Genomic DNA, 45,670 nt, shown 5'->3' with positions numbered 1-45,670 from the left:
CGCCCCTCACGAACAGGACATGGCGAACTTAAGAGAGGTTGAGAGCGCGGGGACGCGTATCCCCATCACGAAATGTTTCGAGGTCGGATTTCCCCACTTGTCATTCCGGGGCGCGCGGCTTCGCGCGAACCCGGAATCCATGTTCACTCACCGGATTCCCGCATCATCATGGATTCCGGGCCTGCGCCAACCGGCGCATCCCGGAATGACTGGGAGGATTCTCGCACGAAGACGCGCATCCAGGCATGACGGGCGGAGAAATTGCGGCCGGCCAGGCGTTCACGCCGGACCCGAAAAGTTCCGCTGCCGGGACGATATTTTACAACCGGTGGCAATCCGGCGCCGGAATACCCATATGTTGGTAATGACCAGCAAATCACAGACCAAGCCGCGAACTCCCGAACAACTGGCCCGCCTTGAAAAACAGCGGCTGGCCAAGATCGAGGGCGAAATCGCCCTCGCAGAAGTCGGCAAGGAGTATGTCGACGTCCGCAAGAATATGGATCGCCTGAAGGCGCTGCGCCTGGCGAAGGAAGCCGAAGAGGCCGCCAACCCACCGCCGGTCGAGCCGAAAAAGAAAAAGGCCGCGCCGAAAAAGCTCGCCGTCGTCACAGCACGTGAATCGGAAGCCGTCGGCGAGTGACGCCATTTGTATTTTCCTGCAACTGACATCTTTTTTCCGACTGACCAAGAGGCCCGGCAATTTGCCGGGCCTTTTATTTTTCGGCGGATTGTTGCCGTCGCGCTTTGAATCTGTAACGTCGGCCTGATGACAATCAGCAGGACCAGCACCGGCACATTCGATGGCTAGAGCGCGATGGATCGGCATCGCCTGTCTCGGCATCACAGCGTTCGGCTGGGGCCTGAACTGGCCTTTCATGAAACTCCTGTTGCGTGAACTGCCGCCGCTATCCGCGCGCGGCCTCGCGGGAGTTACGGCGTCGCTCATTCTGGCGGTCGTGGCATGGAGCCGCCGCGAACGATTAAGCGTGCCGCGCGAGGCCATCCTGCCTCTGCTGTTCGCGACATTTACCAATGTCATCGCGTGGATGGGATTTGGCACTGTTGCCATGAAATGGGTCACCGTCGGCGAGGGCGCGCTGCTCGCTTACACAATGCCGATCTGGGCGACGCTGTTCGCATGGCCGCTGCTCGGCATGCGTCCCACGGTCCGCAATATCATCGCACTGTGTCTCGGCATTATCGGAATCGTGATCCTGTTCGGCGGCGACGGATTTTCATTTACGCCGGAAAAGCTGGCGGGTGCGTCGCTGGCGCTGTCTGCGGCAATTCTCTTTGCACTCGGCAACATTCTCAATCGCGCGCCGATACCGGTGCCGCCGGTTGCGCTGGTGGCGTGGCAGGTCGGGCTTGGTTGTCTGGCGATGATTGTCTTCGGCCTGTTGTTCGAGAAGCCGGATTTTTGCGCCGTCTCGCTCCAGGGCTGGGCGCTGATGGCTTACATGACAATCGTTCCGATGGGCGTGTGTTATCTCACCTGGTTCGAAACCTTGCGCATCCTGCCGCCAGCGACAGCATCGACCGGCATGCTGCTGGTTCCGATCGTGGGCGTGATGTCCGCCGCGTTGATGGTCGGGGAACCGCTCGGCCTGCGCGAGGTTCTTGCGATGGTCTTCACGCTGGGCGGCGTCACATTGGCGCTGCAACGGACCTAACCGAAATTCGGATGACGCTGCGGCAACGCCGATGCTGTGCGCAGCGCAATGGCATGCTATCTGTTGCGACAGAAAATAATATTGCAAAGGATCAGCTTGTTACTTGAACTTGGAATTGTCGCCGTCCTCATCGTCATCAACGGTCTTTTGGCGATGTCGGAGCTTGCCATCGTCTCATCCCGTCCCGCGCGATTGTCCGGTCTGGTTGAGAAAGGCGTCAGCGGTTCGCGCCGTGCGCTCGCCCTGGCGTCGGACCCCGGAAAATTTCTCTCCACGGTTCAGATCGGGATCACGCTGGTCGGCGTGCTGTCCGGCGCATTTTCCGGCGCGACACTCGGCGCGCGTCTCTCGGCATGGCTGGCGTGCGTGGGACTGTCGCCGGGCGCCGCGGATGCCGTTGGCGTCGGCGCGGTGGTGACGCTGATCACCTACGCCTCGCTCATTGTCGGTGAACTGGTGCCGAAGCAGATCGCGCTGCGCGATCCTGAAGCGGTCGCGGTGAAGGTCGCGCCGGCGATGGTCGTGCTTGCGAGGATATCGCTGCCGCTGGTGTGGATCCTCGATCGTTCGGGCAAGGCATTGCTGTGGGTGCTCGGCCAGCGCGGCGAGGCCGAGGAGAAGGTGAGCGAAGAGGAAATCCACACGCTGGTTGTGGAAGCGGAGAATGCCGGCGTGCTCGAGCCGGGCGAGAAGGAAATGATCGCAGGCGTGATGCGGCTCGGCGATCTTCCGGTCGGTGCGGTGATGACGCCGCGTCATGAGGTCACGATGATCAATCTGTCGGAGCCGGATGAGGCGATTCGATTTGCTTTTAGGAACAGCACGCATTCGCGCCTGCCGGTGTTCGACGGCGAGGAGACGCTCGGTATCCTGCAATCCAAGGACATGCTGGATGCGTATCTTGCGGGCGAGACACCGGACATCCGCAAGCTGATCCGCGAGGCGCCGATCATTCCCGAAACGGTCGATGCGCGTGATGTCGTCGCCATCCTGCGCGATTCACCGGTGCACATGGGACTGGTCCACGACGAGTACGGCACGTTTCAGGGCGTCGTCACCAGCGCGGATATTCTTGAGTCGATCGTCGGGAGTTTTCACACCGAGGAAGGACCAGCCGAACCCGCCTTCGTCCGGCGCGACGATGGATCGTTTCTCATTTCCGGCTGGATGCCTGCGCTCGAATTCGCGCGCCTGCTCGACATTCCGTTGCCGGCGTCGCGGTCCTACCAGACCTGCGCCGGTTATCTGCTGGAGAAATTCGGCGCGATTCCGTCGGTGGGGCAAAGCATCAGCGCCGACGGCTGGAGATTCGAGATCGTCGATCTCGACGGGCGGCGTATCGACAAGGTGCTGGCCAGCAGGGAGTAGCTTCGTCATTGCGAGCACTCGGATCGGCGCTCTGCGCCGTCCGAGCACAGGCTCCACGAAGCAATCCATCTTCAAAAAAATGGATTGCTTCGTCGCAAGCGCTCCTCGCAATGACGTGTTCTCCAAAGGCTGATTACAGCCCGGCCTTCTCGTTCTGGTCATAGACCAGCCGCGCGACGTGCTCGAGGCGGGTGCGATCGGTGCCGCCGCTGACGACGTAACCCACGCCGCGATCGGCCCAGAACAGCGCGCCGGTGCCGTCGTTGACGGCGTAGCGCATCTGCGTCGTCTCGGTTTCCGCGCGCGCGGCGAAGATCGTGAAGCGCTCGCCCGACGCCGTCTCATACATCAGGAACGATGCGGGACCGGTGGGGCCGGGCAGCAGCCGTCCGCCGACGAGCTTCAGGCCGGTGGCGTCGAGTTCGGGCGCGCGGACTTCCCAGCCGCAGCGCTTGCTCAGCCACTGTTGCAGATGCGCCTTGTCGCTGCCCGCCACTTCGACGGGATGGCGCACCTCGACCACATAGAGTTTGTGCGCGCCGAGCGCATCGCCGGTGAAGCTCGCGAACGCCGACGGCGTTGCGTTCGCGCCGCGGGCGGCCCAGCCGATGCCGCCGCCGACCGCGAATGCCAGCAGCGATGCGGCGATGGCGCCCATCATCCAGCGGCGCGGGGTGCGCGACAACTGATCGACCGAGAGGCTGTGTGGCACCGGCTCGTCCGCGACGGAGTCGTACTTCGCATGCAGCGCGTCGCTCATTGCGCGCCATGACGTGACCCGCTCGGCGTCGTCGGGATGCGCCGCGAGCCAGGCCTCGACCGCCGCGCGGCGCTCCACGGGGAGTTCGTTGTCCACGTAGGCGTGGAGTTCGTCCTCGGTCACCGGAATGTTGTGGTCGGTCATCAGCGTTGTCTCTCGAATTCGAAGTCTTGCAGCAGCAATGGCATCAGGTTTGTGCAGAAAGTGGGGTGGAGGTTACGCATGATACAGAGTTGACCTCCACCCCGCGCGCCAATCGCGTGGCTTTCAGCGCGCCACCCTCTCCACGAGGAAGAGGGAGAAGAAGCGAGTCTCCCCGATCGCGTATCGATTCCATCCCGTATCGTCCCCTTCGGTTTCATTTCACCCGCCGCAGCACCGGCCGCTCTCCTTCCAGTGCGGCTTTCACATGCGCCCGCGCACGGGCGAGCCGCGACATCACCGTGCCGATCGGCACGCCCTGAATGTCGGCGACGTCGCGGTAGCTCAGGCCTTCCAGCACCACCAGCAGCAGCACCGCGCGCTGGTCTTCCGCCAGTGTCGCGAGCGCGCGGGAAATGTCGCGGCCTTCGGCCTCAGTGCCCGAGGCGTCGGCGGCGGTGTCGTGCAGTTCCATCATCGCCGGCTGCCGCGCCAGCGAACGGCGGCGGTTGCGGTTCAGATTGGTCAGGATCGTGTAGAGCCAGGCGCGCAGGTCGCCGCCGAGGAAGAGCTTTTCCGAACGCAGCGCCCGCACCAGGGTGTCCTGCACCAGGTCGTCGGCGATGTCGGTGTCCCGCGCCAGCGCCCGCGCATAGCGCCGCAGGGCCGGAATCATGGTCTCGACGCTGTGGCGGAAATCGTTGCTCATTCAGTTCGTCCGGTCCGGCGGCTCACAAGCCGTTCTACTCTGAAAACACCGAAAACGCGGGAGTATTCCGCTGTTTCTGCCCGTTATGGTCAGGACTTGCGCCGCCTGTCCGGGTTGAACGGCCAGGGGGCCTGTGTCATCAGGGGCCGCCTTGCCTTCGGCAATTGAAGAAATCTTTCGAGCAAGAAACGTCAATGCCATCTCCCACCGTTTACTTCATCCGACACGGCCAGACCGAATGGAATGCCGCGGGCCGCTTTCAGGGCACGCAGGACATTCCGCTCAACGATCTCGGCAAGGAGCAGGCGATCCGCTCCGGCGAATTACTGACCGATATTCTTGCGCGCGACTCCCATGATCCCGCGAAGATCCCGTTCGTGTCGTCGCCGCTCGGGCGTGCACGCTCCACGATGGAGCTGCTGCGGGGCGTGCTCGGCGTGCCGCCGCATGACTACGAACTCGACGACCGCCTGCGCGAGATCGGTTACGGCCACTGGGAAGGCTTGACCCTGCCGCAGATGGAGCAGTCGCATCCGGAGATTTTCGCCGAGCGTCAGGTCGACAAGTGGGGTGTGCCGCCGCCGGGCGGCGAGAGCTACGCCTCGGTGACCATCCGCATGCGCGACTGGTACGACTCGCTGATCCAGGACACGGTGGCGGTGTCCCATGGCGGCGCGATGCGCGCGCTGCTGGTGGCGCTGGATGTCGAAACCCCGGTCGGCGCTGCGGACCTGACGGTGGAGCAAGGCGTGGTCTACGTCTTTGCCGACGGGCAGGTCACGAAACATAGTTAATGCTTCGTTAACGCGGCACTTTAAGCGTCTCAGATTTGACCCTAAGAGGCCTGCGCGTTACGACTTTACGTCAATTCTGGCGAATAGGGGCCCTTTGGCCCGTCGGGTAATTTCCTATGTCCTTCAACACCTTCGGCCACATGTTTCGCGTGACGACCTTTGGCGAAAGCCATGGGCCCGCGCTGGGCTGCGTGGTCGATGGCTGCCCGCCCCAGATCCCCCTGACGGTCGAGGAGATTCAACTGGATCTTGATCGCCGCCGTCCCGGCCAGTCGCGGTTCACGACCCAGCGGCAGGAAGCCGATCAGGTCAAAATCCTCTCCGGCGTGATGGACACGGACAAGGGCCAGGTCACCACCGGCACGCCGATCGCGCTGATGATCGAGAACACCGACCAGCGCTCGAAGGACTATTCCGAGATCAAGGACAAGTTTCGTCCAGGTCACGCCGACTTCACCTATGAAGCGAAATACGGCCTGCGCGATTATCGCGGCGGCGGGCGCTCGTCGGCGCGCGAGACCGCAGCGCGTGTCGCCGCCGGCGCAGTCGCGCGGAAGATCATTCCCGATGTGAAGGTGCGCGGCGCGCTGGTGCAGATGGGTCCGCACAAGATCGATCGCGCGGCCTGGGACTGGGATGAGGTCGGCCGCAACCCGTTCTTCTGTCCCGACAGGGCCAAGGCCGATTTCTTCGCGGAGTATCTCGACGACATCCGCAAGAAGGGATCATCCATCGGCGCGGTGATTGAGGTCGTCGCCGAAGGTGTTCCTGCCGGATTGGGCGCGCCGATCTACGGCAAGCTCGACAGCGATCTTGCGCTGGCGCTGATGAGCATCAATGCGGTGAAGGGCGTGGAGATCGGCGCGGGCTTCGGCGCCGCCGAACTGCACGGCGAAGAGAACGCGGACGAGATGCGCATGGGCAACAACGGTCCGGTGTTTCTGTCGAACCATGCCGGCGGCATTCTCGGCGGCATCTCGACCGGGCAGCCGGTGGTGGCGCGTTTCGCGGTGAAGCCGACGTCGTCGATCCTCACCCCACGCCGCACCATCGACAAGGCCGGTGCCGACACCGACATCATGACCAAGGGCCGTCACGATCCCTGCGTCGGCATTCGCGCGGTGCCGGTCGGCGAAGCGATGATGGCCTGCGTGATCGCCGATCATCTGCTGCGCCATCGCGGTCAGGTCGGCTAGCGGTCCGGTTTCCCACCCAACCTGGCAACGCCGCTACGCCGCTCTGACGGTTGCAAGAAACTTATCGACTTCGACGCGGAGCATTTCGGACTGCTGCGACAACTCGGAGGCCGCGGACAGGACCTGCGCCGCTGCAGCGCCGGTTCCTCCGGCGGTCGTTGTCACACCGGCGATGCTGGCCGAAACGGCGTGGGTGCCTTGTGCGGCCTGCTCGACATTGCGTGCAATTTCCTCAGTTGCCAGACCCTGTTGCCGCATGGCATCGGCAACGGCCGACGAAATCTGGTTCATGGAGGCGATCACGGTTGTGATCTCGCTGATGGCTTCGACAGATTCTCTTGTCGATAGCTGGATGGCTCCGACCTGCGTGGAAATCTCGGTCGTCGCGCGGGCGGTTTGCTCGGCCAGAGATTTGACCTCCTGAGCCACGACGGCAAAGCCGCGCCCGGCATCGCCGGCACGGGCTGCCTCGATCGTTGCATTCAAGGCCAGCAGATTTGTCTGCGCGGCAATCTTCGTGATGATTCCGATGATTGCGCCGATCTTGCTGGCTGCTTCCGACAGGGTGTCGATTTTTGCGGCTGTGTGCCCGGCGTTCCGCGAAGCTTCGGCCGCGATCCGCGCCGATTCGCCGATCTGACGGTTGATCTCCCCGATCGAGCCGGTCAATTGCTCGGTGGCGGCTGCCACAGAATGGACATTGGCGGTGGCTTCTTCCGTCGCACTCGCGACGGTGGCCGACTGCATTGCGGTTTCGCGCGCCGACATTGTCATTGTTTGCGCCGATGCCTGCAATTCGGTCGCTGCCGATGCGACGATGCCGACGACCCCTCCGATCGTATGTTCGAAATTTGTCGCAAGCGCTTCAAGAGTCCGATGCCGGTCGCGCCGCCCCGCTTCGATATAGACGGCAATGGCAATATCCATATCCAGCATCGCGGCCTTGATGACGGCCAGTTGAAGCGCGGTTTTGCCGGATATGCTGTTCCTGATGATCCCCGACGACGGCAGCCTCAGCGCGATGGCTTCGACCAATCCGCCGACAAGTGCGTTGTAGCCGCCAATGTACCAGCGCGGCTCCAGCCCCAAGGTATTGTGAACCTCGCCGATGCGCGTGACGGAGGTTTCATAGGACTCATCAAATTTGCCGCTTGCAATGATGCTCCAGTGCTGAAGCTGCTTCTGCTTCGCATGCATCATATGATCCCGGCTTTTGAAATACGCTTTCGTTTCCGCAAATGCCGAAATGTGATCGTAAAAACGATCCAGTATCGTGGGCATCTCGGACATCAGGAAATCCCTATGCCCCCTGAGAATCGCGCTTGTGTTGCTGTCGATGCCGTGAAATTTGAGTCGCTGTACGATGGTGGATTCGTTGCTCATTGCGTCCCTTGCTGGAAGCGATCGGTGTGACGTTGGGGATTTACGAGTCTGGTGGCGCATTAGCGCGCCAGGTGAACGGCGGGACGCCGCAAGAAGCGATTCACAGAACCAGTCTCGATTGAAGTTGATGTTTGATACAACTTGCTCCTGGGAACGTTTTGATCTGGGTCAAAACGGTCGCTTCAATCCGTAAGTCAGGACGAGCGGGGTGATCCGCAGGCGCGGCACCGCCTATCGCCGGCGATGCGGCCTCCAAAATTCCAACTTGACCCTTAACATATTACCTTTCAATCTCTGCCTGTTTTAACGGGAACGGGGCGCGGTGTTCTGCGTGTCGATTTTTGTTGGGGCCTGAATGATTACCTTGGCAGGCGATGAGGGCGCGGTTGTATCCGACGCGGCGCGTGAACCCTTTTCGGTGACGGTAATTGACCGCTCCGAACTCTCTTCCAGCCCGGTCTGGAGTTCGACATTCGCCGATGAGCGGAAGGATTACCGCTACTACGAGATCATCGAGGACACGCTTCGCGAAGGCTTCGACTACAGGTATTTTGCCATCCGCGATGCATCCGGGCGCATCCGGGCGATACAGCCGTTCTTTCTGCTCGATCAGGACGTTCTTGAAGGCGTCGGATCGGAGTGGCGGCTGATCTCAACCATCCGGCGCCGCTACCCGCGCTTCCTCAAGATGCGAACACTCATGGTCGGCTGTTCCGCAGGCGAGGGGCATCTCGCTGACGGTGAGGGCCTGTCCGCCGCAACCGTTGCGGACGTGCTTTCGCGGCATATCCGCAAGCTGGCGAAAAGTCTCGGCGCGCAGCTCATTGTGCTCAAGGAATTTCCCGCCAGCTATCGCGAGACGTTCGAATGCTTCGTGCGGCGCGGCTTTGGCCGCGCTCCGAGCATGCCGATGACAAAACTGAATATCGAATACGAGAACTTCGATCGCTTCATCGAGAAAGCGCTCAGCGGCAAGGCGCGCAAGAATGTGCGCCGGAATCTTCAGGCATCAGCCGGCGAAGATATCCGCATGACCGTAACCGACGGTACTGAAAATCTGGCCAAAGAAATTTATCCGCTCTATCTTCAGGTCTACGAGCGATCCAAATTCCGCTTCGAGAAGCTGACGGAGGACTACTTCCGCGATCTCGGCACACGGATGAAGGACAAGGTCCGTGTCTTTACATGGCACCGCGGCAATACGCTGGTGGCCTTCAACATCTGCATGGTCCAGGGCGAACATTTCTTCTCGGAGTATGTCGGCTTCGACTATTCCGTTGCGCTCAACCTGCATCTGTATTTCTGCGTGGTTCGTGACACGATCAACTGGGCCATTGCGGGCGGCTACAAATGGTTTCGCAGCAGCGGCCTGAACTACGACCCGAAACTCCACCTGCGGCACCAGCTCGATCCGATCGATCTGTATGTGCGTCATGTCTCGCCGCTCGCGAACGTGGTCCTGAAGCGCGTGCTGCCGTGGCTGTCGCCGGTGCGCTACGACGCCACGCTGAAGAAATTCCCGAATTATCGGGAGATGTGGTGAGCGTGGCTGACGAGCTTGACCGGGCCCGCCCGCCGTCGCAAAACGAACCTTATGCAAGCCAACAGCGTTCAGAGCGTCATCGACTGGTTGATCAACGGAGCGCGGTCGGCGTCACGCGTGGACCGGTTTATCGTGGAAACCTGCGAGCGCATGGTCGCTTGCGGCATGCCGCTCTGGCGCGTCGGCGTCTTCGTCCGCACACTTCATCCCAACATGCTCGGCCGCAACTTCGTCTGGCGCAAGGGCGAAGGTGTTGCCATGGGCGCCATGGCTCACGGCGAGCAGGAGTCGGACTATTTTCTCTCAAGTCCTCTGGCCATCGTGTTCGAGCAGGGGCAGGAAGTGCGCAAGCGGCTGCTGGACGACGGTGCTGGCAATGTGCCGTTTTTCGCCGAGATCCGCGGCGAGGGCGCGACCGACTACATCGCACTTCCGCTTCTGATGTCCGATGGGACAATCCATGCGGTGAGCTGGATCACGCAGCATCCGGATGGCTTCACGGAGGCTCAACTCGCCGACCTGCGCCTGATGATGCCATCCCTGACCCGCATGATCGAAGTCTGGCTGCTGCGGCGGACCGCAGCAGGATTGCTCAACAATTATGTCGGCGCACGGGCCGGCGCGCGGATTCTTGCGGGACAAATCCGCCGCGGCCATACCGAGACCATGCATGCCGCGATCTGGCTGTCGGATCTGCGCGGCTTCACGCCGCTGTCTGACCGGCTGTCGTCCGAAGCCGTGGTCGATGTTCTCAACACCTATTTCGACTGTCAGGTGCCCGCGATCCTGAATCACGGCGGCGAAGTCCTGAAGTTCATGGGCGACGGCCTGCTCGCGGTGTTTCCCATCACCGGCAAGGAGGGGGACACGGAAACGGTTTGCAAGCGCGTGCTCGAAGCGGCGCGGGAGTGCCGCGCCAACGTGGCGGCGATGACCTACGCCTACGAGTCCGAGATACTGCGCGACTTCCGGTTCGGCCTCGCGCTGCATATCGGCACGGTTCTGTACGGCAATATCGGCGGCGGCGACCGGCTCGATTTCACCTGCATCGGTCCGGCGGTGAATCTCGCCGCGCGCATCGAGAAGATGACCGGCCGCCTCAACCGCACCGTGCTGGCGTCCACTGAATTCGCCAGCCATGTCGATGCGGGATGGACTGATCTTGGCCTGTTTTCGGTCGCGGGCTTTGCCGCGCCTGAACGTGTCTACGGCCTGCCGGATGATGCCTCATTGATGAACGATTCATCGGCATCCCCGGCCAGCGCCTCATCTCCGTAAAATTTTATCGCCGTTCATGGAAATAACATCCTTCGCGAAGCGTTATCGGTTAGGGGCGCGCTCGGGTAGGAGTGAGCCATGTTCAGAAAACTGATGATCGGTGTTGCTGCGGTTGCTGCAATTGTTGCGTTTGCCCCGCTCGATGCCGTCGCACGCGGTGGTCACGGCGGCGGCGGTGGAGGTTTCCACGGCGGCGGAGGATTTGGCGGTGGCGGATTCCGCGGCGGTGGTTTCTCAGGTGGCGGCTTTAGAGGTGCCGGCAGTTTCGCCGCCGTGCACGGCGGCGGATTCAGCGGACCGCGATTTGCCGCTGCGCCGGGAATGGCCCGGTTTGCCGCGATGCCGGGCGGAGGCGCCCGCTTCGCCAATGCCAGTTTCCATCATGGCAGGTTTTGGCATCATCACCACCGCTTCGCACCGTTCGTGGTCGGGTTTGGTTTCCCGTACTATTACGACAACTATTATTACGATGATTATTACGGGTACGACGAGGGCTGTTACCAGCTAACGCAGGTGCCGACGCCTTATGGCTGGCGCTGGCGCCGGGTCTATGTCTGCGGCTGACGCCGCAAATGAAAACGGCGGCTGAGCCCAGCCGCCGTTTCGGAATATGATAGGACGCGGCGTTTAAGCCGCGCGCACAGTCGTCAGGAATTTCTCGACCTCGATCTTGAGGCGGCTGCTGTCGCTGGACAGCACCTGCGCGGACGACAGCACCTGGCCGGAGGCCGCTCCGGTTTCACCGGCGCCGCGGCTGACCTCGGTGATGCTCTGCGCCACCTCGCCGCTGCGCTGGGCGGCATACTGCACGTTGCGCGCGATCTCCTGGGTGGCCGCACCCTGTTCCTCGACGGCTGCTGCGATGCTCGAGGAGATTTCCGAGATCAGATTGATCGTCGCACCGATCTCCTTGATCGTGGAGACCGACTCCCGGGTCGCCGACTGCATACCGGCGATCTGGGCGCTGATCTCGTCGGTGGCCTTCGCGGTCTGCGCGGCGAGGGCCTTCACTTCGGAGGCGACCACCGCGAAACCGCGGCCGGCGTCTCCGGCGCGGGCGGCCTCGATGGTGGCATTGAGCGCGAGCAGATTGGTCTGTTCGGCGACCGCCGTAATCAGCTTCACCACGTCGCCGATGCGCGCCGCCGCCTGAGACAGTTCGGTGATGCTGGCATCGGTTTTCTGCGCCTGACGCACAGCCTCACCGGCAATGCGGCTGGATTCCTGCACCTGCCGTCCGATCTCGGCGACCGATGAGGTGATCTCTTCGGTGGCGACCGCGACCGACTGCACGTTGCTGGAGACTTCCTGCGAGGCGGCGGCGGCTTCGCCCGAGGTCCTGCCGGTGATTTCGGCGGTGGAGGTCAGGGTGTTGGCAGCGGCTTCGAGTTCGGTCGATGACGACGACAGCGAGCCGACCAGTTCGCCGATCAGCTTTTCGAAGTCGCGGGTGATCGCATCGACCCGCTGGCCGCGCTGGATCTTGGCGTCGGCGTCGAGGGCCGCGGCTTCGTCCGCCGCCTTCTTGGCGATCAGCGCGTCCTTGAACACCTGCAATGTGTCGGCCATGGTTCCGATTTCGGTCTTCTCGCCCTGATGCGGGACCTCGGCGCTCAGGTCGCCGCTGCCCAGCGCTCGCATCGGAGTCACAATCGAGGCGATGCCCGTTGTCACGCCGCGGACGAGATAGAAGCTGAAGACAAGGCCGGCCACCAGCGCGAGGCCGAGAATGACGAGCCCAAGCTGGACAGCCGTGGAATAGTTGTCGTTGGCGCGCTGGCCCTCGGTGGCCGCGCCCTTGCTGTTCATTTCGACCAGCTTGGTCAGCGTGTCGTCCACCTTGATTCCGATCGGGGAGGCCTTCTCGAAATTCAGATCCTGCGCCATCGAGCTTTCGCCCTTGCGGGAGGTTTCGAGAACCTCGTTGGCGGCGGCGAGATACTCCTTCCAGACCTTGACCAGTTCGCCGTAGACCGCGCGTTCTTCTGGCGAGGAGATCAGAGCCTGATACTTCTGGTTGGCCTGATCGTAGGCTTGCAGGCGGTCCGCGAGATTCTTGTCGATCTTGGCCTTGGCGTTGTCGTCGAAGGTCAGGAAATGGTCACGGAGGATGGCGCGGTAGCGTGCGGCCTGGGTTTGCATGTCTCCGAGCCAGCGAACGCTGGGCAGCCAGATCGTCTGGATCTGCTGCGCCGAGGCGTTGATCGAGCGCATCTGAAGCATGCCGAAAAGATTTGTCGCGGCCAAAGTCAGCAGAAAGAACGTCACGATTCCGATCAGTTTGGCGCGGATGGAGAGCTTGGACAGCATCGGGGTGATCCCTGGTTATCGATTTTTCTAACCGGATGCCGAAGAAGCCAGATCAGGATGCGGATCGGGCGAAAGGAGGGTGGCAATTTCCAGTCGAATGCCGACGCCTTCTGACGCCGTATTCGCGGGCGGAATCATCAGGGATTCCCGTGAACTGTTGGTAAATGAAGTATCCTCCGCGTCGCTCTGACGCGGCGGCGGAGGAAACAAAAAGGGCGGCTGAAATTCAGCCGCCCGTTTGCCGTTCGATGTTGCGGCGAGCTTACGCCGCGCGGACGTTGGTGAGGAATTTCTCGACTTCGATCTTGAGGCGGTTGCTGTCGGTGGACAGCATCTGCGCGGCAGACAGCACCTGGCCGGATGCGGCTCCGGTTTCACCCGCGCCGCGGCTGACATCGGTGATGCTGTTGGCGACGTCGCCGCTGAGCGAGGCAGCCTGCTGCACGTTGCGGGCGATTTCCTGTGTCGCCGCACCCTGTTCTTCCACCGCGGCGGCGATGGTCGAGGAGATTTCCGAGATCAGGGTGATGGTCTTGCCGATCTCCTTGATGGTCGCGACCGATTCCTGCGTCGCGGTCTGCATGCCGGCGACCTGGGCGCTGATCTCGTCGGTGGCCTTGGCGGTCTGCGCGGCGAGGGCCTTCACCTCGGAAGCAACCACGGCGAAGCCACGGCCGGCATCGCCGGCGCGGGCAGCCTCGATGGTGGCGTTGAGCGCCAGCAGGTTGGTCTGTTCGGCAACCGCCGTGATCAGCTTCACCACGTCGCCGATGCGGGCGGCGGCCTGCGACAGCTCGGTGATGCTGGTGTCGGTCTTCTGCGCCTGACGCACGGCTTCGCCAGCGACGCGGCTGGATTCCTGCACCTGACGGCTGATTTCGCCGACCGACGAGGTGATCTCTTCGGTGGCGACCGCGACCGACTGCACGTTGCTGGAGACTTCCTGCGACGCGGCGGCGGCTTCGCCCGAGGTCCTGCCGGTGATTTCGGCGGTGGAGGTCAGGGTGTTGGCAGCGGCTTCGAGTTCGGTCGATGACGACGACAGCGAGCCGACCAGTTCGCCGATCAGCTTTTCGAAGTCGCGGGTGATCGCATCGACCCGCTGGCCGCGCGCGATCTTGGCGTCGGCATCGGCGGCGGCGGCTTCGTCCGCCGCCTTCTTGGCGATCAGGGCTTCCTTGAAGACCTGCAAGGTGTCGGCCATGGTGCCGATTTCGGTCTTTTCGCCCTGATGCGGCACGACGGCGGTGAGATCGCCTTCGCCGAGCGCCTTCATCGGCGTCACGATCGACGTGATGCCGCGGGATACGTCGCGCACCAGATAGAAGCCGACAACACAGCCGATCAGGACGGCCGCGCCGAGCATGATCGCCACCAGCATGAATGCGGTGTTGTAGTTGTTCGTTGCGTCCTGGCCGGCGATATCGGCACCCTTGTTGTTGAGGTCGATGTCCTTCTTCAGGATATTGTCGGACTTGATGCCGATGAGGTTGACGGTCGTCGTGTTCAGCTCATGTGCCTCGCGCGGGTAGGAGCCCGCAGCCTTGCGCGACAGCGCCATGACTTCCTGGGCGCCCTTCTTGTAGCTCTCCCACGTCTCGACCCACTCGTTGTACAGCGCGCGTTCTTCCGGCGACGTAATCATCTTTTCATAAGCCTGCCGCGCCTTCATGTTGGCTTCGACGACCGTTTCCAGCGTCTTTTCCTGCGCCAGCTTTTCTTCGAGAAGCTCCGACAGCATGTGCTCGCGGATCACGTTGCGATAGGTGATCACACCGGCGCGCAGATCGCCGAGCACCCGAACGCTGGGCATCCAGTTGGTCTGGATGTCGACGGCATTGGCGTTGATGGCCTGCATCTGGCGGATGGCGAAGAGACCCATGCCGGTCATCGCGACCAGCAGGATGACGAGAACGGCGGTGATCTTGGAACGAATGGAAATCCTGGAGAGCATGACCTTGAGTCTTTCTGACCGGTGGCTGATGGGCGGGGTTGGCAAGGGCAGGAATAGAGCGAAACTGGGAATGCCAATCCGCCCTTCGGCGTTTCGGATTCGTGGTTTCCAATTTCACTATGTGAGGTGAAATGTTCGTAAAGGTATTCCGCGGCCGATGCAGAAATGTGCTCTTTTACGTACGGCGTTTATGCCGATGCGCGATGCACCCGATGCATGTGTCGAAGGCATGAAAAAAACCGGCGGAGCTTTCGCGCCGCCGGCTCTCAAAATGTTCGCTTGGCGAATCGCGTCAGGCGGCGCGGATCGTCGCGAGGAAGTTGTGCACCTCGGTCTGGAGATGCGTGCTCTCCTTCGAGAGCGACTGGGCGGCCGTGAAAACCTGAGCCGATGCGGCGCCGGTTTCGCTGTTGCCGCGGTCGACGTCCGAGATGTTGGCGGCGACTCGCGCGCTCAGTTCGGCCGCCTGCTGAACGTTGCGGGCAATCTCCTGGGTCGCAGCGCCCTGTTCTTCGACAGCGGCGGCAATCGTCGATGAGATCTCGGAGATCAGATTGATGGTGCTGCTGATCTCCTTGATGGTCGTGACGGAAGCGCTGGTCGCCGTCTGCATGCCGGAAATCTGGGTCGTGATCTCGTCGGTCGCCTTGGCGGTCTGCGAGGCGAGCGCCTTGACCTCGGAGGCGACCACGGCGAAGCCACGGCCGGCTTCGCCCGCACGCGCCGCCTCAATGGTGGCATTGAGCGCGAGCAGGTTGGTCTGCTCGGCGATCGCGGTAATCAGCTTCACCACATCGCCGATACGGGCGGCGGCCTGCGACAGTTCGCTGATGCAGGAATCGGTCTTCTCGGCCTGCTGGACGGCGAGTTGAGCGACCCGGCTCGATTCCAGAACCTGACGTCCGATTTCATTGACCGACGAGGTGATTTCCTCGGTGGCGCTGGCGGTCGACTGGATGCTTTCGGAGACCTCGCGTGAGGTATTCGCGGCGGAGTTCGACAGTTGCCGGGTGACGTCGGCGGCGTTGGTCAGGGTGCTGGCGGTGGCTTCCATTTCGGTGGAGGCCGATGACAGCGAGCCGATCAGTTCGCCGATCATGCCCTCGAAACTGCTGGTGGCCCGGTCCAAGGTTTCGGCGCGGCGCATCTTTGCGCTGGCTTCGGCTGCGGCAACTTCGTCGGCGGTCTTCTTGGCGATCATGGCGTCCTTGAACACCTGCACGGCGTCGGCGATCTGGCCGATTTCGGTGTTTTCGCCCTGATGAGGAACGTTGGCGGCGAGATCGCCGGTGGCCAGCGCCCGCATCGGGGCCAAGACCGAACCGATGCCCCGGGCGACATCGCGCACGATCAGGACCGCGGCGCAAAGCCCGGCCAGCACCATGGCAGCCAGCGCGGCCAGAACGATGCGGAATGCGAGTTCATAGGTGCTTTCGGCATGGTGTCCGGCGGCGGCGGCGCCCTTGTCGTTCAACTCGACAAGCTTGGCCAGTACCGCATCCATGCTTCGTCCTGCCGGCGTCGCACGCTGGGCGTTGACGGCGCGCGCCTGCGCGACCTCGCGCTTGCGGGCATGGACGATCACTTCGTCGGCGGCCTCGCGGAAGGTTTTCCAGGTTGCCGCCAATTCTTTATATAGCGCGGCTTCCTCAGGGGAGGTGATCAGCGGCTCATAGGCCTTGTTCGCGGTGTCGTAATCCTTGGCCCGGGCATCGAGATTGCGCTGGATGTCGGCCATGAACTTGTCGTCCGGCTCCGTCAGATAGTCCCGCAGCACCGCCCGGTAGCGCGCCGACTGGGTGCGCAATTCACCGAGCAGGCGGACGCTGGGCAGCCAGCTTGTCTTGATGTCCTGCGCTGCGGCGTTGATGGCGCGCATTTCCACCACGGCGAAGGCGCCCATGGCGGAGAGGGCAATCAGCAGGAGGGCGACGAGAGCGACGAGTTTGGTGCGAATGGAGAGCCTGGAGAGCATGAAACAGTCCTTTGAGGTCTTTCTGACCCCTTCCAAGAAAGGCGGGGCGACACCAAACGCGGGGGTTTGGCCGCCGAAAATGACTTCGACGCCTGAATGGCGTGGGTGGTGCTGGCAATTTCCAGTCGGAGACCCGTTCAATGACGGAGCGTCCGCTTCGCGAACGTAAATAAATTCGGTGAAATGTTGGTAAATGCCTGCCGACCGGGCAAACAGCCTGAAAAAGGGCCAGAATTTACGGCCCTCATAGGGCATGGGGATGGCCCAGTTTCCTGCTTTCAGGGTCGCGCAGGCCGTGTCACCATCCTGACGTGAACGACGGGAGGTCCCGCCAATGCGCTGGTGTGTCTCGATCGGAGCGGTGCTTGTCGCGGGCGTGATCGCCGGCGGCGATGTTCCCGGACTGGCTGCACCGGCCACGGCGCCTGCGCCTGCCGCTACCGAGGCCAAGGTCGACGTCGAACTGGTCCTTGCGGTCGACGTCTCCTATTCCATGGACATGGATGAACTGGCGCTCCAGCGCGAAGGCTACGCGCTCGCGGTCACCTCCAAGGAGTTCTTGCAGGCGCTCAAGACCGGCCCGACCGGCAAGGTCGCGGTGACCTATTTCGAATGGGCCGCCTCGACCGACCAGAAGATCATCGTGCCATGGCGGGTGATCGATGGTCCGGAATCGGCGGGTGCGCTGGCCGAGGAAATCCTGAAAGCGCCGCTGCGCCGCGCCTCCCGCACCTCGATCTCCGGCGCGATCAACTTCGCGATGCCGCTGTTCGAGGCCAACGAATATCAGGGCCTGCGCCGCGTCATCGATATTTCCGGCGACGGGCCGAACAACAATGGGGAGCTTGTCACGGTGGCGCGCGATGCGGCGCTGGCGAAGGGCATTACCATCAACGGCCTTCCGATCATGTCGAAGGAAACCAACTACGCGACCATGGATATCGAGAATCTCGACTGGTATTACGAGGACTGCGTGATCGGCGGCGCCGGATCGTTCGTGGTGCCCATCAAGACCAAAGAGAAATTCAAGGAAGCGATCCGCACCAAGCTGATCCTCGAAGTCGCGCATCGTGTGCCGGAAATGCGGGTCGTGCCGGCGGCCACGCGCGAGCCGCGGGTGTCATGCACCATCGGCGAGAAGATCTGGCAGGAGCGGTGGGGACGGTGAGTCTTTTTCTGTGTTTCGCACAGGCAATCGGCCCCTCACCCCAACCCTCTCCCCGCGCGCGGGGAGAGGGAGCTAGCGAATTCTTTACCTCTCCCCGTTTTTAAGGGGAGAGGTCGCGAGCAAAGCGAGCGGGTAAGGGGCTTCTGCTCTTTACCTTCTGAACTTTGCGACCAGCTCCACATGCGGCGTATGGCGGAACTGGTCGACCGGCGTGACGCTGTCGATCTTGAAACCGCCATCGATCAGAATGCGCGCGTCGCGTGCGAAGGTTGCCGGATTGCATGAGACCGCGACGGCGAGCGCGATCTTGCTGGCAGCCAGTTGCTGCGACTGCGCCTGCGCGCCCTGGCGCGGCGGATCGAACACCACGCAATCGTAATCGCGCAGTTCCTGCGGCATCAGCGGACGCCGGAACAGGTCGCGCGCTTCGGCCTTGATCGGCTTCAGGCCCTGCGTGAGCTTCACTGCATTTTGCAGCGCCGTTACCGCAGCCGCGTCGCTGTCGAAGGCCGCGACCTTGAATTTTTCCGCGAGGCGAAATGCGAATGGACCGAAACCGCAAAACAGATCGGCGATATGCTTTGCGCCTTTGCAGCGCTCGAATGCCAGTGCCGCAAGGGTTTCCTCGCCGACCGCCGTCGGCTGCATGAATGAGCCCGCCGGCAGGGTCACCTGCGCCTTGCCGACGCGCACCACCGGCGGCTTGCGCATGATGACCAGTTCGCCGTGGCGCGTCAGCCGCGCAAGATTGTGTTTTTCAGCCAGCTTCGACAGGGACATCAGCAGCGCCGTGCCGAGCGGACCGGAGCCGCGCACATCGACGTCGAGGCCGTTATCGGCTGCGGTGATCTGGATATCGAGCGGCTTGCTCACCGGCCTCAGCAGTTCGGCGATGTCGTTGGCGGCCTCGATGGCGCCGTGCATGGCCGGATCGAGGATCGGACAGTGATCGATGGCGATGATCTCATGACGGCCGGCGGCGGCGAAGCCGACCCGCAGAATGCCCTGCTGGCTCTGCCGCGCATGCAGCGTCATGCGGCGGCGGCCGGTGCCATGGGCATCGATCAGCTCAAGGACCTCGCAGCCGATACCGGCATGGTTGAGCGTGTCGACCACAAGCTGCCGCTTCCAGTTCCGGTAAGCATCGTCCTGCCAGTGCTGGATTGCGCAGCCGCCGCAGGTGCCGAAATGCGGGCAGAACGGATCGATGCGCTGCGGGCTTGTCGTGACGACATGCGCAAGCGCGCGGCGGTCCGGGTGGCCGGGCGAGGGCAACACGTCGACCGTCTCGCCGCCCAGTGCATAAGGCACGTAAAGCGTCTCGCCGCCGGACACAGCAACGCCATCGCCGAAATGACCGACATGATCGATGATGAGGCGCTCGGTCATATCTCTAGCCGCGCCGCGCGCCGATGAAGAATTCGGTGTTGCCGTCGCCGCCGGCGATGGACGAAGGGAAAACCTTGATATCGGTGCAACCCAAGGACTCCGCGAAGGTGGCGATGTCGTCGCACACCGCCTTGTGCACGGCCTCGTCGCGAATGATGCCTTTCTTGGAATACTTCCGCTCGGCCTCGAACTGCGGCTTGATCAGCGCCAGGAGGTGCGTCGGTGCGGCGGCAATCGGCAACACCGCGGGCAGCACGAGCTTCAACGAAATGAAGCTGACATCGATCACCACGATATCGGGACGGATTTCGAGCCGCTTGCCCGCGAGCGAACGGATGTCGGTTTCTTCCATCGAGACGATTTTCGGATTGTCCTGCAGGCTCGGATGCAACTGTCCGCGTCCGACATCGATGGCGTAGACGAGGCTGGCGCCGTTCGCCAGAAGCACTTCCGTAAAGCCGCCGGTCGACGCGCCGACATCGACACAGACGTGATCCTCGATGTCGATGGGATACTGCTCCAGCGCGCCGCTGAGTTTGACGCCGCCGCGCGACACCCAGGGATGGGCAGGCTCGGCGGAGATCTCGGCATCCGCCGGAATCGTTTCCGACGGTTTCAGCACAGGTTTGCCATTCGCGGTCACGCCACCGGCTTCGATGGCGGCCTGCGCGCGGGCGCGGCTCTCGAACAGGCCGCGCTCAACCAGCAGAAGGTCTGCGCGCTTGCGTGAGGTCATGTGCCACATCCTTTCACCTCTCCCCGTGGGGGAGAGGTCGGCGCGCGAAGCGCGGCGGGTGAGGGGGCTCGATAACCTTGTTCAGACATCCAGAGCCCCTCACCCCAACCCTCTCCCCACTGGGGAGAGGGAGCGCATCGCATGCGGTGTGACAGCACGTACCTGCGGTGACGGCTTACCGAAGTTCAGGCCAGCTTGACCGTCTCGGTCTTCACGTCCCTGCCGAGTGCCTCGAACACTTTCGCGACGATGCCCTTGGCATCGAGGCCAGCCTGTTCGTACATCTTTGCCGGTGAATCGTGATCGATGAAGATGTCCGGCAGCACCAGCGTTCGCACGCGAAGGCCGCGATCGAGCGCGCCGTGATCGGCCAAGGCCTGCAAAACGTGAGTGCCGAAGCCGCCGATGGAGCCTTCCTCGATGGTGATCAGCACTTCGTGCTCGCGCGCGAGCTTCAGGATCATGTCGAGATCGAGCGGCTTCATGAAGCGCGCATCGGCGACGGTGGCGGACAGGCCCAGCGTTTCGAGTTCGTCGGCGGCCTTGAGGCATTCGCCGAGACGGGCGCCGAACGAGAGCAGTGCGACCTTCGATTTTCCACTCGCCTCGCGCATGATGCGGCCCTTGCCGATCGGCAGCGGCACGCCGAATTCGGGCATCTCGACGCCGCGGCCTTCGCCGCGCGGATAACGCAGCGCGCTCGGGGCATCGTCGATCGCGACCTGCGTCGCGACCATGTGAACGAGATCGGCTTCATCCGCAGCCGCCATGATGACGAATCCGGGGAGGCAGCCGAGATAGACGTTGTCGAACGAACCCGCGTGGGTCGGGCCGTCCTGGCCGACAAGACCGGCGCGGTCGATGGCGAAGCGTACCGGAAGACGCTGGATCGCCACGTCGTGCACGACCTGATCGTAGCCGCGCTGCAGGAAGGTCGAGTAGATCGCGCAGAACGGCTTGAAACCTTCTGTCGCGAGGCCTGCGGCGAAGGTCACGGCATGCTGTTCGGCAATGCCGACATCGAAGGTGCGGTCGGGGAACGCCTTGCCGAAGATATCGACGCCGGTGCCGCCCGGCATCGCCGCGGTGATGGCGACGATCTTGTCGTCCTTGCGCGCTTCCTTGACCAGGCTTTGGCCGAACACCGAGGTATAGGACGGCGCGTTGGATTTTGCCTTGGCCTGCGCGCCGGTTGCGACGTCGAACTTGGCGACGGCGTGATACTTGTCGTCGGACGCTTCGGCGGGCGCGTAGCCCTTGCCCTTCTGCGTGACGACGTGAACCAGGATAGGTCCGGTTGGCGCATCGCGCACATTGGTCAGCACCGGCAGCAGGTGGTCGAGGTTGTGGCCGTCGATCGGCCCGACATAGAAGAAGCCGAGTTCTTCGAACAGCGTGCCGCCGGTGACCATGCCGCGCGCATATTCCTCGGCGCGCAGCGCGCGGTCCTCGAAGAATTTCGGAAGTTTGTGCGCGAGATTTTTCAGCGCTTCGCGCGCCGACGCATAGGTCTTTCCCGACAGCAGCCGCGCGAGATAGGCCGACATCGCGCCGACCGGCGGAGCGATCGACATGTCGTTGTCGTTGAGAATAACGATCAGGCGCGAATGCATCGCGCCGGCATTGTTCATCGCTTCATAGGCCATGCCGGCGGACATCGAGCCGTCGCCGATCACCGCGATGACATTGTTTTTGCCGCCGGTAAGATCGCGCGCCACGGCCATGCCGAGACCGGCGGAAATCGAGGTCGAGGAGTGCGCGGCGCCGAACGGATCGTATTCGCTCTCGGCGCGCTTGGTGAACCCTGACAGGCCGTTGCCCATGCGCAGCGTGCGGATGCGGTCGCGGCGGCCGGTGAGAATCTTGTGCGGATAGGCCTGATGGCCGACGTCCCAGATGATGCGGTCGTCCGGTGTATTGAAGACGTAGTGAAGCGCGGTGGTCAGTTCGACCACGCCGAGGCCGGCGCCGAAATGGCCGCCTGTCACCGATACGGTGTCGATGGTCTCCAGCCGCAGCTCATCGGCGAACTGGCGCAACTGCTCGGGCTTGAGCTTGCGCAGCAGGTCCGGCGTCGGCGCGGCGTCGAGGAGGGGAGTCTTGCTCGAATTTGACACTTGAATATCCGCAATTATTTGGGGGCGCTCGGCCCGGCATGGAAAGATGCCCGGAAAGGTCCGAAACGGTCCCGTGGCTTATACCAATTCCAAAGTCATGCCAATCCGCCGGGCGGTGGCCATAGGTCTCACGTTTTGGGCATGACGGTGCCGGAACCGGGCGCAAAACCGCTGATTTGGCGCTGACGTGGTTACATCTGCGATGTCGTCCCCGCGAAGGCGGGACCTATAGCACCGAGCTGGCGACCCAAAAACAGATGCTCGATATCGTCAGTAAAATCCGACCACAGGGAGCATGGATCCGCGCTTTCGCGGGGACGACGGCTGGGTATGTACGGGGGTCTTCTGACCGACTTACTGAACGTCGAGCGGCTCGGTGCCGACAGCGTGACCTGACGCGTCGGTGGTGATCTTGTCGACACGGGCTTCGGCCTGGCGCAGCAGTTCTTCGCAGCGGCGCTTCAGACTCTCGCCGCGCTCATAGATCGCAACCGATTCCTCGAGCGGCACCTTGCCGTCCTCGAGGCGCTTGACGATGGATTCCAATTCCTCGATCGCGCGTTCGAAGCTGAGCTGCTTGACGTCCGCATGGGGAGTGTCGGCCATGGTCGTTTTCCGAGTTCTCAATCGATGATAGCGCCGCTGAATCTAGGAACGATTTGCGGGCGCAATATGGCGGCAATGTAGCGCGATTTGCAGCAGCGAGGGAAGCTGTTCGCGCTAGTTGTTCATCAGCGCGGCGACGTGTACGGCAACCGAATCGCGCAAGCCTTGCAGGTCGTAGCCGCCTTCCAGCACGGAGACGATTCGCCCCTCGGCCGACTTGTCGGCGATCTCCATCAGCTTGCGTGTGACCCAGGCGAAATCCTCCTCGCGCAGTTCGAGACTGCCGAGCGGATCGCGCCAGTGCGCGTCGAAGCCCGCCGAAATCACGATCAGTTCGGGTGCGAACGCTTCCAGCCGCGGCAGGATCGCAATGTCAAAAGCTTCGCGGAATTCGCGGCTGCCATTGCCGGGACGCAGCGGCGCGTTGACCACGGTGTCCTGATCGCCGCGTTCTTGCGTGGCGCCGGTGCCTGGAAACAGCGGCATCTGATGGGTCGATGCATACATCACGCTCGGATCGGACCAGAAGATTTCCTGGCTGCCGTTGCCGTGATGCACGTCGAAGTCGACCACGCAGGCGCGCGCGATGCCGTACTTGCGCTGCGCGTAGCGCGCCGCGATCGCAGCGCTGTCGAAGAAGCAGAAGCCCATCGGCCGCGAGGTCTCGGCATGATGCCCCGGCGGACGGGTGCCGACGAAAGCGTTGGTCCGCTTGTTCTTCATCACCGCATCGACGGCAGCGACAGCGCCACCGGTGGCGCGCAATGCCGCTTCCCATGTGCCGGGCGACATCGTGGTGTCGCCGTCGAGATAAATCATCCCTTCCTTTGGGGAAATGTGCCGCAATTCGTCAATGTACTCGTTGCTGTGGCACAGCGCGACGACGTCGAGATCGGCTTCCGGCGCTTCGACCCGCACCAGCGATGTGAAGGGCTCCGCCGACAGTCCCTGTTCGATCGCACGCAGACGATCCGGCCGTTCTGGATGGCCGGGGGCCGTGACGTGATTGAGGCCCGCAGCATGGTGATAATAGAGTGTCGGCATGGACGGATCGATCTTTCCGTTGTCGGCGATGGCCTATCTAATCAGGCTTTCTTCTTGCGCGCAAAGAAGGCGCTGAACGCGTTCCGCGCCTCGTCCGATTTCAGCCGTTCGCCGAAATGATGCGATTCTTCATCCATTCTGCGCAATACATCCTCCCGCGCGGGCTTCAGCAGCTTGCGGGTGAGCGCCACCGCGTCCTTCGGCAGCGAACCGATTTCCCGCGCAACCTTGCGTGCCTCGACTTCGGTATGTCCGGGAGCGACAATCACATTGACGAACCCGGCCTCGCGGGCTTCGTCCGCGGTCACGGAGCGGCCCATCACCAGCATCGAAAACGCACGATGATGTCCCATGGTGCGCGGTGCCAGCAGGCTGGAGGCGGCTTCCGGAACAAGACCAAGGTGAATGAACGGCGTCGAGAACGTCGCGGTGGTCGAGGCGAGAACGTAGTCGCAATGAAACAGCATGGTGGTGCCGACACCGACCGCGATGCCGTCGACCGCGCCGATCAGCGGCTTCTCATTGTAGGCGAGCGCCTTGAGAAACTGGGTCGCTGCCATCGGGCGAGAACTGTCGTCGTTCGCGGTGTTGGCCTTGGCGAAATCCTCGAGGTCGTTGCCCGCAGTGAAGACGCCGGAGCCGCCGGAGATCACGATGCTGCGGATGTCCGGATCGTTCTGCGCGGATTTGATCGCGTCGGCCATCGCGATGTACATGCCCTGCGTCAGCGCGTTCTTCTTGTCCGGGCGTCGCATCGTGATGATGCGCGTGTTGTCTTCGTCGGTGACAATTACGTGGTCGATCATTGGCGTTTCCTGAAATGGCGAAGGCACTGCAACATGGAGGGCGGCTGGCGCTGCCGGTTGGTTCATCCTACATCATTGGCCAGAAACGGAATAATGGCCATTCGATTTCCACCCCTCCGTTATAAAGGGATACTGCCATGCAACTCACCGGCATCCATCACCTGACGGCGATTTCCGCGAATGCCAAGGGAAACCTGGCGTTTTACACCGGTGTGCTGGGTATGCGGCTGGTCAAAAAGACCGTCAATCAGGACGATGTCAGCGCCTACCATTTGTTTTATGCCGACGGGAAGGCCAACCCGGGAACAGACCTGACCTTCTTCGACTGGCCGGCGGCGCGGGAACACCGCGGCACCCGCAGCGTGTCGCGCACCGGCTTGCGGGTCAACGGCGAAAAGGCACTGGGGTTCTGGCAGGACCGGCTGATCAAGCTCGGCGTCCATGTCGGCAAGGTGACCGAAGTCGATGGCCGCCTGACGCTGCCGCTTGAGGACCCTGAAGGCCAGCGGCTGGTGCTGGTCGACGACGGCGGCCACGGCGAAGCCCATCCATGGGAGAAAAGTCCGGTGCCGGCAGAACACCAGATCCGCGGCCTCGGCCCGATCGTGCTGAACGTGCCGGATCTGGCACGCACCGAACGCGTGCTTGTGGATGTGATGAACATGACGCGCGTCCGCGACTACGCCTCACCCGACGGCGAGCATCGCATCAATGTTTACAGGATGGGCGAGGGCGGCCCGGCGGCGGAACTTCATGTGCTTGAGCAGAAGGATTTGCCCGCCGCGCGTCAGGGCGCCGGCGGCGTCCATCATGTCGCATTCCGCACGCCCAATGACGAGCAGTATCACGCCTGGACGGCGCGGCTCGCGGAGTTCGGCGTTCACTCCAGCGGCGAGATCGATCGCTTCTATTTCCGCAGTCTCTATTTCCGCGAACCGAACGGCATCCTGTTCGAGATCGCGACCGACGGGCCGGGCTTCGCCACTGATGAGCCGATGGAAACGCTCGGGGAGAAACTGGCGCTGCCGCCGTTCCTCGAAGCCCGCCGCAGGGAGATCGAGGCGGGATTGAAGCCGTTGGCGTGATGCGGGTCGCTTGATGCGAGACGGTTGCTCAACGCGCAACGTCGTCCCCGCGAAAGCGGGGACCCGTACTCCTTGTCCGCGTTTTGGCGAGGGCTTCAGCGTTCTTATGAGCCGGTTAGGCTGACGGTTATGGGTCCCCGCTTTCGCGGGGACGACATCGTAGGCAGTGTGCGTCCGGCTGGAAATTCCCGGCGTCTACGCGACCAGCACGACGTCCGCGCCGGTGGTTGCCGTCGCCGCATCCATGATCGTGCGCTCCAGTGCGCCGGATTGCACGGTGACGTTCTCCGCGAAGAAACGCGCCAGCGCGACATAACGCTGCGCGTCATTCTGGAGGGCTTCGTCGGTGCGCGCGGCCAGCGCCTCGTTCGCCAGCAGGCAGCCGCCGAGCGTGGTCGAGAACATGCGCAGATACGGCGTCGCGCCCGCGAGCGCTTCGGCCGGCGAGGTTGCGATCTTTTCCAGAAGCCACTTGCTGGTGCGCTCCACCGACGCAACCGCATCGCGCAGCTTTTCGCCGGTGGTGCCGAAGGCCGGATCGTTGGAGGCTTCCACCTTCTTGACGATCGCTGACAATTCGCCGAGCAGATCCCACACCGCTTCGCCGCCGGACATCTGCAGCTTGCGCATCAGCAGGTCGTTGGCCTGCACGCCGTTGGTGCCTTCATAGATGGTGAGAATGCGCGCATCGCGGACATACTGCGCGGCGCCGGTTTCTTCCATGAAGCCCATGCCGCCGTGCACCTGCACGCCGATGGCCGCGACCTCGTTGCCGATGTCGGTGGAGAAAGCCTTCGCCATCGGCGTCAGCAACGCACCGCGTGCCGCGGCCTTCGCCTTCACCTTCGGATCGGTGGCGCGATGCGACACGTCGATGGCGACCGCCGTCGCGTAGCATATGGTGCGTGCCGCCGCCGTCATGCCGCGCATCAGCATCAGGTTACGCTTCACGTCGGGATACATGATGATCGGATCGGAGCCGGTGTTCTGGCTGCCCAGCGCCTTGCCCTGCTTGCGCTCCAGCGCATAGGCGAGCGCGCGCTGATAGGCGCGGTCCGCGATGCCGACGCCCTGCAGGCCGACGCCAAGGCGCGCCTGATTCATCATGGTGAACATTGCGGCCATGCCGCCGTTTTCCTTGCCGACAAGGTAGGCGATCGCTCCGCCCTTGTCGCCCATGGTCATGGTGCAGGTCGGCGAAGCGTGGATGCCGAGCTTGTGCTCGACGCCGCTGGCGTAAATGTCGTTGCGTGCGCCAAGCGAGCCGTCGGCGTTGACGAGATATTTCGGCGCGAGAAACAGCGTGATGCCTTTCGAGCCTGGAGGCGAGCCGGGCAGGCGGGCCAGAATGAAATGAACGATGTTGTCGCTCATGTCGTGATCGCCGTAGGTGATGAAGATTTTCGAGCCGAACAGGCGATAGGTGCCGTCGGCCTGCTTTTCCGCGCGCGTGCGCAGCGCGCCGACGTCGGTGCCGGCCTGCGGCTCGGTGAGCTGCATGGTGCCGGGCCATTCGCCGGAGATCAGCTTGCCGAGATAGATATCTTTCAGTTCCTTGCTTCCGTGCGCATCGAGCGCGTCGATCGCGCTCAAGGTCAGCAGCGGGCAGAGGCCGAACGCGAGGTTCGAGGCGCTCCAGATTTCGTTGACGGCGGAATGCACCGCCAGCGGCAGACCCTGTCCGCCGAATTCCTCCGAGCCGGACACCGCATTCCAGCCGCCTTCGCACCAGCGCTTGTAGGCATCGGGCCAGCCCGTCGCTGTGACGACACCTTTGTCAGTGAGCTTGATGCCTTCGCGGTCGCCGGTCTGGTTCAGCGGCTCGAGCACGTCGGTGGCGAATTTGCCGGCTTCCTCGATCACCGCGGCGGAGAACTCCGGATCGTAGCCATTATAATGTCCTGCTTCCACGGCGGCCAAAAGGCCGGCGCCATGGTTGAGGGAGAGGAGCATGTCGTTGATCGGCGCGCGGTAGGTCATGGCATGATCTCGCTGTTCGGCTGGCCTCGGCAATTCCGCAACGTGCCGTTCGGCCGAAGCGGATGAGTGCGCAAGTCTTGCTCTCATATGTTGTTGTTTGACGGTCTCTTTCCTCGCGCTTGCGGTTTCTTGTGCGGGTCCGCCCGGCGCTCCTTTGTCTTCCCACGAAAAAGGCCGGCCCTCAACTGCGGCGCAGGCGTATCTCAGGTATGCCACGCGGCCTGATGACCGGCTGGAACGCCGAGGTCTGCCTCGATCTTCCGCCGTTCCCAACACCTCCGCGCGAGGCGGAGGCTGGTCCGGTCACTGGAATCGGCGCGATTTTTCCTTTTCTGGCGGCATTTTCCCGCCAAAAAAGCGGGTTTCCACTTTGCCGGAAAATGCTCTAAGACCTGCGCAGCCACGGTGAATCGGTGCGGCTCAGGGTTTCCGGAAGGAGGCCGGCCCGCCGCCTTCCGACAATGAGCGGCGCGAGGCGGCGAGACCGGGTCCTGCCGCGAACCGTTCAGCGCTATTGGGGCGTCGCCAAGTGGTAAGGCAGGGGATTTTGATTCCCCCATGCGGAGGTTCGAATCCTCCCGCCCCAGCCAATTTTATCAATGAAATCAGACGTTTCTTTATCGACCGGAATCCATTTTGAATCCGAGTCCACTGCCCATTTTGAATCGGTGTTCTTCAACTGTACCTACTGCCAAGAAGATAGGAAGGAGCCGAGTGGTCTTCGACACGTTCCATGATCGATGGCGTCGCGCTAAAGTGTTTGTCGGGTCGGGGCAGATTGCATGCAAAGCGTTCAGCAAATTCGCGATGAGTTTTCTCGCCTTTCCGCCGAGTGGACGCCATTTTTTCGGTACCGGCTTAGAGTTGCGTTTTCTCTGCGCGGGGACACAGGCTGGAAATTGCTTTACGGGCTGACGTCTTTTGCGGCGGACGAATTTACGGCCGTGCGACCGCTAGACATCGCAACGAAGTCGATTCGTTTTCGTCGAGAAGTTACGCGGCTCGATCCGCTCACTTCAAAAGATGAAATTGCCAGTTCTCTCGCCGATCCGACACAGATGGTATTCTCAGAGGGGGATACAGTCAGTGCGCGTAGTGATGTAGCGCACGGGTACAGATCGCCCCTGATCGATTCCGCTGGGTTCAGATATGCGTTGCATAACGCACATCACCCGCGACTACCGGGGCCTAAGCGTTTGCCGACCCTTGAGGTCACTGGCTTGTTGCAAAGTCCATCAAGATTTCCACCGTTTGAATTGCTTGACCAGGAATTGCTTTCCCATGTTAGCCCTTACGATGGATTGGTTGATCTTTTAACGGAATTTAATCCACCCGGCTCAGTCGAAGAGCTGATTAAGCATCCGGTGTGTGAGTTTCTTTTAATTCCCCCGCTTGATGTTCTGTTTCCGCAATCCAACCTAGTAGACGGAAAGCTGACTCTGGTTATCAAAGGGGACGATTCTATCGATCTAGATAATCTGCAAGTCGGCGTAAAATCTTATCGGGCCAATCTGATTACGCGCGAATTGATACCGATGGATTCTTCAGCCAGCGCAACCGCGACTGAAATAAAAATAGAGCATGATCTGGCGAATCCGATTCCACCGCTTGTTCTAACCACGCTCTCATATGCTGGGGAGTACATTGGAAAGTGGTGGGTCCGTGATCTAAGTCGTTCATTTAACCCGAGACTAGACCTGCACAAAGTAGTTGACGATAGGGACGAGTTCAAAAACAGCTTCTTCAAGGATCAAAATGAATTTGAAGACCGGGTGGCTCTGTTGCTTAGTCTACTTGGCCTAAACACCATGAAGTATGGTGGAATCTCCCAAATATCAAAAGCGCCAGATATCTTTGCCGTTTCTAGTCACCAGCATTTGTACATTGTCGAATGCACCGTGGGCGATATCAATCGCAAGGGCAAGTTGCAGAAATTATATGACCGAACGAAGGAAGTACGGGAAGGACTTGCGAATTCTCCAACTCCGCCGATCGCGATCATTCCCGTTATGATTTCAAGTTCGCTTCGTAGCGAAACCGTGGCTCATCATGACACTGCGGCCGCTTATCAGATTGCGTTAGTTTGCAGAGAAAATATCTTGAACCTCTTGGAGCAATTAGCGGCTCCGCCGAATCCGGATCAATTATATCAAGCTACGCTCGCGCTTATTCCATCCAAACCGGCCCCGGAGCCGGGCACCGAGGACAATAAGGGGTAAGGTTCGTCCTTCGCGAATTGCAGCGAGTGATGCAGTAAATTCAGCGGTGTCCCTATTCGGGCCGAATTCCAAAACCCATCGCATCCAAGCGGCTCGCGAGATGGGCAAGCTGCTCCTCATTAAACCAGAACGGCAATTCCGCATGGCCCACGTACTCACCGTCGCGTAACAGCGCAAATCGCGTCTCATCATGGAGTGTCGTTAAGACCTCGTTCCAAAACTTCGGGGTGTTAACGGTATTCAAAACGGCGAGACGCATTTTTTCCATATCAGTCTCTTGGAGAGCGAGCGCTGATCTACCCATCTTAAGGACCGTGTTGACCTTCGAAGAATAACTCAACACAGAATCTTGGGCGATTACCGGCAAATGGTTCCGTATCTTCGCATAAAACCTAACAAGATTGTCACGGCAGCTTCGCCAAACTTCAGCGGAGTCCGCAAGGACATGATCACCCGGCCGCAGGCATAGGGCCGCGCCATCGTGCCCCAATTCAAGCCCGTCGAAATGCAGCCGTACCGTTACTGGCGCTCCGGCGGAGAAAGGCGGAATGTCTTTCGCGATTTCTCCCCGCTGCTGCTTACCATTTACGTGCGCGTGATCCAGCACGGAGGGGACAAGAGCGACGTCCGCATCAAGATCGAGAGACAAGGCAAGCGTAAGTTTCAGATTCCGCTCCCCTAACTCGATCTGAGCGAATGCAAGATCGGCGGCCAGATACTTGGGGTCATCCATAATAAACTCGTCATTCAACACGCCATAGCCGGAGCGGTCGGTGATGAACCGTCTTTCAGCCTCGGATGGCTGGTCGCTGATGGGCTCGCCAGCTTCATTTAGAAGTGGCGTCACGACAAAGAACATGGGCGAAACGCCGAGTGCGGCATGGGCTTTCAAGACGCTGCTGAAATGTTTGCGGGCCTCTTGATAGGCTTCGATCTGCGCAGCCGGAACTGAATCGCCGACGTGAAAATCAAGATGCTCATGAATCGCGCCCCGCGAACCCGTTGCGGGTAGACAGTAATTCAGGCGCTTGTGTTGACGTGGCCGGTCAATACCGTGCGGTAGCGGCTCGAAAATTCCGGAAGGGTCACGGGCACGCTTATTAGCTTTGGCATTCGCCCGGATTTGCATCTCCATCCGCGAAAGGCGCGGTTCGAGCGCTCCGAGGATGACGTTGAATACTTTGCGGCCGAAAGCGTCGCGCGCCGCCTTATGCTTTGCCATCTTCGCTGCGGCATTCGCAGCCGGATTGGTGTAACCCATCTTGAAAACCATTGCCGTCACTCCTGCTGTTATAAGTTTCCGGCAGGATACAGGGCGGCATGCCGGTCCCCGACAAACGATTGGGTTCAACCTTGCAGGCGGCGTGCAATCTCTTCGGCATCTTCCGGATCACCGCGCCTGATCAGTTCGGAAAGTCTATCAAGATCGGGAGCCAAAGGTTCTTCGGGCGCGGGATGCTGTCTAGGCGTCCCGCGCCACCAGCGGCGCAACCATGCGCGGAAGCTCATGCGGCTGTTGGAAAGGCGCTGCGGTCAAGCAAGTGCGCAAGCGACGATTGAACGTCCGCAGAGGCTGCATTCGTCCATTTGCAAGCGACGTTGAAAGCCGCGCATGATTCCAGTCCGTAAATCTCGAATGCTTTTGCAAGCTCACGCACTGCACGAGTATGGGCCGCAGCCGCCCGACGTTTGTCGGTTTCAGATATTTTCAAATCGAACATTTCTCGTTCCTTTCACTTCCCGTCCGCGATATTGATGCATAGGACGTGAAACGAGTCAAGAAACCCTTATAAAACGGGCGTTTCTGGAAACGCAGTCGCCGATTCAGAAACGCAAGTACGTTTATGGAATCAGAGTGGCTCCATCAACCGCCGCGAGACGCAAACTCCGCGTTGTAGGCTGCGCGCCACCCGTTGGGCCGCTTAGCATCGCAGCCCATCGCCGCGCTTCGGCTTCGTCGCGCACAGCGATTGCGTTCGCCATTACAGCGCGCTCATCAGAAAGCAGGCCCTTGATATTCCGGCATATGATCTGATTTCCGTCATGCCAGAACGCACAGACGAGGTCATATCGCGCTAGAAAATCGGCCGTCTCGGACTCGGGTTGCGCGGCAACCGCTTCGATGTTCTGTATGGCCCATTCCAGCAACCGGATTTCGTCGCGGGCTAGCTCCATCGCCTTGCGCAGTCCGGCGAAGTCCTCACCGCTCATGATGCGACCTCACTTGAACCAAGACGGCTTCCGCGCAGCGGATCGCAGCGTTTGGCCGATTGCCGCCCGCTCCATTTGCTTAACCGCATCGTCGCTCGCCGTCAGACCGCCGATCCGCTCGCCGCTTGGCATTACCAACGTAAGCGGACGCTGCCCGCCGCCGATGCTTTGACTGATTTGCGGGAATCCGCCAGACGCCAAGCGCGGCATACCGGCCATAAGCGGCGCGCTAACCCGTGTTGCTAGGCCGCTGGCGTCAACCCCCGCCATCAACTCGCGGATACGGCCGATAGAAATGCGCCCTTGATTCAGCGCGTGCATGAACGCCGCGCCGTATTTGCGGACGGCCGATGCACGTTGCACGAACTCGCCATTCGAAAGTCGCACCATGATGGAGTCCGACGTTCCGGTGCCGGGGCCGCGCACGGGTCCGCCGGTAGCGAGGCCCGGCGCTTTGTTTCCGCCTCCGCCGCCCGCAACCGATGCGATAGCTGCGGCAACGGCCTTTGCGCCGTCAATGATGGACGCGAAGATTGCCTTCACACGATCAAGCAACCCGGTGAAGAAGCCGGTTATCGCGTCAATCCCCGACCGGAAGCCATTGACGATGCTAGTCACAACATCGGCCGCGCTTTGCTTGAGCGACTCCCACGCGGACAATACCGCCGTAAGAACGGCAACAAACACGTCCGCGATGGCTTGCGGTAGGCCCACGAAGAAGGCAACGATTGCTTGCACAACGCCGCTAAATCCACTCACCAAGGCCGTGCCTAGATCGGTCGCACTTGTCACGATGGATTGCCACGTGCTTTGCGCGAAGTTCACAACGGCCGTAAATGCCGCCGCAAACCCGCTCGCGATGCGCGCCGCTACGGCAGTAACGCCCGCGCCCAGCGCAGCGAAGCCCGCAGAAATCTTATCGATGATGCCCGAGATGCCCCCGAGCTTTTGAACAACCGTCACCGCCAAGAAGCCGATGGCGAAACCTACCGCCGCGATAGCGAGCGGCACGGCTCCGAGGCTCGCGACTACAAGCCCGACGATCCGAAACAACACGCCCATTGCGGACGTGATTGTTCCGAGCGAAGTAACAAGCAACACGGAGGCGGAGTATGCAAGCCGCACCGCGCTTGTGAAGACGCCGAACAATCCGATCAACTTCGTAATAATGAGAGCAATCGCGATCTGCCCGCCAGTCAGCTTCGTCCCGAAGACCGCGTTGATAGCATCCGCAACGGTCTGCAACACCGTCAACAGAGATTGCAGCGCCGGGATAACGATGTTCGTAATCGCGTTCTTCGCATCCGCGCCGAACTGCACGAATGCATCGCGCGCCGCGATGATCGCCTTGTTCTGCACGTCTGAATCGCGGCCCTCCAAGAGCGCGACGATATCGTTCACAACCGGACGCACGCGCGCCTCAATGGTTTGCGCAAAGGCAACCCACGCCGCACGGCCGCGCACAGTCGTTTCCGTGAATGCCTCAACGAGTCTTGCGACCGAAGGAGCAAACACGGCGAGGACCTGATTCTTTGTTGCGGCCGACGCTTTCCCGAGCTTGTCGAACGCATCGGACGCGCGGTCCAACGATTCACGACCTGTCTTGTCCAACGCAGGTGCAAGCCTTTCGGCTTCAAGCGTAAGCTGCTTTATCCCCGCCGATCCCTGATTCAGGAACGCGCCAAATTTCGCATTCCGTGTGCCGAACAGTTCGAACGACTTATTCGCCTTGTCGACTCCGTTCGGCATCTTCTTAAAGGCGTCGGCAACATCGTTGAGTGCTTCCAGCGGATCGCGTAGATTGCCATTCGCCTCTCGGATTGAAATGCCCAAGTCCTTGAAGACGTTCTTTGTGTCGGAAAACTCTTCATTGAGCTTCTGCAAACTCGCTTGATATTGATCGAAGCCAATCCGTTGGTTTCCAAAATCACGATTGAGTGCCTTGAGCTTGTTCTTGTAGTCGTCGGACTGTTTGCCCGCGTCGCCGATGGCCTTCGCAAAGTGTTTTAGAGACTTTTCTGCAACATCCCCCACGCCTGAGATATCGGCCGCATCTTTGACCGCCTTCAAGCGCTCCACCGTAACGCCCAGCACATCGGCCAAGTTTTGGAGCGATTCCTGGCCTTCGCCTGCTGATTTGACCATCAGACCGAGACCGCCAACGACCGCCGAAAACGCTCCGACGAGCAACCCTGCGCTGCGCCCCGCTTGAGCTACGCTAGACCCGAGTTGATTAAACGAACCGCCAAAGCCGGAAGCGGCGTTACTTAGCGCGCGGACTCGCGTGGTCAATACTTCAACGCTACTTCCAACCTTCGCGAGCCCCGCTGATACGTTTCCAGCCGCAGAGAGCTTTTCGAACGCCGCAGACGCAGCCGCACCGATCTGTTCTAGCTGCGCCTTAATATCTGCGCCGCCCGAAAGTGCGATGCGTTGAGTGATTGTGCGTCCGGCCATTAGCGCCTCCCTCTGGATTCCGCCTCAAGGCCCCGTAACAGTAAGCGCCGAATAGCTTGCGAGCGCGGGCAAAGCGCTTCCGCAGCTACAAGCTCCACACGGTGAAGTAACCGGCCGGGGAGACGCAGCGCGATCTGTTCGTTCTTGGAGGCGGGAATACGCCGCTTGCTAGATTTCTGTGCCATCCCGGAAGTATCGGCCGGGCAGGCTCTTCCGTCAGCAAACGAATGGGATACATTGCATCCCATTGGGATACAGGGGTTGCTAAACCGATGGCATTGCCAACTTTTGAAAAGATTAGGAACAAACGCCAGCGAGCTTTTGAGGCGAAGGTGCTTTCTCTTGCAACGCCCAAACCGAAAAGCCGGTTCATTGCCTTCATCAATGCGCCGCTTACGTTATGGCTTTTATCAGCCATCGTTTTAGGTTTCGGAGGGTTATACTACACAACCTACAAGCAATGCATGCTAGATGCGTCTAAAGTCGGAGAGCAATATAGCCTATACGCTCCGGAACTTGTTAATCGGCAAACCTCTTTCGCTATTTCACTTGGCAAAGCGAAATCGATGGCGGACGTCGATAAGCTTATGAAGGTCATCCCGGCGGACGCCGTCGAAGCTAAGGATAAAACCTTGTCGCAGATATTGCGCCTGAAACAGGAAGCAGCAGCGAGGATACTCTTCGTTCCGATAAAAGAGTCAGATTTGATGGTGAAAGCGAAGAAGAATCCCGACTACGAAAGGTTTTCCGAGCTTTTTAACGGTCGGCCATCGCTTCAACTTGAAAACCGCGACCTGCCTGCATTGCAGCGTTTTACCAACGACTTTTTGCCCGCTCTGATCATGGAAGGATTGCAGGGGCTTTATCTCATCATTCCTTCGTGCGGTGCGAAAACCGTTATCGGCCTGATCGCGGGTGGACAGTCGGTTGATGTAGCCGTAGCGATTCCTTTTGTCCCCTTTGTGAACAAGCTTCAAGAACTCCGTCCAGAGGCATTTAAGAAGCAGCCCGCGCTCACCCCTTGACGTACGATGCAAATTCGATGGCGTAGGGTTCGCGACGCCATCGCGGCGAAGAGAAGGAAATGCCCCTGCGGAATGTTTTTACTACACCGCGCCGGGCATCGCGTATTTCAGTCCGAAAAGAAAATTGTCATATAAATTTGTTAGTCGGGCCCCCGTATTGCCCGTATAGCGTCATTGGTTTACCGGGACCCGAAAAATTTTTCGATCATCAACAGCGCGCCAACGGTGACGCCGAAAAATTTTTCAAACACGTTTAAGCGATACAGACTCTCAAAAAAAATCAGCCTATCCCGGCCTCTTAGCCTACAGAATTGGGTGTGCTCAATTAGATGTGCCTGATTTCATTGGCGTTTCTCTGTAGGCTTTCTTGGCCTCATCTTCTACCCCTAAGAGATACCTGAACTGAATATTAGAAAAGAAATCAGTTCAGGTCAGGGGCATCGTACCTAAAAGCAAGTGGGCCATACAAAGCCTACAAGCCTACAGGCGCATTCCAAAAATTTTAGTCTTGTCTTCCGATCAGTCAGCGCCCGCGTTCCAAGTTGTCCGTACGATACAAACCATCGTTTACTGACCCGTATCGCGCTCTCACTTATCTTGGGCATGTTCGCCCGCTTGGCGCGATGGCGAACATAAAGACTTTCTTTCGTTGGCTGACGGGGATGCATCCCCAATCCATGGTTCGGCCATGGAGCACGCAGACGACATTGCAGAATGGAAGGAGGCGACCCGGCTTGAAGCCGAGGGCGATCCATCCGCGCTTGCTGCGTTGCTCGTCATCCGCGCCCCCTTGGTGATGCAGGAGCGTGTCGCGGCCGTTCTCCGAAAGCTTCCCCGGCAGAAGCCACCATCCGCCAGAGTAATCAATCTTGCCGACGCGGTCGTGTACTTCGAAAAGCATGAAGGCACCACGCCATACAACGCGTTGATGAAGGATACCTGCGCGCGATTCAACATTAAGCGCGCTTCGATACTGACGCACGCTCTAAGAGACAATCGCCGAGATGTTAACGATGAATTGCGCAGGCGAGGGCTGAAAGCAAAAAGCTAAATTTAGTAACGACCGAATGACTTTCGAAATCTGACGCGTCATCATCCGCTCATTGACGAAGGGAATTTGAGATGACCACCGATTTTGATTTTGATACCTTTTTATCGTCTCGCGCGGAACGCATTGTTGAGCGTCATCGCGCGCAGGATCGCCAGCGGTCGCACGCCAATCGAGCACGGATTGCGGAGATTCACGAAATTAAAGCGCTAGAGAATGCGGCGCTTCGTAATTTGCAGTACTTGACGGGATTCCGATACTTCGAGGGGAGAAATCCCCAGAATCAATTAATCCAGCTAAAGGCGGGGGCAAAGCCTCCGGCGCTTCCTGCTGCAAAGCCGAAGGAGGATGAAACGGCGCAGCAGATTGTCGAGACAGAGCGACGCCTTGAAAAACTTCGAGAGCAACGTGAGAGGCTGGAAGCGAGTGCCCCGCATCCGATACTGACGAGCGCGCGTATTGTTGCGGAGGTTGAGAAGTGGCGCAATCTTGATGTTGATGAAGTGCCGCGACCTACGCCGACTCTCGCCAAGGGTGAACGGTCCCTGCTAGATGCGTTGCCACGACTCCGGGAAACTGTAACCGAGTTGAAAGCGGACCGGCGGCTCATTCAAAAGTCACCGCTTCCAGTGGCAGCGGTGAAACGTGTCGCGCACGATCAAATTAAGCGGCTCGCCGCACAGGGACAGCCTCGGGTGATGGGCCTCTTTACGGGGGGTGAGCTAGAGCTTCCCAAGCTCCCCGCGACTGCGCTCAACGGGCCATATTTTTCACAGGCGATAGATGCAGCGGCGCTATCAACGTATTTGCTTCATGACCTGCTGATTGAGCGGGTTGACGAGCTTATCGATATCAACGCGGCAGCATTCGATAAGCCACTATCCGTCTCGGATCGTACGAAACAATTAGCTTTGCTCGACGCTCAGATTGACGAGACAGAGCGCCTTGAGGCTGCTGCCGTCGAAGCTCTGATTGCTGATGGCCGCGAGGTCCTCCATCGCCCTGACATTTCAGTTCTTGCGGTGCTCTCCTACGCGATCCGCTGAATTGGCAGAGTGCGCCCGACATTTTCCCATTCCGAAGTTCATGGAGTTCGTTATGTCCACTAACTTTACTGATATTTTTGATGACGACGCCTTTTCGATGGTGACGCTGACCGCTGCGGTTAGTGACATGGATCATGTTCCCGGTCGGTCGGGCGATCTAGCCTTTAGCGGGCAGGGTATGGGTATTCCTACCACCGCTGTTCTGATCGAAAGCGTAGGCGAGACACTTTCGTTGATCCCGACGACACTTCGCGGCGCTCCCGCGCCAAAGGAGACGGTCGATAAGCGCTCGATTCTGCAATTGGCGGTGCCGCAGATCAAACTTGAAGACACGATCAACGCCGACTCAATCCAGAATGTCCGCGAATTCGGGACGGGGAACCTGATCGGTGCAGAAACCGTCGTCAATCGGCAATTGCAGAAAATGGTTCGGCGTCATGACCTGACGCTTGAGCATCACCGCCTCGGAGCATTGCGCGGCGTGATCAACGACGCGGACGGCTCGGTGCTGACCGATCTCTTCGTTGAGTTCGGAATCGTCAATTCTGACGGCCTCGCCGGGCCTGAGGACTTTGAGTTTCCGCTTGACGATTACACGACGGTCGGAATTGACAACAGCATTCGCAATAAGTGCCAAGCGGTGCAACGCTACATGCGCCGTAATGCGAAAACGATTATTCCGAATACCGCGAAGGTATGGGCGTTCTGCGGTGACAATTTCTTCGACAAGCTGTTGGAGCATCCTTCGGTTAAGGGCGTGTACGACGGATGGGCGGCGGCAAAGGCGGCGCTCGGTGAGAATTATGCGTTCGGCATTTTTGAGTTCGGCGGCATCTTCTTCGAAAACTACCAAGGCACCGATGACAACGAAACCGTAGCCATTGATCCGGATGAATGCCGGTTCTTCCTCGTCGGCGTCCCCGGCCTCTATGCCGAATATTATGCTCCGGCGGACTTTATGGAAACGGTCAACACTGTTGGTTTGCCGCGTTATGCGAAGCTCGCCGTTGATCCGCGATTTGATCAGTATGTGGAACTGCACACGCAGCAGAATCCGCTGCCACTCTGTCTGCGTCCCCAAACGTTGGTACGCGGCATCTCCGAGGTTTCGACCTAACTGAATCGGAGCGGTGGCCTTTTCATGGATTCCACCACCGCTTCGTAGGCCGCTGCGTGCTCCAAAGTCCCGTAGCGGCTCCGCGCCGTCGCTCCTAGCCCCCGGCGGCGCGGCCTCCTTTCAGTTCGGCGATCCTTCTCCGTCGCCGGATATCCGCCGCCGCGCGGCTTTGCTCCTTCTCCGCGCGGCGGCGAGCCATTGAAAGACAGTGCCACTCAAACAGGATTCTAGGTCATGAGCAAAAACTGGTTTTCAATGAGCAGCGCTCGCAAGAGCGGCATTGGCGAAATTGCCATCTATAGCGATATCGGCGAATGGGGCGTCTCGGCGAAGGATTTCAACGCCAGCTTGAACGCGCTCGGCTCGCCGCGCGAGTTGCACATTTCGATATCGTCCAATGGCGGCGAGGTTCATCAAGGTTTCGCGATCTACAACATGCTTGAACGGCATTCAGCAAAAAAGATCGTCACGATTGAGGGGGTTGCCGCATCGATGGCCTCCGTCATCGCAATGGCCGGGGATGAAATAGTGATGCCTTCGAATTCGATGCTGATGATTCACAACCCGTGGGGCGGCGTTACCGGCAGTGCCGATGCGGTGATTTCATTCGGCGAAGCTCTCGCGAAAATGAGAGATGCAATTGCAGACGTATATGCGAAGCGTTCCGGAATCGAGCGGGGCGAGGTCCTGAGTATGATGGATCGCGAGACATGGCTTGACGCCGAAGAGGCCGTTTCGCTGGGCCTCGCGGATCGGGTTGATGAGCCACGCCAGATGGCGGCGTTGATCGATACCAACAAATTCCGGAATACGCCTGTAGCGCTAAAGAAGATCGCGGCGGATTGGAGGCCGCGAACGCTTGAAGAAATCCGGATCAAGGCGTTTCAGAAGTTCAACGCTTCATGGTCAGGAGAACATAATGCGTAAGAAGTTGAAGCGGATGGCTGACGTAGCAAGCGCGCTCAATACTACTATTTCGCGTGCGTACGTGCTGTCGAGCCAAGACGTAGCATTTCCGCCAGTGATTGAAAGAGTTGGGAACGTGAATTTCTACGCCCCAGCAGATATCGCCCGATACGCGCGGACGCGTAAATCACGTCGCCGATGGCATAAATAAAAAGAGCCCCGCGTTGGCGCGCGGGGCCTTAGTTGATGGAGCGAGCAATGCCCCATGATTCCATAATTCAGAGACAGGGAAAACAAACGAAGCAGTCAGGATAGCCGATGGCGCGGCTATCGCGATTGGCCGCTGCGAAGAAGATGGGAATATCCGAGAGGTATGTTTACAGAATCCTCAAGGGGAAGACCGCTTCTCGTAGCCGCGCAGAACAGGCCGCATCCTACTTTGGCGGGAAGGCCGAAGACTATTTGCGTCCGGCTCGCCCGCGAGGACGGCCGAAGGGAGACGCGGAAAGTCGCCACACGTTTGGCGATTTCATTTTAGAGTTGCCCGAAGAGTCCGAAGAGAACTCAGACAACTATAATCATTTGGTTTGGGAATTTAGGACTCGTTATGAGGGCCGGAAGCCAACGCCTCCAACTAGTTTTGAGACGCTGGAACATGTGATCGGCTTCATTCACAACGCTGACTTCCGTTTTGAATGCCGAGACGAGGCGCTGAGCTTGTGGAAGCAATTCAAGATTTGGCGGATTCAACAGGAGTGTGCCGAAAGAATCTTCGCAGTGGAGGTGGGAGATGACGTGTCATAGGTGGAGATCAGGGCCCCCTCTAACGGCGAGGGGCTATTGCGGAAGGGCGTCCGTTGATGCTTTCATGGATAGGGCAGGCCGGGAAAGCACCCTGCCGCGCGTGAGTGAGGGTAGGCGAGGGTTATGGCTCCGGGACGGTTTAGACGCGGATACATCCCCATCCGGAAGAGTGACAAACCGCGACGCCGCAGCGGGTTTGTAGTCATGGACCTCCCGCGCTACGTCGAGCCACGGCAGAACGCGAAGGGTGTCACCGCCTTTTATTTCTGCATCCCCAAAAAGTTCCGCGACGGCGGTTGCACGGTTAAGAACGAACCGCTTGGGACCGACTACGCAGCGATGACGGCGCGTGCGAAGAGTCTCAATGAGCAGTTTGACGAGTGGTGCGACCTTCAAAAAGGGCTTCCAGTATCGGGCGCAAGCGCTCCGCGCGTTGGGACCGTTGATTGGCTCTTTCAGGAATACCGGACCAGCAAAGCGTACCTAGAGAAGGTAGCGCTCCGCTCGCGTGGGAACTACGAATGGGTGATGCGGGAAGTCTGCGATACCCTCAACAAGCAAGGCGTGAGGATCGGGGACCATTCGATAAAGTCAATCAGCCCGAACGCAGCCGATAAGCTTTATGACAAATTCACTGTCAACTCTAAGGGCAAGACCCGCTACCGCGTAGCGGAGAAGATGACGGTTTGCTCTCGCAAAGCGTGGCGCGTCGTCCGCCGCCTGCATCCGGAAGAGTTCAACAAGGATGTGCCGAATCCTTGGATCGGCGTCACGATGAAAACGCGGGTGAAGCTGACCAAGCATGCCGTGACGCGTGACGAGGTTTATACGTTCGCGCATGGGGCCGTGCGCCTTGGCGAGCCGGAAGTGGCCGCTGTCGCTGTCATCTGCTTTGAATGGCTGCAACGCCCGGAGAACGTGATTGCGGGCATCATCAAGTGGAGCGACTATCGCAACCCGAGCGCGCCGAACATTATTCGAGTGGCGCACCACAAGACCGGAACGGTTGCACCGCATCCGCTGCAAGAGACATTGCCTGATGGCACGGTGATCAAATTCTACGGAGAGGCGGAAGAGATTCTTTCGCACCTTACCAAGCGCGGAACGCCCATGATCCTGCGGGCCGTGAACGGGGATACAAGCAAACCATACTCATTTTCCGGGATGCAGAAGATCGTCCAGCGGGTCCGGAAGGCGCTAGAAATGTCCCCCAAGTTCACGTTGGATGCATGCCGCCACGGCGGGCTTACGGAGCTTGAGGAAGCGGAGCTTACGGACGGGCAGGGCCGGGCGCTCTCCACGCACAAGACCCAGCAATCCTATGAGGGCTACGCGAAGCGGACGGCACCCCGGATGCTCTCTGCGACCCGGAAGCGATACGCCCATAAGGCCGCTGCGCTTTTGGAATCGCCACCTAACCTATTGATCGATATAGGGCCGGAATCGGCCTCGGATTCAAAAGCTGCGCTGAAATCATTGAAGAAGTAGGCGGATTTTGATTCCCCCATGCGGAGGTTCGAATCCTCCCGCCCCAGCCAGCCAGTGCGTGATTAGGAGAATTTCTCCGTTGGTTGCGAAAAAGGGCCGCCAATGGCGGGCTTTTCGCGCGGGCGTATTCTCCACAGGGACCGTTTTCCCGCCAACCCGACTAAAATTGGCAGCTATTCTCTGGCCCTCGCAGAAAATATTCCAGTTTTCAGAGGAGTTGAGCCAGAGATCGGTTCGATCGCACTGGGTGCAGGCCAGATAGGCGAGAAATTTCCATCTCAACTGCGCTTGTCTGTGCGCCGAGAAGTCTGCTTTTGACCCAAAGCGGACGTTCAGTGACGTCGGGTCTTGTGCAAAGCGAAAATTCGGTTAGCCAGCGAAGCTGGCTGATAATTGAAGGATGAAATCCATCGAGACGTTCACTGATAAGGAAACGACGAAATGATTATCAGTTGATCGCCGTTGAGCGTGTGGCCTCCACCATCTGATGGTTCGAATCCTTCGCCCCAGTCACCCAGTCCTGCGGTTTGCGACAGTTTACGGCCTGCGCCTCCCAGTCCGGAAAATCCGGCTTTCGCGCGTTCGACTTCGTCCGCAAGCTCCTGCTCGTCCAATCTCGCGGAAAAAATAGCGGAAAGTCTCTGGCCCATTGTCGGAAAACTCCTATTTTGCGGAGGTTATCGGCGGAAACTGGTCGATCACGACTGCCGTCAGCTTTTTTGAGGCTCTTATCGGAAGCGCATCTCGAACTGGTTGACGGATTTAGACGTGCCGCCGAAACCTTTCTGTCGAAGGGAGAATCATATGATTCCCTAATGAAATCCAGATTAGTAGAACGCTCGTGAGCCAGCACGTATCTTCAGAATACTCATCTAGGGAGGTCAAACTCGTCTACGGTGTCGATGTAAACGGCGGAATTCGACACGTCTCGGAGGTTGAACGCGGGTCTGCGTGCGGCTGCACTTGCCCAGCATGCGGTACCCCGCTCATTGCGAGAAAAGGGGACTATTTAACCCATCATTTTGGACATCAGGCTTCTTATGCATGCGCGAATGCGCCGGAATCGGCATTGCACAAGCTTGCGAAGGAGATCGTTGCGACGAAGTGTCGCCTCAACCTTCCTGAGGTCAGAGCCGAATTCAATGGTGAGGTTGTAGTTTTACACAAGGCGGGACTTGTTCGCTTCGACAGCGCAGTCGTAGAAGCGCAGCATCTTAAAACCATAGTGCCGGACCTTTATGCCCAACGCGCCGGACACCGCTTGCTTGTTGAAATCTACGTGACACATGCATGCGACGAGTTGAAGCGAATCGAACTTAAGAACCAGGGAATTGCTGCGATCGAGATCGATCTGTCGCGTCTTCTTAGGAATTCATCGCGGTCCGATGTTGAAGAAGCTGTACTAGAGAAAGCCGGACGACATTGGCTCTTTCATCCAAAGATAGATGCCGAAGTCGAGGCTATGCGCACGAGGCATCAAGCCAAACTCGATGTGCAACGTCTCAGATTCGAGAAGGAAGTGACGGATTGTCTGCAGCGATACGACGCGGGCCTGAAGGAATTGGCGAGCCGCAAGGTCGAACCATCCGATGAAGACGCAGAATTCTTCCGAATTGGGCTGGGTGCTCATATCGGATGCCCAGTAGGTGGGGCGGGCGGATTTCGCGTAACCGAACGGGAATGGCAATTTGCGCTTCTTCGTACCTTTTTGCCCAAAGACGCAGAGCGTTCCTCCTATCGGCACAAGGCGCTTTTCGACTGGCTGAAGAAGCAAAAGTTTACCAGAGCCGATTTTGACTACATTCGGCCTGAACTCGAAGATGCTGCGCGAGGGCGGAATGACCAATTCCGCAGTCCTTATCGAGCGGTCGAAGCGTACCTTGATAAGCTTGTTGAGAGAGGGATACTCCAAAAGCACCGGTCGTATTGGCTGTCCAAAAGCGTGTTCGACGGACTCCTTGATCTACGCGCTAGCGATCAACGCAAGGCATCCCGCAGAACAAATCTTACGGGACGCATTGAAAGGATACTGGCATCTTTACCGGATCAAGAGAGCGGTGATCTCACCGCCGACGAGTGGCTGAAGTTGCCACAGGATGGAGGACTATCGTTTGATGCCGCGATAGAAGCCGATGATGGCACATTCGACGAGATGGTCGCCCCCTTGCACAAGATCGAGGCGATGATGTTCCGGAATGGGATGTCAGTACTTCAGGCGCTCCGCTTACCGATAGAGCGTGAGCAGGAGCGCCAGGTAAACGCACGGAAACTGGAAGCGGAGGCCAAGGGATTGGCAAAGGCCGAATCGCTGCGTCTGGCTATGGATGGGCGCCGGCAAAGGATTCAATCGACGGCATCCGCGCATGGAGGCGAGTGGACATTGTGGATCCAAACAGCGCATCTGTTTCTTAATGGAAAGACGCCGTTAGAGGCTGCCATCGAAGGGGAGGATGGCATGAACCATGCGCTAGCCCTTTTGCGTGATGCGGTCGATAAACGTGCTCGTGAGCGATCAAAGGCCGAAGAAATACATCGGTGGCGAATAACCTTGGAGCGAGAGGTTTTCACGATATTGGGCAGTGCGGCGCAACCTTTTCTGAATTCGCCTTATTCCTTGGGGCCGAATGGTAGGAAGTTCAGGCCTCGAGACCATTGTGTATCGGAAGCAACTTTCAGGGAGTGCGTCGATCTTGCCAAGGAGGTACTGAAGAAGCGACGATAATCCCAAGCAGCGGCAAATTTCGAGCACGGCTACTCTATCTAATCGTGCGAGCAGTCGAAGCATGTTACAAAGAATGGCGGCAAGGGGTTAATTGCCTCTGCGCGTCACGCCAACCGGAAGAGAATATGGCAACTGCCTTGAACATTAAGAAGCCTTCCGTTTCAAAGCTCGAAAAGCGGGAAGATAAGTATCTGGTAACGCAGCGTGGTTACGACGAAGAGAGTGGCGGAAAGCTTGAGCTGACCGTAACGTTGCTGGAGAGATCGCCTGTTCGAATCGAATATCTAGACAACATGGCGCAGCAAGCCACGAAGGTGCTTCGTCGCCGGACAGGCACTCGAAAGGGGATCGCGTGACCCCTCAGACGATCGCTCGGCTTCTGGCTTCAATGAACGCAGGCCGCCTCCTCGTGGTCTGCGGCGCGGGGTTGTCGATGGCGCCGCCCAGCTGCCTGCCGTCCGCACGGATGGTCGCTGAGCGCTGCTTCGACAGATACCGTCTCGAATCTGACCCGAACTGCGACCTCGGCCTTCGGGACAATCTGGAGGCACTCGCCGAGCACTTTGCAGGCCTCAACACCCTACAATCGGTCTTCATCGAACACCTCGT

The 45,670-nt window shown here is 59.9% G+C and carries 40 protein-coding genes and 1 tRNA gene (1 of these 41 cut by a window edge); 23 read left to right on the top strand and 18 right to left on the bottom strand.

Features of this window, described 5'->3' with window-relative positions:
• The 3 genes from AC1RM7_RS19155 to AC1RM7_RS19145 form a co-directional block, all read left to right on the top strand.
• Positions 1–643: hypothetical protein (locus tag AC1RM7_RS19155; protein WP_492943911.1), on the top strand; the 643-nt coding region annotated here is incomplete at its 5' end.
• Positions 644–803: 160 nt separating this feature from the next.
• On the top strand, positions 804–1,676 hold the full coding sequence (locus AC1RM7_RS19150; RefSeq protein ID WP_024921909.1) for a DMT family transporter: 873 nt from the start codon (positions 804–806) through the stop codon (positions 1,674–1,676).
• A 48-nt stretch (positions 1,677–1,724) separates the two neighbouring features.
• Positions 1,725–3,044, top strand: a complete 1,320-nt coding sequence (locus tag AC1RM7_RS19145; RefSeq protein WP_051472553.1) for a hemolysin family protein — start codon at positions 1,725–1,727, stop codon at positions 3,042–3,044.
• A gap of 133 nt (positions 3,045–3,177) precedes the next feature.
• Here the strand turns inward: AC1RM7_RS19145 and AC1RM7_RS19140 are convergent, their stop codons facing one another.
• Both AC1RM7_RS19140 and AC1RM7_RS19135 read right to left on the bottom strand, forming a co-directional pair.
• Positions 3,178–3,951 carry an anti-sigma factor family protein gene (locus tag AC1RM7_RS19140; protein ID WP_024921911.1) on the bottom strand — a complete coding sequence of 258 codons (774 nt, stop codon included), beginning with the start codon at positions 3,949–3,951 and terminating at the stop codon, positions 3,178–3,180.
• A gap of 211 nt (positions 3,952–4,162) precedes the next feature.
• Entirely contained in the window at positions 4,163–4,654 is a 492-nt protein-coding gene (locus AC1RM7_RS19135) for a sigma-70 family RNA polymerase sigma factor (RefSeq protein ID WP_024921912.1), read from the bottom strand.
• A gap of 194 nt (positions 4,655–4,848) precedes the next feature.
• Between AC1RM7_RS19135 and AC1RM7_RS19130 the strand changes: the two genes are divergently transcribed.
• Together AC1RM7_RS19130 and aroC are read left to right on the top strand one after the other, a co-directional pair.
• Complete coding sequence (locus AC1RM7_RS19130; protein ID WP_024921913.1) at positions 4,849–5,448, top strand: histidine phosphatase family protein; 600 nt, start codon at positions 4,849–4,851, stop codon at positions 5,446–5,448.
• A 116-nt stretch (positions 5,449–5,564) separates the two neighbouring features.
• Entirely contained in the window at positions 5,565–6,644 is a 1,080-nt protein-coding gene (gene aroC, locus AC1RM7_RS19125; protein ID WP_024921914.1) for a chorismate synthase, read from the top strand.
• A 33-nt stretch (positions 6,645–6,677) separates the two neighbouring features.
• Here aroC and AC1RM7_RS19120 read toward each other — a convergent pair whose 3' ends face one another.
• Positions 6,678–8,027, bottom strand: a complete 1,350-nt coding sequence (locus AC1RM7_RS19120; RefSeq protein WP_024921915.1) for a globin-coupled sensor protein — start codon at positions 8,025–8,027, stop codon at positions 6,678–6,680.
• 355 nt (positions 8,028–8,382) lie between these two features.
• Between AC1RM7_RS19120 and AC1RM7_RS19115 the strand changes: the two genes are divergently transcribed.
• The 3 genes from AC1RM7_RS19115 to AC1RM7_RS19105 all read left to right on the top strand — a co-directional run bounded on the left by AC1RM7_RS19115 (position 8,383) and on the right by AC1RM7_RS19105 (position 11,412).
• Positions 8,383–9,570, top strand: a complete 1,188-nt coding sequence (locus AC1RM7_RS19115; protein ID WP_024921916.1) for a GNAT family N-acetyltransferase — start codon at positions 8,383–8,385, stop codon at positions 9,568–9,570.
• Positions 9,571–9,621: 51 nt separating this feature from the next.
• Positions 9,622–10,848, top strand: a complete 1,227-nt coding sequence (locus AC1RM7_RS19110; RefSeq protein ID WP_024921917.1) for an adenylate/guanylate cyclase domain-containing protein — start codon at positions 9,622–9,624, stop codon at positions 10,846–10,848.
• Between the two features lie 78 nt (positions 10,849–10,926).
• Entirely contained in the window at positions 10,927–11,412 is a 486-nt protein-coding gene (locus AC1RM7_RS19105; RefSeq protein ID WP_024921918.1) for a hypothetical protein, read from the top strand.
• 63 nt (positions 11,413–11,475) lie between these two features.
• Here AC1RM7_RS19105 and AC1RM7_RS19100 read toward each other — a convergent pair whose 3' ends face one another.
• The 3 genes from AC1RM7_RS19100 to AC1RM7_RS19090 all read right to left on the bottom strand — a co-directional run bounded on the left by AC1RM7_RS19100 (position 11,476) and on the right by AC1RM7_RS19090 (position 17,087).
• Positions 11,476–13,158, bottom strand: coding sequence for a methyl-accepting chemotaxis protein (locus AC1RM7_RS19100; RefSeq protein WP_024921919.1), 1,683 nt, complete (start codon positions 13,156–13,158; stop codon positions 11,476–11,478).
• Positions 13,159–13,420: 262 nt separating this feature from the next.
• Positions 13,421–15,112, bottom strand: coding sequence for a methyl-accepting chemotaxis protein (locus AC1RM7_RS19095; protein WP_024921920.1), 1,692 nt, complete (start codon positions 15,110–15,112; stop codon positions 13,421–13,423).
• A gap of 292 nt (positions 15,113–15,404) precedes the next feature.
• Positions 15,405–17,087, bottom strand: a complete 1,683-nt coding sequence (locus AC1RM7_RS19090; protein WP_024921921.1) for a methyl-accepting chemotaxis protein — start codon at positions 17,085–17,087, stop codon at positions 15,405–15,407.
• A 334-nt stretch (positions 17,088–17,421) separates the two neighbouring features.
• Here AC1RM7_RS19090 and AC1RM7_RS19085 point away from each other — a divergent pair, with 334 nt between their 5' ends.
• Positions 17,422–18,255, top strand: a complete 834-nt coding sequence (locus tag AC1RM7_RS19085; RefSeq protein ID WP_024921922.1) for a DUF1194 domain-containing protein — start codon at positions 17,422–17,424, stop codon at positions 18,253–18,255.
• Positions 18,256–18,405: 150 nt separating this feature from the next.
• On the opposite strand, the gene AC1RM7_RS19080 is transcribed toward AC1RM7_RS19085, so the two are convergent.
• From AC1RM7_RS19080 to AC1RM7_RS19055, 6 genes are all read right to left on the bottom strand, one after another.
• Positions 18,406–19,644: a class I SAM-dependent RNA methyltransferase gene (locus AC1RM7_RS19080; RefSeq protein ID WP_024921923.1), complete on the bottom strand. Its 1,239-nt coding sequence runs from the start codon at positions 19,642–19,644 to the stop codon at positions 18,406–18,408.
• 4 nt (positions 19,645–19,648) lie between these two features.
• A complete protein-coding gene (locus AC1RM7_RS19075; RefSeq protein WP_492839591.1) occupies positions 19,649–20,380 on the bottom strand; it encodes a TlyA family RNA methyltransferase in 732 nt (243 codons plus the stop codon).
• Between the two features lie 185 nt (positions 20,381–20,565).
• On the bottom strand, positions 20,566–22,497 hold the full coding sequence (gene dxs / locus AC1RM7_RS19070; protein WP_006019108.1) for a 1-deoxy-D-xylulose-5-phosphate synthase: 1,932 nt from the start codon (positions 22,495–22,497) through the stop codon (positions 20,566–20,568).
• 354 nt (positions 22,498–22,851) lie between these two features.
• Positions 22,852–23,103: an exodeoxyribonuclease VII small subunit gene (locus tag AC1RM7_RS19065; RefSeq protein WP_006019109.1), complete on the bottom strand. Its 252-nt coding sequence runs from the start codon at positions 23,101–23,103 to the stop codon at positions 22,852–22,854.
• 114 nt (positions 23,104–23,217) lie between these two features.
• Entirely contained in the window at positions 23,218–24,147 is a 930-nt protein-coding gene (locus tag AC1RM7_RS19060) for a histone deacetylase family protein (protein WP_006019110.1), read from the bottom strand.
• Positions 24,148–24,188: 41 nt separating this feature from the next.
• Entirely contained in the window at positions 24,189–24,953 is a 765-nt protein-coding gene (locus tag AC1RM7_RS19055) for a crotonase/enoyl-CoA hydratase family protein (RefSeq protein ID WP_006019111.1), read from the bottom strand.
• 137 nt (positions 24,954–25,090) lie between these two features.
• Between AC1RM7_RS19055 and AC1RM7_RS19050 the strand changes: the two genes are divergently transcribed.
• On the top strand, positions 25,091–26,038 hold the full coding sequence (locus AC1RM7_RS19050) for a ring-cleaving dioxygenase (RefSeq protein ID WP_006019113.1): 948 nt from the start codon (positions 25,091–25,093) through the stop codon (positions 26,036–26,038).
• Between the two features lie 195 nt (positions 26,039–26,233).
• Here the strand turns inward: AC1RM7_RS19050 and AC1RM7_RS19045 are convergent, their stop codons facing one another.
• Positions 26,234–28,018, bottom strand: a complete 1,785-nt coding sequence (locus AC1RM7_RS19045; protein ID WP_492838802.1) for an acyl-CoA dehydrogenase family protein — start codon at positions 28,016–28,018, stop codon at positions 26,234–26,236.
• Between the two features lie 515 nt (positions 28,019–28,533).
• On the opposite strand from AC1RM7_RS19045, the gene AC1RM7_RS19040 reads away from it, so the two are divergent.
• Together AC1RM7_RS19040 and AC1RM7_RS19035 are read left to right on the top strand one after the other, a co-directional pair.
• Positions 28,534–28,608 (top strand) — tRNA-Gln (locus AC1RM7_RS19040).
• A 192-nt stretch (positions 28,609–28,800) separates the two neighbouring features.
• Positions 28,801–30,237: a hypothetical protein gene (locus AC1RM7_RS19035; protein ID WP_492838804.1), complete on the top strand. Its 1,437-nt coding sequence runs from the start codon at positions 28,801–28,803 to the stop codon at positions 30,235–30,237.
• Positions 30,238–30,289: 52 nt separating this feature from the next.
• Here AC1RM7_RS19035 and AC1RM7_RS19030 read toward each other — a convergent pair whose 3' ends face one another.
• The 4 genes from AC1RM7_RS19030 to AC1RM7_RS19015 all read right to left on the bottom strand — a co-directional run bounded on the left by AC1RM7_RS19030 (position 30,290) and on the right by AC1RM7_RS19015 (position 34,905).
• Positions 30,290–31,510 carry a hypothetical protein gene (locus AC1RM7_RS19030; protein WP_492838806.1) on the bottom strand — a complete coding sequence of 407 codons (1,221 nt, stop codon included), beginning with the start codon at positions 31,508–31,510 and terminating at the stop codon, positions 30,290–30,292.
• A gap of 232 nt (positions 31,511–31,742) precedes the next feature.
• The gene (locus tag AC1RM7_RS19025) at positions 31,743–31,958 is read right to left on the bottom strand and encodes a hypothetical protein (RefSeq protein ID WP_492838808.1); all 216 of its coding nucleotides are present in this window, start codon (positions 31,956–31,958) and stop codon (positions 31,743–31,745) included.
• A 121-nt stretch (positions 31,959–32,079) separates the two neighbouring features.
• Positions 32,080–32,448, bottom strand: a complete 369-nt coding sequence (locus tag AC1RM7_RS19020; RefSeq protein WP_492838810.1) for a hypothetical protein — start codon at positions 32,446–32,448, stop codon at positions 32,080–32,082.
• Between the two features lie 9 nt (positions 32,449–32,457).
• Positions 32,458–34,905 (bottom strand): phage tail tape measure protein, encoded by a 2,448-nt coding sequence (locus AC1RM7_RS19015; protein WP_492838811.1) that lies wholly within the window; start codon positions 34,903–34,905, stop codon positions 32,458–32,460.
• A 272-nt stretch (positions 34,906–35,177) separates the two neighbouring features.
• On the opposite strand from AC1RM7_RS19015, the gene AC1RM7_RS19010 reads away from it, so the two are divergent.
• The 8 genes from AC1RM7_RS19010 to AC1RM7_RS18975 all read left to right on the top strand — a co-directional run bounded on the left by AC1RM7_RS19010 (position 35,178) and on the right by AC1RM7_RS18975 (position 42,657).
• Positions 35,178–35,930 carry a hypothetical protein gene (locus AC1RM7_RS19010; protein WP_492838813.1) on the top strand — a complete coding sequence of 251 codons (753 nt, stop codon included), beginning with the start codon at positions 35,178–35,180 and terminating at the stop codon, positions 35,928–35,930.
• A 688-nt stretch (positions 35,931–36,618) separates the two neighbouring features.
• Positions 36,619–36,981 (top strand): hypothetical protein, encoded by a 363-nt coding sequence (locus AC1RM7_RS19005; RefSeq protein WP_492838814.1) that lies wholly within the window; start codon positions 36,619–36,621, stop codon positions 36,979–36,981.
• A gap of 71 nt (positions 36,982–37,052) precedes the next feature.
• Complete coding sequence (locus AC1RM7_RS19000; RefSeq protein WP_492838815.1) at positions 37,053–38,024, top strand: hypothetical protein; 972 nt, start codon at positions 37,053–37,055, stop codon at positions 38,022–38,024.
• Between the two features lie 52 nt (positions 38,025–38,076).
• Positions 38,077–39,141: a major capsid protein gene (locus AC1RM7_RS18995; RefSeq protein ID WP_492838817.1), complete on the top strand. Its 1,065-nt coding sequence runs from the start codon at positions 38,077–38,079 to the stop codon at positions 39,139–39,141.
• A gap of 234 nt (positions 39,142–39,375) precedes the next feature.
• A complete protein-coding gene (locus tag AC1RM7_RS18990) occupies positions 39,376–40,068 on the top strand; it encodes a head maturation protease, ClpP-related (protein ID WP_492838819.1) in 693 nt (230 codons plus the stop codon).
• Positions 40,069–40,365: 297 nt separating this feature from the next.
• Complete coding sequence (locus AC1RM7_RS18985) at positions 40,366–40,851, top strand: helix-turn-helix domain-containing protein (protein WP_492838821.1); 486 nt, start codon at positions 40,366–40,368, stop codon at positions 40,849–40,851.
• A 204-nt stretch (positions 40,852–41,055) separates the two neighbouring features.
• Positions 41,056–42,339, top strand: coding sequence for a site-specific integrase (locus tag AC1RM7_RS18980; protein ID WP_492838823.1), 1,284 nt, complete (start codon positions 41,056–41,058; stop codon positions 42,337–42,339).
• A 102-nt stretch (positions 42,340–42,441) separates the two neighbouring features.
• A complete protein-coding gene (locus AC1RM7_RS18975; protein WP_156464358.1) occupies positions 42,442–42,657 on the top strand; it encodes a hypothetical protein in 216 nt (71 codons plus the stop codon).
• 101 nt (positions 42,658–42,758) lie between these two features.
• Here AC1RM7_RS18975 and AC1RM7_RS18970 read toward each other — a convergent pair whose 3' ends face one another.
• Positions 42,759–42,989 carry a hypothetical protein gene (locus tag AC1RM7_RS18970; RefSeq protein ID WP_156464357.1) on the bottom strand — a complete coding sequence of 77 codons (231 nt, stop codon included), beginning with the start codon at positions 42,987–42,989 and terminating at the stop codon, positions 42,759–42,761.
• Positions 42,990–43,408: 419 nt separating this feature from the next.
• Between AC1RM7_RS18970 and AC1RM7_RS18965 the strand changes: the two genes are divergently transcribed.
• The 3 genes from AC1RM7_RS18965 to AC1RM7_RS18955 all read left to right on the top strand — a co-directional run.
• Entirely contained in the window at positions 43,409–45,061 is a 1,653-nt protein-coding gene (locus AC1RM7_RS18965) for a hypothetical protein (protein ID WP_056296696.1), read from the top strand.
• A gap of 125 nt (positions 45,062–45,186) precedes the next feature.
• The gene (locus AC1RM7_RS18960; RefSeq protein ID WP_200941186.1) at positions 45,187–45,417 is read left to right on the top strand and encodes a hypothetical protein; all 231 of its coding nucleotides are present in this window, start codon (positions 45,187–45,189) and stop codon (positions 45,415–45,417) included.
• Positions 45,414–45,670, top strand: partial view of an SIR2 family protein gene (locus AC1RM7_RS18955; protein ID WP_082512525.1) — the 5' end (the start) only. It continues 1,063 nt past the right edge of the window; only the first 257 of its 1,320 coding nucleotides appear in the window; it begins with the start codon at positions 45,414–45,416; the stop codon falls past the right edge of the window. Before AC1RM7_RS18960 ends, AC1RM7_RS18955 begins: the two co-directional genes overlap by 4 nt.

The organism is Afipia sp. GW822-FHT03D08 (assembly GCF_058801645.1).
The sequence above is the reverse complement of the archived record's forward strand: the minus strand, read 5'-3'. Positions and strand labels throughout refer to the sequence as shown.

Excerpts from the sequence above, each read along its gene's own strand:
- AC1RM7_RS19085 (WP_024921922.1), top strand. The coding sequence starts at position 17,422 with ATGCGCTGGTGTGTCTCGATCGGAGCGGTGCTTGTCGCGGGCGTGATC.
- AC1RM7_RS19005 (WP_492838814.1), top strand. The coding sequence starts at position 36,619 with ATGGAGCACGCAGACGACATTGCAGAATGGAAGGAGGCGACCCGGCTT.
- AC1RM7_RS19090 (WP_024921921.1), bottom strand. The coding sequence starts at position 17,087 with ATGCTCTCCAGGCTCTCCATTCGCACCAAACTCGTCGCTCTCGTCGCC.
- AC1RM7_RS18990 (WP_492838819.1), top strand. The coding sequence starts at position 39,376 with ATGAGCAAAAACTGGTTTTCAATGAGCAGCGCTCGCAAGAGCGGCATT.
- AC1RM7_RS18975 (WP_156464358.1), top strand. The coding sequence starts at position 42,442 with ATGGCGGGCTTTTCGCGCGGGCGTATTCTCCACAGGGACCGTTTTCCC.
- AC1RM7_RS19030 (WP_492838806.1), bottom strand. The coding sequence starts at position 31,510 with ATGGTTTTCAAGATGGGTTACACCAATCCGGCTGCGAATGCCGCAGCG.
- AC1RM7_RS19000 (WP_492838815.1), top strand. The coding sequence starts at position 37,053 with ATGACCACCGATTTTGATTTTGATACCTTTTTATCGTCTCGCGCGGAA.
- AC1RM7_RS19075 (WP_492839591.1), bottom strand. The coding sequence starts at position 20,380 with ATGACCTCACGCAAGCGCGCAGACCTTCTGCTGGTTGAGCGCGGCCTG.
- AC1RM7_RS19120 (WP_024921915.1), bottom strand. The coding sequence starts at position 8,027 with ATGAGCAACGAATCCACCATCGTACAGCGACTCAAATTTCACGGCATC.
- AC1RM7_RS19100 (WP_024921919.1), bottom strand. The coding sequence starts at position 13,158 with ATGCTGTCCAAGCTCTCCATCCGCGCCAAACTGATCGGAATCGTGACG.
- AC1RM7_RS19080 (WP_024921923.1), bottom strand. The coding sequence starts at position 19,644 with ATGACCGAGCGCCTCATCATCGATCATGTCGGTCATTTCGGCGATGGC.
- AC1RM7_RS19135 (WP_024921912.1), bottom strand. The coding sequence starts at position 4,654 with ATGAGCAACGATTTCCGCCACAGCGTCGAGACCATGATTCCGGCCCTG.
- aroC (WP_024921914.1), top strand. The coding sequence starts at position 5,565 with ATGTCCTTCAACACCTTCGGCCACATGTTTCGCGTGACGACCTTTGGC.
- AC1RM7_RS19145 (WP_051472553.1), top strand. The coding sequence starts at position 1,725 with ATGGCATGCTATCTGTTGCGACAGAAAATAATATTGCAAAGGATCAGC.
- AC1RM7_RS19045 (WP_492838802.1), bottom strand. The coding sequence starts at position 28,018 with ATGACCTACCGCGCGCCGATCAACGACATGCTCCTCTCCCTCAACCAT.
- AC1RM7_RS19010 (WP_492838813.1), top strand. The coding sequence starts at position 35,178 with ATGGCATTGCCAACTTTTGAAAAGATTAGGAACAAACGCCAGCGAGCT.
- AC1RM7_RS19105 (WP_024921918.1), top strand. The coding sequence starts at position 10,927 with ATGTTCAGAAAACTGATGATCGGTGTTGCTGCGGTTGCTGCAATTGTT.
- AC1RM7_RS19015 (WP_492838811.1), bottom strand. The coding sequence starts at position 34,905 with ATGGCCGGACGCACAATCACTCAACGCATCGCACTTTCGGGCGGCGCA.
- AC1RM7_RS18995 (WP_492838817.1), top strand. The coding sequence starts at position 38,077 with ATGTCCACTAACTTTACTGATATTTTTGATGACGACGCCTTTTCGATG.
- AC1RM7_RS19150 (WP_024921909.1), top strand. The coding sequence starts at position 804 with ATGGCTAGAGCGCGATGGATCGGCATCGCCTGTCTCGGCATCACAGCG.
- AC1RM7_RS19110 (WP_024921917.1), top strand. The coding sequence starts at position 9,622 with ATGCAAGCCAACAGCGTTCAGAGCGTCATCGACTGGTTGATCAACGGA.
- AC1RM7_RS18985 (WP_492838821.1), top strand. The coding sequence starts at position 40,366 with ATGGCGCGGCTATCGCGATTGGCCGCTGCGAAGAAGATGGGAATATCC.
- AC1RM7_RS18960 (WP_200941186.1), top strand. The coding sequence starts at position 45,187 with ATGGCAACTGCCTTGAACATTAAGAAGCCTTCCGTTTCAAAGCTCGAA.
- AC1RM7_RS18970 (WP_156464357.1), bottom strand. The coding sequence starts at position 42,989 with ATGGGCCAGAGACTTTCCGCTATTTTTTCCGCGAGATTGGACGAGCAG.
- AC1RM7_RS18980 (WP_492838823.1), top strand. The coding sequence starts at position 41,056 with ATGGACCTCCCGCGCTACGTCGAGCCACGGCAGAACGCGAAGGGTGTC.
- AC1RM7_RS19065 (WP_006019109.1), bottom strand. The coding sequence starts at position 23,103 with ATGGCCGACACTCCCCATGCGGACGTCAAGCAGCTCAGCTTCGAACGC.
- AC1RM7_RS19025 (WP_492838808.1), bottom strand. The coding sequence starts at position 31,958 with ATGTTCGATTTGAAAATATCTGAAACCGACAAACGTCGGGCGGCTGCG.
- AC1RM7_RS19130 (WP_024921913.1), top strand. The coding sequence starts at position 4,849 with ATGCCATCTCCCACCGTTTACTTCATCCGACACGGCCAGACCGAATGG.
- AC1RM7_RS19095 (WP_024921920.1), bottom strand. The coding sequence starts at position 15,112 with ATGCTCTCCAGGATTTCCATTCGTTCCAAGATCACCGCCGTTCTCGTC.
- AC1RM7_RS19060 (WP_006019110.1), bottom strand. The coding sequence starts at position 24,147 with ATGCCGACACTCTATTATCACCATGCTGCGGGCCTCAATCACGTCACG.
- AC1RM7_RS19115 (WP_024921916.1), top strand. The coding sequence starts at position 8,383 with ATGATTACCTTGGCAGGCGATGAGGGCGCGGTTGTATCCGACGCGGCG.
- AC1RM7_RS19035 (WP_492838804.1), top strand. The coding sequence starts at position 28,801 with ATGCAAAGCGTTCAGCAAATTCGCGATGAGTTTTCTCGCCTTTCCGCC.
- AC1RM7_RS19050 (WP_006019113.1), top strand. The coding sequence starts at position 25,091 with ATGCAACTCACCGGCATCCATCACCTGACGGCGATTTCCGCGAATGCC.
- AC1RM7_RS19055 (WP_006019111.1), bottom strand. The coding sequence starts at position 24,953 with ATGATCGACCACGTAATTGTCACCGACGAAGACAACACGCGCATCATC.
- AC1RM7_RS19020 (WP_492838810.1), bottom strand. The coding sequence starts at position 32,448 with ATGAGCGGTGAGGACTTCGCCGGACTGCGCAAGGCGATGGAGCTAGCC.